Below are 56,031 nucleotides of genomic sequence, written 5' to 3' on the forward strand. Positions count from 1 at the left end.
CGTGACTTTGAAAGCCTGGCTGAGCTGGTCACCGAGCGCTTAAACGCGGTAGAGGGCATTAGTGATACTGAAACGCTAAATGCCATGCAGGTGCATTCACGGCATGATTTAGAAACGATGTTTTCTCTTGGTTGGTAATCCATGAGATTACCTGAAAATGCAGGATGCAGAATAATTATTATTTAGGGAGTAAGACCGTTGGGAAGATCGCTTATGCGCTGGCGTCGGCAAGGTCGACGAGTCGGCATCGCATTGTTGTTTGTCGTTGTGGGGACTGGGCTGTGGGAGTTTCAGGGGCGTCAGCATCAAGATGACTATACCTGGATGGGCGTACCAACCTGGGATGGGTTTCACCCGACAACCTTTCACCGAGTGCTGCGCAATGATGGGTTCTTGGTAGGGTGGTCTGATGTGCGGGTTAATCCGCTTTGGGTCAGTTATCAATTAGAAGCTGTTCCTGATGATACGCGCATTGGTTCACGTCCTAACTTCCAGTCGGATTGGCGGACATTATGGCCAATCAGTACAACGAGTTATTCTGGCAGTGGCTATGATCGTGGTCACATGGCACCCAACTACGCTATTGCGGCCGTGCATGGGCGCAATGCACAGGTCGATACCTTCTTGATGAGCAATATGACGCCTCAGCGACCAAACTTGAACCGCCAGCTTTGGCAGCGTCTGGAAGAGTCTGTGATGGATCATTTTGCGCCACGTTTTGATCGGCTGCAGGTCATTACAGGACCGGTATTCCCTGAACGTTTTATGGATAACGTGTTTAATCGCGTCGGTTTTGTGGAAGTGCCCGAGGCGTTTTATAAAATTATCGTCGTGCCGGATAGCGAGGCACCGTTGGCGTTGGCGTTTATTATGCCTCAGGACGTTAGTGGCAATGAGTCGTTAGCCGACTATCTGGTCACGATCGATGAAATAGAAGCGCGTACAGGCCTTAACTTTTTCCCAGACCTCACGCCGGAGGTTGAGGCTATTTTGGAGGGAGAGTTGCGTACCCAAGGTTGGGCATTGGAAGAAGTTGCTCAACGTCCTGGGCGTTTTCAATAATCAGCCTAAGTTTTAAATCATCAATAGCCGTCAGCTTCGATAAGGCCGTTTAGCGGGTATTGAGTACCGCTGGCGGCCTAATGCTAAAGTGCTGAGGTAATCAAAGCCTGGATACGTTCCAAACGAACAGAATAATGTTATCGGCGATTAAGGTGCTATTGCCAAGAGGGGATATAGGAAAGGATGTAACGTAAAGGTGGGCTTGTTAGTGCTGATGCGAACCTGCTCAATAAATGGTGCCCAGGAGAGGACTTGAACCTCCACGACCATGCGGTCACTAGCACCTGAAGCTAGCGCGTCTACCAATTCCGCCACCTGGGCATATCATGTGTTCTGTTGTTTGTATTCGTATGGTGCCCAGGAGAGGACTTGAACCTCCACGTCCATACGGACACTAGCACCTGAAGCTAGCGCGTCTACCAATTCCGCCACCTGGGCGAATACAAACTTTCAAGCCAAGCTGTCTTTCAAACGGTCTTGAGAACCATGTTGCTGCTTGCCACGACACCGTCTTACATTATGAAAAGGGGGTAACATAATGCAGTGTGGTGCCCAGAAGAGGACTTGAACCTCCACGTCCATACGGACACTAGCACCTGAAGCTAGCGCGTCTACCAATTCCGCCATCTGGGCAAGTGGCGCGTATGATACCGAGGCCACGCTTAAATGCAAGACCCAGTAACTGTTTTTATCACTAAAAACGCATAATTGCGGCGCTAGGTGGTTGGGTGATTGAACGGGCGGCGCTATACTGCGTACATGACTAAACAAAATATGATGTACGTCAGTCGATTCATGGCTGAACTCCCTCGCCCGCAGCACAGTGTGCATGCGCAGATTAGCTGCCTCCCGCAAACGCAATCAAGGATGTTGATCGCATGAAATATTGGACATTGAGTGATGATCCGCACGCCGAGCGCGAGGCGCAAAAGTATGATAATCCTGCGCCCAGCCGTGAGTACCTGTTGGCTGCTCTGGAGTCGTACGGCAAGCCGATTACCCATGAAAACATGAGTCGCATGCTTGGCATTGAAGATGAAGATCATCTTGAGGCTGTGCGCCGCCGCATGGCTGCCATGGAGCGCGATGGTCAGGTATTGCGCGATCGCCGCGGTGCCTACGCGCTGATTGACAAGCTGGATCTTATTAAAGGGAAAGTGCAGGGGCATCGAGATGGCTTTGGTTTCCTGCTGCGTGATGATGGTAAAAAGCCGGACTTAGTATTACCTCCGCGCCAAATGCGCCGTGTATTCCACGGTGACTATGTGTTGGCGCGTGTCAGTGGCCGTGATCGTCGTGGCCGGGATGAGGCAACTATTGCCGATGTGATTGCGCGCAATACGCAAACCATCGTGGGTGTGTATCGCAGCAATTCACCGGAATTTGGGGTGCTGATTCCTGAGAACCCGCGCATTACCCAGGAAGTTATCATTCCTCACACTGCCAGCGCCGGTGCAAAAGATGGTCAGGTGATTTCGGCCAAAATCGTTCAGCAACCCGCGACGAGAATTCAGCCGGTTGGCGAGGTGATTGAAGTGCTGGGTGAGCGTATGGATCCCGGCATGGAAATCGATATTGCAATACGCAGTTACGATATTCCTGCAGAGTTCCCGCCAGAAGTGCTCGATCAAACCAGTGGTATTTCGGCGGAAGTGCTGGAAGAAGACAAGCAGCATCGCGTTGATCTACGCGAGCTTCCGCTAGTGACAATCGACGATGAGTCAGCCAAAGACTTCGATGATGCGGTGTGCGCGTGGAAAACAAAATCGGGCAGCTGGAAGCTGTTGGTCGCAATTGCGGATGTATCGCACTATGTTCGCCCTGGCACGGCGCTTGATGATGAAGCGCGTACGCGGGGTAACTCGGTGTACTTCCCCGGCCAAGTCGTACCGATGCTGCCTGAGCTACTCTCGAATGGCTTGTGTTCGTTAAATCCGCAAGTAGACCGTTTGGTAATGGTTTGCGAGATGAATATCTCTAAGACGGGCGCGATTAGCCGCTACTCGTTCTATGAGGCGGTAATGAACTCCCACGCTCGCCTGACCTATAACAAGGTGGCAGCCATTCTCGATAACGAGAGTGACGAAGGTGAGGCGCTGCGCAATGAGCACAAAGCGCTGGTGAAGCCGCTACAGAATCTCCATGAGCTCTACGGCCTGCTGCGTAGTGCGCGGGAAGAGCGTGGCGCGATTGATTTTGATACCACCGAAACGGCAATTATCTTTAATGATGAGCGCAAGATCGAAAAAATTGTGCCGCGTACCCGTAACGACGCTCATAAGCTCATAGAGGAGTGCATGCTGGCGGCCAACGTGGCTACCGCACGTTTCTTGGATAAGCATGACCTACCAGCACTGTACCGGATCCATGAGCGCCCAACGCCAGAGCGCCTTGATAAACTACGCCTTTTCTTAAGCGAGCTGGGACTCTCAGTTGGCGGCGGTGATATGCCGACGCCGCAGGATTACCAAGCGTTGCGTGAGGCGATTATCGATCGCCAGGATGCCGACATCATCCAAACCGTTATGCTGCGCTCCATGAATCAGGCGGTCTATTCGCCTCAGAATGAAGGCCATTTTGGCTTGGCATACCAAGCCTATGCGCACTTTACGTCGCCGATTCGCCGTTATCCCGATTTGCTGGTACACCGCGCTATTCGCTCGGTTATTCGCGGGCCGCGCCAGACCAATACGGTTGTTCGGCTAGAAGGTGCACCGGTCGATCCGCCAAGCAAGTGGTGCCCCTACACCTTCGAGCAAATGCTTGAGCTAGGTGAGCACTGCTCAATGACAGAGCGGCGGGCGGATGAAGCAACCCGTGATGTTGAAAGCTGGCTCAAGTGTGAGTTCATGTCCGACAAACTGGGCGAAACGTTCGAAGGTACCATCGCCTCGGTGACCCAGTTCGGCCTGTTTGTGCGTCTGGATGACTTCTATGTCGAAGGGTTGGTGCACGTCACGTCGCTGCCTTCTGACTACTACCACTATGAGGCAGAAAAGCATCGCCTCAAGGGTGAGCGCACGGGCACGACGTATCGCCTGGGTGATGGCCTCACGGTTCAGGTCGCTCGAGTGGATATGGACGATCGTAAAATCGACTTTGGCCTTGCTGATGAGAAGCCTCGGCCACGCCGCCAGCCGCGCAAGCGTCGTGGTGAGGAAGGTGGTGCTGAAAAAGCGGCTGCGCCAGGAGATAAGCAGCCGACTCGCCGTGGTCCAAGACGCACGCGCAACAGCTCGCGTAAACCATCGCCGAATAAGGGGTGAGCATGAAGTCGTCGTCTCGGCGTAGCTCGCGTCCGGCTATTCGCACTCCGGATGGGTTGGATCAAGTATATGGCGTTCACGCCCTAGAAAGTTTGCTTGAGCGGGGCGAAACGCCCCGTGAGCTGTGGGTGCAGCAGGGGGCGGGTAACCGCTTAAAAGAGGTAGTTGCCAGTGCTCAGTCACGTGGTGCGCGGATTAAAGAGCAGCCCCGTGATGTGCTAGACCAGCTTACCCAGGGCGCAGCTCACCAGGGGGTGGTGGCATTTTGTCCACCATTGACCCCTGAGGGAGAGGAGTCGTTGTGGTTAAAGCTACGTGCCTGGCAGGCAGCGACTCCGCCTTTACTATTGGTATTAGATGGGGTCACCGACGTGCATAACTTCGGGGCCTGCCTGCGTAGCGCCGATGCTGCGGGGGCTCATGGGGTGATCGTAGCCAAAGATAAAGCCGCTCCGCTAAATGCCACTGTGCGAAAAGTTGCCTGCGGTGCCGCTGAGGTAGTGCCGGTTTATCAGGTGACTAACTTGTCCCGTACGCTTGCCAAGTTAAAAGATGCTGGTGTCTGGATTACCGGCACAGCGGGCGAAGCCGATGCTAGTGTGTTTGAGATTGATATGACAGGCCCAACGGCATTAGTGATGGGGGCTGAAGGGAAGGGTATGCGTCGCTTAACCAGGGAGGCTTGCGATAACTTGGCTAAGCTTCCTATGGCAGGGCAGGTCTCTAGCTTGAACGTATCGGTGGCCACTGGCATTTGCTTGTTTGAAGCTGTTCGTCAGAGGCAGCTTGCAAGTTAGTCACTAGCCCACTAAAATGCCTGCGCCCGTTTACTCTTAAGCGGGCGCTCGTATTGGTTACTAGTAAATACGAAAACACAGTTCTGCTTGATGCCCCAAACGACATCGTTCGCGGTGAATTAGGGCACTTCAGTTAACTCCTTGCTTCCCTGTCGTCGTTGAGACGCTTGTTTCAATGCACATCGGAAGCTGTCAAACCGCAAGGAGATTCCATGCGTCATTATGAAATCGTGTTTATGGTCCACCCGGATCAGAGCGAGCAAGTGCCGGCTATGGTCGAGCGCTACACCAGCATCGTTACCGAAAACGGTGGCACTGTGCATCGCTTGGAAGATTGGGGCCGTCGTCACCTGGCTTACCCGATCAACAAGATCCACAAAGCCCACTACGTGCTGATGAACGTTGAATGCACCGGCGAGACTCTCGATGAAATCGAGAACATCTTCCGTTTCAACGATGCCATCATTCGCAGCTTGGTTGTTCGCTGTAAAGAAGCGATCACTGAAGCTTCTCCGATGATGAAGCCGGCAGAAGAAAAGCGTCCGCGTCGCGAAGATAAACCGCGCGCTGAAGAAGCTGAAGAAACTGCCTGATTCTATCCACCGCACGTTTTAAGGAGCTAGTCCATGGCACGTTTTTTCCGTCGCCGTAAGTTTTGCCGCTTCACCGCTGAAGGCGTCAAGCAGATCGACTATAAAGATCTCGATACGCTGAAGGCTTACATCACCGAAACCGGCAAGATCGTTCCGAGCCGCATCACCGGCACCAAAGCACGCTATCAGCGTCAGCTGGCGACTGCTATCAAGCGTTCGCGCTATCTGGCACTGCTGCCCTACTCCGATAGCCATCAGTAAGCGTTTAACGTGATGCTGGCACTGGCGAGATGGCTCATGCGGGGTACGCCCTATGCCGCTGGCGGGGCCGCGCTTGCAGCGTTGGTGCCTTGGCTCTTCTGGTTAGGAGCTGCTATTGCCGCGTTAGTTACTTTACGCAAAGGTTTTGCACCTGCGCTTCCGGTAATTATTGCAGCCGCACTACCTGCAGGTTTTTGGTGGTCTCAGGGTGATGTCATCCCGCTTGCCAGCGTGCTGCTGGTAACGCTAATGGCCGTTATCCTGCGTGAAAGGATGCGCTGGGGTGAAGCATTGATCGTTGGCACGTTAGCGGCCGCGGCAATGGTCCAACTAGGCATCTTTAGCCCACCGGGCGGAACACAGCTTATGCTGGAGCAATTGCGGGAGAGCTCAGTAGAGATCGACCGCATGCTCACTGAGTTTGCTAATCAAGGCATCGATACGCCGACGCTTGCTGCCATGGTAATTGGCGGTGTGACAGGGTTGGTGGTACTTCTGGCAGCCATTGCATGTTTGGCTCTGGCACGAAGCTGGCAGGCTGGGCTTTATAACCCAGGTGGCTTTCGTGAAGAGTTTCACGCACTGCGCTTAACACCCAAAGAGCTCGCTGTATTAATAGTGCTTGGGGTGGCCGGGATGGTACTGGGAGCGCATGCTCTGGCGATGCTTGGATGGATTCCTCTGCTAGTGGCTGGCATTGCGTTAGTGCATGGGTTTATTGGAATAAAGGGGATGAACGGGCTGTGGCTGGTGGCATTTTATGTGCTACTAATCACGACCTGGCCCACGATTCTCATTGTGCTGCTGTTGGGGCTGATTGACACATTCGCGAACGTTCGCGCACGCCTTGCCCGCAGCAACTGACAAGAGGTTTACGAGATGGAAGTCATTCTGCTCGACAAAATTGGTAAGCTGGGCGGCCTGGGTGACAAAGTCACTGTAAAGCCCGGTTATGGTCGTAACTATTTGGTTCCTTACGGCTTAGCCGTGCCGGCAACCAAAGAGAACATCGAAGCGTTTAATGCACAGCGTGCTGAGCTTGAAGCCCAAGCCGCTGAGCGTAAAGCAGAAGCTGAAGCCCGTGCAGAGCAGCTTAACGACATCGAACTGTCGTTGGTTTCTAAAGCCGGTGACGAAGGCAAGCTGTTTGGTTCTATCGGTCCGCGTGACTTGGCCGACGCTATTTCCTCTGCTGGCATCGACGTTGCCAAGAGCGAAGTGCGTATGCCGCAGGGCCCGATTCGCAAAACTGGCGAATACGACATCGACCTTCACTTGCATGCCGAAGTGAACGCCGTTGTTCGCGTGGTTGTTGTTGCAGAGTAACTCCTCTCAATAACGCTGACGCCTCGAAGGGCGCGGGATCTCCCGCGCCCTTTGTTTTTTTAGGCGCCGGCCAAAAGTACGTACGCTGTTGGGTGCGTCTTTTTGAACGTCGCTTAGTGTGGATATGCCGCTTATGGTGTGCCAGAGGTTGCGCTAAGATAGTCATCGTCGTTGGCTACGCTATTGGATAAGGAGCTCGCTATGCAGGACCAGCCCTCTGCTGATCAGGAAACGGCAGCGCTAAAGTTGCCCCCGCATTCTCTTGAGGCGGAGCAGTCGGTGCTAGGTGGGCTAATGCTGGACAACCAGGCCTGGGACAATGTCTCGGAGCGCTTGGTGGCCGATGACTTTTACCGCTACGAGCACCGTTTAGTGTTCAATGTGATGATTCATTTGGCCGAATCTGGGCAGCCGCTTGACGTTATAACGTTGTCAGAAGCGTTGGAAGCGCGTGACCAGCTCGATACGGTGGGGGGATTGGCATTTCTGGCAGAGCTTGCTCGTAACACGCCTTCGGCCAGTAATATCCGTGCTTATGCGGATATCGTGCGTGAGCGGGCGACGCTTCGAAAGCTTATCCGTGCGGCCAATCAAATTGCTGATGGGGCTTTTTCTCCCCAGGGCCGACCCGCGGATGAGTTACTCAATGAAGCTGAGCGCTTAGTGTTCCAAATTGCTGAAGAGCGACCGAAAACCGGTGGTCCTATCGGCATGAGCGAGCTGCTAACCAAAGCCGTTGACCGTATTGATGAACTGTTCAACCTGAAAGGTGAAATGACAGGGCTTTCCTCGGGGTTTCGCGATCTGGATGAAATGACCTCGGGTCTACAGCCCTCGGATTTGGTGATTATTGCTGGCCGCCCGTCCATGGGTAAGACCACCTTTGCCATGAACCTAGTGGAACATGCGGTTATCTCTAGCGATAAGCCGGTGATGGTGTTCTCCATGGAGATGCCTGCGGAATCACTGATGTTGCGTATGCTCTCTTCGCTAGGCCGGATTGATCAAACCCGCGTACGCTCTGGCCAGCTAGAAGACGAGGATTGGCCGCGACTTACCTCAGCGGTCAATTTGCTCAAAGACAAACAGCTGTTTATTGACGACACTGCCGCGCTTTCGCCCAACGAAATGCGCTCGCGTTTGCGGAGGGTGGTGCGTGAGCACGGCAATATGGCGCTGATCATGATCGACTATCTGCAGCTAATGCAGATTCCTGGTTTTTCTGAAAACCGTACCGGTGAGATCTCGGAAATTTCTCGTTCGTTAAAAGGGTTGGCAAAAGAGTTTCAATGCCCCGTTGTGGCACTTTCTCAGCTTAACCGTTCATTGGAGCAGCGCCCAAATAAACGCCCTGTCATGTCGGATTTGAGGGAGTCGGGTGCGATTGAGCAGGATGCTGATGTGATTGCATTCGTTTACCGCGATGAAGTGTATAACCCAGATAATCCAGATAATCAGGGGATTGCCGAGCTAATCATCGGTAAGCAGCGTAACGGGCCTATCGGTACGGTACATATGGCGTTTATTGGTAAATACACACGTTTTGAAGATCTTGCGCCCGACAGCTACGGCGAAGCGTTCGGCGATTAACTTGAGCGTCTGGGGGGAGAACGTATAATGCTCCTCCCCGACGAAGCAGATAGACAGGAGTGGCAAATGGCAGGTGGTTTTAGACGTGGTAACCGCAAGCGTCTTCCAAAGTTAGAAGGCCGTGGGGAACTACAGTCGCTAGAGCGTGAAGGGCCATTTAAAGAGTGGTTGGGTATGCCTGACCTCTACCGTTACTTCCTGGTAGTTGAAGGGGAAAAATACAGCTACCAGACTGAGGATGGGGAGCTGCCGGTGACTGTGGGCGATAAGGTGGTTTTTCGTTATAAAGAAACCAAAGGTGGTAACTGGATCGACCGCAACTCGTTAGGCAAAGCAATCGATCCTTCTGAATATCAGTAATTCGACGTATAAGTTGACGATCTGGTCAGGAACTCTTTTTTGATGTTGCCGTCATACCTAACTAGTGTGAAGGTAATAAAATTGTCATGGGGCAGCGTCATGCTATGTCCCATGACAATGGACAATCATAGGAGGGATCATGGAACTGAAAGAACTCAAACAGTTCGTTGCAGGTCACGACAACTTTGAAATACGCGTTATTACTCATTCAGGTAGCCGTTTTTACCAAGTTGAGCTTGAAGATGTAGAGGGTGAGCGCCACATGCTAACCCAGCGTAACAAGCCGATGCTGTTTCGCTCGCTGGACGATGTCTATCTTGAGCTAAAGCGTGCTGGCATCCATCGCGCATACTTGGTGCAGCATGTACCCCAGGATGAAGTGATTGGCCGTGACGCTCATTACAGCTCACCGCTGACATCGCGTATGCCGCTGGTATTTTAATTCTCTTTTTGGGCTTGGTTTATTCACTTATTCACTTATTCACTTATTCACTTATTCACTTATTCGCTTGATGCTTTTCCCACCACTGCCCCAGCCGAACCCGGCGACGGGCAAAAAAACGATAGCCTGCATTCATTACTCCTCGCAGGCCTGGTAAGCAAGAAAGCCACACTAGCCACCGGTATCCTAGCACTGCATAAAGGGCCCGGCTGGCATCCATTCCGATATACCAGTTTCCTCGGCCGTCTTTTACATGCAGCAGTCCCATCATGTCGTCAAATCTGCGTCCTACATCGGCTGCATTGAAATCACTGCTCTGAATATCCACTAGCGTGACGCGTTCTTGATGGCGATGCTTTGCAAGCCACGCGACTTCCACGCGGCAAAAAGGGCAGTGGCCATCGTGGTATAGCGTGACAGGCGACGTTGCATGAAGCGTAGAGAAGCGGCTCATTGAGTATCCTTTGAGAGATAACCTTGTGTATGGAGTGCCTGGCCATAGCCTTGGCTGGTCGGTAGCGAGTCTAGAAACTGCTCAGCCTGCAGACGCATCGCGTCACGCTTTTCGTCTTTCATGCGTGAAAGTGACCCATAGATCAGCTTCATGCGTGGATTGCGGTTCAGCTGCTCAGCATTGGTTTCCAGGAAATGCCAGTAAAGGCTGTTAAATGGGCACGCCTTGGGGCCTGTTACTTGTTTGGGGGAGTAACGACAGTGCTGGCAGTGGTCAGACATTTTGTCGATATATTTACCAGAAGCGCAGTAAGGTTTGGAGCCCATTAGGCCGCCATCAGCATGCAGCACCATACCCAGGGTGTTAGGCAGCTCCACCCATTCGCAGGCGTCGGCATAAACCGCTAAGTACCAGTCGCAGAGCGCTTCAGGTTTAACACCACACAGCAGGGCAAAATTGCCGGTTACCATTAAACGCTGAATGTGGTGAGCGTAGCTGTTGTCGATGGTCATTTGAATGGCGCGCTGCAAGCAGCGCATATCGGTATTGCCATTCCAGTAAAATGCTGGCAATTCTCGCTCAAAGCCAAGCCGGTTTTCTCGCTTATACGCCGGCATTTGTGTCCAATAGAGCCCGCGGACATATTCTCGCCAGCCAAGTATTTGACGAATGAACCCTTCGACAGCATTGATAGGCGCATGACCTGCTAGATAGTGCTGCTCAGCGGCTTCGCAGACTTCGTGAGGGGTTAGCAAGCCGATATTGAGCGCTGCGGATAGTCTGGAGTGGTAAAGAAACGGCTCTGTGTCGCTAATCGCATCCTGGTAGCGCCCAAAGTCGGCTAGCCCATGATCAAGGAAGTGGTTTAAATCCGCTAGCGCCTGTCGGCGGGTGACGGGGAGGTTGAAGTTATCCAGAGACCCCATGTGTTCGCTAAAATGATGCTTGGCATCAGTGAGCGCTTCCTGGGTAAGCGCATCTTGGCGGTGGGTGGGAAGCGATGGAAAGCTGAGCGTTGCTTTAATTGGCTCACGGTTGTCGTGGTCAAAGTTCCATTTTCCTCCAGCAGGTGTATCGCCTTCCATCAGCAGCCCAGTACGTTTGCGCTGCTCCCGATAAAAATACTCCAAGCGAAGCTGTTTACGCCCTTTAGCCCAGTTGGCAAAGTCATCAGGTGAGGTGAAAAAACGGTCATCTTCGACCATTCGCCAGGGCAAGGTAGCCTCTTGACGCTGCTGCATGGCATTCCAAAGTCGCCACTCACCAGGCCTTGCCACTCGCACTTCATTGCAGCCGTACTGAATGGCAATACGCTCGGCTTCCGTGATGAGTGACTGGGTATTGTCAGCATCATCAATGCGGCTGTAATGGACGTTATAGCCTTTATCGCGTAGCGCCTGAGCAAAGTGCCGCATGGCGGCCATGAATAAGCCGATTTTATGTATATGATGGGGCACATAACGCGCTTCTTCGGCGACCTCGCAAAGAGCGATTACTGCGTCAGTTGGCGCGTCGCGTAAGGTTGCCAATGAAAGCGATAGCTGGTCACCAAGAACGAGCAGTAAAGGCTTAGACATGAGTTTGCCTGCAGTTATACAAATGATGTTGATAGTATAACTTTATGCCGCAGCTTTGCCGAAAAGTGTTAAGATTTTGCCAACTATTTAAAGTACCTGAGGAGTTAGCGACATGGTCGATAGCGTTGTGAAAGATCAGCCGGGCGAAGGGCGCTTGGGTCATGCTCCAAGTGATCACCCTGCCATTCCCCCTGCAAAGGTGGGTGTGGTGTTGGCTAACTTGGGCACCCCGGATGCAACTGACTATTGGTCTATGCGGCGCTACCTTAGCGAGTTTTTGTCTGATAAACGCGTCGTTGATTATGCCAACTGGAAGTGGCAGCCGCTTTTACAGCTGATCATTTTGTCCAAGCGTCCCTTTTCGTCTGGTAATGCCTACAAAAGCATCTGGAATAATGAAAAGAATGAGAGTCCATTGCTGACGACGACGCGTGCCCAAACGGAAAAAATGGCTGCGCGTTTGAAAGCGTTATATGGCGATAATGTTGAAGTTGATTTCTGTATGCGCTATGGAAATCCGTCGACGGAAAGTGTCCTCAATCGTATGAAAGAGAAGGGCTGTGAGCGGATTGTTTTCTTCCCGCTCTATCCTCAGTACGGCTCGCCTACGACCGCAACGGCAAATGATCAGGCATTTCGTACGCTGATGAAAATGAAGTGGCAGCCTTATATTCGTACGGTGCCTGCTTACTTTGAGCACCCTGCCTATATTCAAGCGCTAGCAAATTCAGTGCAGGAAGCTTACGACGGCTTTGAAACGCGTCCGACTAAGCTTGTAGTAAGCTACCACGGAGTCCCAGAGCGTTACTTGCTAGAGGGAGACCCCTACCATTGCCAGTGCCAGAAAACGACGCGCTTAATGCGTGAAAAACTGGGGCTGAGCAAAGAAGAAGTGGATACCGCGTTCCAGTCTCAGTTTGGCCCTGAGAAGTGGGTAGGACCACAAACTGTTGATCATGTGGCTGAGCTTGCTAAGCAGGGGCACAAGCATATTGCGATTATGTCGCCTGCTTTCTCTTCCGATTGTGTTGAAACCCTGGAAGAGATCAAAGAAGAGATTCACGATAGCTTTATGGAAGCAGGGGGCGAGACGTTTAGTTATATTCCCTGCTTGAATGATCGTGACGACCATATCGATGCGCTGCTGGCGGTCGTTAACAATGAGTTGGCGGGTTGGCTGACAACGCCATAGTAAAATCATCGGCTGATCCGCCTAGTGGTTAGCGGTTCAGCCGTTTGCTATCGCCCTCGGTTACGCAGCAACTGTTTATGGCGGCTTTTTAGTCCGCCAGGGGGTTTTGGTCGGCCGGGGTTTGCAACACGGTTTTGGCCAACATCCTCGTCCATAAACTCAGGCAGTGATCCACGTGTACCTGCAATGAAACGAAGGTGCATGTGCAGACCTGTTTTGGCTAGCATATGGCCCGTGACGGGGGCTGTGATGAATAAAAAAAGCGTAATTAACAGTTCTTGAACATGCGGTTCGCGCTGGCTCACAGTGAAGTACGTCATCGACGCAATCAAGATACATCCGATGCCCAAGGTGGTGCCTTTGGTAGGGCTATGTAGGCGCATAAAGAAATCTTTAAACTGCAGCATGCCGAGAGAACCTGTAAAGGCAAACAGGCCGCCAAGAACTAGTAGCACCGACACGATTAACTCGGCAAAAAAAGGCAGTGTCATGGTCGTCTCCATTATTCAATGATATCGCCGCGTAGCAGGTAGCGACAGATGGCCATGGTGCTGACAAACCCCAGCATGGCAATCAGCATAGCTGCTTCAAAATAAGTTTTGGTATTGAGCCACATCCCCGCAATAACGATAAGTGCAATGGCATTTACATACATGGTATCCAGGGCAAGCAGCCGGTCTGGAATATCGGGCCCAATGGCTAGACGGTAAATGTTCATTGCCAGCGCTAGAACGATAAAGCTAATGGCTATCCATAAGGCGATGGCTAGCATTCGAAAATCTCCTTTAAGGGCTTCTCGTAGCGCTCGTGGATTTCGCGAATGATTGACTCTTCATCTCTCATATCCAGTACGTGAATAAATAGAGCGGTGAGATCCTGGCGTATATAGGCCGACACTGTTCCAGGCGTCATTGTGACGGTGTTGGCCAGAAGTGTGACGGCTAAGCGGTCTGAAACGTTTAAGGGGTACTCAATAAAGCCTGGGTGGGGCGTTCGTTTAGGGCTAAGGATAAGTAAGCTGACCTGTAAATTAGCCACGACAATATCGCGTAATACACCTATGACGAAAAGTGCTAGCTTAATGGGGTGCTTCACTCTGGGAAAGGGCAGCCAAAAACGCCTTGTGAGTAACGGAATGATGATCGCTAGAAATGCGCCCAGTAGAATTTGCCCTGGCGCCAGGCTTCTGACCATTAACAGCCAGGTAACAAAAAGCACGAGCCCAAGAGTGGGGGCGGGAAATAGGCGTTCCACACGTGTCATGGCTGATCTCCCTGGGTAAGAGGTAGAATCACATCGAGTCCTAACGCTTCGCTGACGAGATATGGGGTACTTAGCTGGACGGCGGTGGCCTCAGTGTAGCTGCTTACCGGGCCTGCTAATATGACAAGCAGAGGGGCGCTGGCGAGTAACCAGATCACTCCTGATAACTGAAGTTTGCTAGTCAGGGGGCCATTAGGCTCACCTTTGTGACTCGCCCAGAAGAAAACAGAACCCGCACGGGATAACGCAATTAATCCTGCTAAACCGGCAAGCAACAGTATTGGCCAAAGCCATAGGCGTTCGCTGCCTTCAGCAGCCTGCATCAGCAGCAGTTTTCCCAGCGCACCAGCAAGTGGAGGCAAACCTGCTACCGCCACGGCAGCAATCATAAACATACCGCCCAGCAGTGCAGGCTGGCGCAGCCGACGAGCGCGCACCAAGCGTGTTCCTGCTTGGCCACGCTGTACGCCGACGAGCTCAGCCAATAAGAATAGGGCACCTGCAATTAAGGTGGTATGAATGAGATAGTAGAGCAATGCCGTGGTGCTGGCAGTACTTCCCATGCCAGCAGCGCACATGAGCGTGCCAACGGAAACGAGCACCAAGTAAGCGACCATGGTCCGCATGTCTCTCGCGGCGAGTACGCCGATGCCCGCTAACAGCAGTGTGGCTAAGCCACCCCACCAGAGCCACCCTTCGATAAACACAAGCGCCGTGCTGTCCGCAAAAACAAGCGTTTTAACCCTTAAGATCGCATAGAGCCCGACTTTCGTCATGATGGCGAAAAGGGCGGCGATGGGCGCTGGGGCCGCAGCATAGGTGGCGGGTAACCAGAAATAGAGCGGTAGAATGGCTGCTTTTAAAGAAAACACGACGACTAACAGTAGTGCCCCAGCGCTAACCAGTGCAGAACTATCTGCGTCAAGCATGGCTATTCGCCGTCCCATATCGGCCATGTTAAGTGTTCCTGTGGCGCCGTAGAGAACGCCCAGAGCCAATATGAATAGTGCAGAGCCGACTAAATTAAGTACCACGTAGTGCATGCCTGCACCAATACGTGCTTTACCGCCGCCGTGCATTAATAGTGCGTAAGACGCGAGCAGTAATATCTCGAAAAAGACGAATAGGTTGAACATATCGCCGGTGAGAAACGCGCCGTTAAGACCTACTAGCTGTAGCTGAAAAATTGCGTGGAAGTTACTGCCACGGCTGTCGTCGCCTGCGGCAGCGAAGGTGACACAACCCAGTGCTAGCACAGCAGTGAGAGCCACCATAATGGCTGATAAGCGGTCTAGGACAAGCACGATGCCGAAAGGCGCTTGCCAATTGCCAAGTGCATAAAAAGAGTACGTTCCGCTGTTTGCTTTAACTAGCAGGGCAACGGCAAGTAGTACCAATAATGCGCAGGAGGCAATGCTGGCACGACGCTGCCAGGGAGTAGGCACTTGCCCTGATAGCAAAAGGCCTAGGGCGGTTAGCATCGGAAGCAGAATAGGTAGAATGATCAGATGCTGTGCCATCAGCGAGTTTCTCCCTCTTCACCCTGTTTACCATCGACATGGTCATTACCTAGCTCAGCGCGGGCGCGAATCGCTAAGATCACCATGAATGCAGTCATCGCAAAGCCGATCACGATGGCGGTCAGTACCAGCGCTTGAGGAAGTGGGTCGGCAGGTGATTCCGACTCACCAATCACTGCGGCTGCGTGGGTGTGTAGCCCTCCCATCGAGAATAGGAACAGATTGACCGCGTATGAGAGTAGCGCTAAGCCCACAATGATAGAAAAGGTACGCCCGCGTAGTAATAGATAGATGCCACTGGCGCTTAGCACGCCAGTCACCAGAGAAAAGAGCAGCTCCATTATTTATTACCCTCTCGTGGCGCGGACTGAAGTGAAGATTTTAACGTGGGGCGATGAATCGTAGTAACACTACCGAGGTTAACAAGGATCATCAGCGTCGCGCCTACGACAGTGAGATAAACACCGATGTCGAATAGTAGCGCTGTAGCCAACTCCGTTTTGCCTATTAAGGGAATATCGAAATAGCCAAAGGATGAAGTAAGGAACGGGTAGCCAAACAGCCAACTCCCCAGGCCTGTGAGGACTGCGATAACGAGCCCTAGGGCTGCGACCACTGGGTATGAAATAGGCAGTCGATTGCTGGTCCATTCATAGCCCCGCGCCATATATTGCATCAACAATGCAACGGCGGTGACGAGCCCTGCAATAAACCCTCCGCCCGGCTGATTGTGGCCGCGCAAGAAAATATACACCGATACCAAAAGCGCCAATGGAAGAATAATTTGTGCAACAACGTCAAATATCAGCGGGTAGCGCTGTCGTGACCAGCGGATGCCTTCTAAGTTGCCCGAAGGCTTGAACAGGCGTAACCGGTTGAGTAGCTTGTAAGTACCAAGTCCAGCAAGTGCCAGAACGGTGATTTCTCCCAAGGTGTCAAAGCCACGGAAGTCGACCAGTATCACGTTCACCACATTCGTTCCGCCGCCGCCAGGTACACTTTCACTAAGGAAAAACTCAGAAATACTCAACGTGTCTCGGGTAAGCAGTGCGTAATTCAATACGGCGATCACTAAACCAAAGCTCGCCGCTAGCAGTAAGTCCCGCATAATTCGACGGGTTGATACCCAGCGGGGAGGGCGCTGAGGAAGGAAGAAGAGCGCGAGTATCATCAAGATCATCGACGCCACTTCAACAGATAGCTGGGTGAGGGCAAGGTCGGGTGCGGAGAAGCGTACAAAGGTAAGTGAAACTAGGAGTCCCACGGTGGAGAGCATTAACAGTGATACCAGCCGCCATCTATGAGCAAAGGCACTACCAATCGCGCCAAAAACCATAACGCCGGCACCTAGCATTGCTAAACCGTCAATGGGTTGCAGGCCTGCCGCGCCGGTTAAGTTATCAAGCTGCCTTAACCCCAGCGCCGTCATGATAAGGGCGGACATAAGTAACAGCGCTTGGTAGCGTTGAAGGGAGCCATTTTCAAGACGCAGCGTTAACCACACCGCTGCCTTAATAACCCGCGTTATCGTTTTTTCGAAAATGTCTTTGGCATCTCGTGTGGGGAGTAATGCTGCCAAGCTATATAGTCGCTCATGACGCCACACCAGGGTAATCCCCAAGCCAATGGCAATAGCACTCATCATTAATGGCACGTTTAACCCATGCCAGAGGGCAAGATGGAAAACCGGCGAATTAACCCCCTGTACCGCTAAGCTCGCGCTGTTAATCAACGGCGCAGCCAAGGTCATTGGGAACAGCCCTACTAACAGACATAAGCAAGCCAGCCCCATGCCGGGTAAATACATCCCCTTGGGGGGATCATGGGCATGAACAGGCTCCTCAGCTTTCTCCTCTGTTTTCTCCCCTACTTTGCGCGGTAAGAAAAAAACATTGGCAACCAAACGGATTGAGTAGGCCACCGAGAGAATGGCCCCCACAAGCACCAGAATAGGGATGATAATGCCGAGGCCGCCAAAGTGGTCTGTCGCTACCGCCTTGGTTAGCAACATCTCTTTGGATAAAAAGCCGTTAAACGGAGGAAAGCCTGCCATGGCTGCACCGGCGAGCATGGTAAGCGTTCCCGTAATCGGCATTAGCGACCACAGGCCACCCAGGCGTCGAATATCGCGAGTGCCTGTTTCATGATCAATAATGCCAGCACTCATAAACAGAGTTGCTTTGAATAGCGCATGATTAAAAATGTGAAACAGCGCTGCGACAATAGCTAGTGGACTACCCAGTCCTAGCAAGAGAACGATCAGCCCTAGATGACTAACCGTTGAAAAAGCCAGTATTCCCTTTAAATCACGCTCTAATAGCGCAAACCAAGCACCGTATACCAGGGTGGCAAGACCTACTAGTGTTAGGCTGGTTTCCCAGGCGGTGGTGTCGCCAAGTGCTGGGTGAAGCCGGGCCAGTAGAAAAATACCTGCTTTCACCATGGTGGAAGAGTGTAGGTAGGCTGAGACAGGGGTGGGCGCAGCCATAGCATGCGGTAGCCAGAAATGAAAAGGGAATTGAGCGGATTTCGTAAAGGCGCCCAGCAGTACCAGAGCCAATATGACAGGGTAGTAGCTGGATGCACGTAGTTGATCGCCAGCGGCAAGAACATCCTGCAGGGCAAAGCTACCCACCACGTGCCCAATCAGCAGTATGCCCGCGAGTAACGCTAACCCTCCAGCGCCCGTGACGGTGAGCGCCATCCGTGCACCACGCCGAGCGTCACTGCGGTGACCCCAAAAACCAATCAACAAAAACGATGAAACGCTGGTTAATTCCCAAAAAAGCCATAGCAGGAGTAGGTTGTCGGCCATAACGATGCCCAGCATCGCTGTCATGAACAGCATCATGTACGACAGAAAGCGGCCATCTTTCTCGGTGGGCGATAAATAATGGCCCGCGTAGAAAATAATTAAACTGCCGATGCCTAGAATAAGCAGTGCGAATAGGAACGTTAAGCCATCCACTCGAAAGGCAAGGTCCAGGCCTAGTTGAGGTATCCATGACCAAGCAACATGTAGCGTCTCTCCATTCAATAGGGCGGGTACATAGCTAAAGAGGAGAGCAAGGGCAATAACAGGAAGAACGAGGGTTGATAGGGTACAGTATGCACGTCCGAAGCGAGACGTAAGTAGCGGAATAGCCGTCCCGGTCAAGGTCAGCAGAGGTATCAATAGCAGAGACATTGCTGGCGTTCCACGCTCTGAGGTGGCTGCTAATTTACCGAGAGGCTACGTCTCAATCTAGCTTCCATAGCGCTCGGCTGGTTAGTGACCACACTGGGCTTAGGGTGAGTGAAAACATAGCAAGAAGGAGAGGTGTAGCAACGGGGATCCTGGAAAGACGAAGATACCTGTTATAAGGTTTGCTACTTAAGGATAACGGTTGCTATACACTGCCCCTGATTGCATGCGGGAGTATTTTATTCGGATATGCGCTCATGCGGTAGACGACTAACGAATAACATGTTGGTAAATAGCCTTGTAAAATGAATAGGTTGAAATAGTTATAAATTGCTAATAAACGCCACATTGCTATGTCTTTTGTATAGACTCCCTTGTATATAGGCCACAAGTTGTATAGGCCACAAATTGTATAGGTCATAAAACGTGGCGTTAAACACCAAGCCCCCACGCCTTATGTAGGCAGACAAAGACTCAGGAGATACCGCTAGATGCAGCTCGCCGTGTTAATGGGATTTGTGCTGGCCGCTTCGTCGCCACTGCTTAACCGCTGGTTTGGCCATCGGGCAAGCTTTGTGTTGGCGCTGTTTCCAGCCTTAATAGCCGCCTGGTTAGTGAGCCAGGCTCCTTCTGTGTTCAGTGATGGGCCGTTGCTGCTTGAATGGCAGTGGGTACCTTCGTTAGGCATTAGCTTGACGTTTATGCTGGATGGACTGTCGTTGCTCTTTGGGCTACTGATTACGGTAATAGGTGCCTGTGTACTGATTTACGCAGGTGGGTACTTAAAAGGGCATGTGGATATTGCGCGCTTCCATTTGGCGCTTGTGGCATTCATGGTCTCCATGCTTGGGTTGGTGCTCGCTGACGGGTTGATCACCCTGTTTGTATTCTGGGAGCTGACAAGTATCACGTCTTACCTGCTGATTGGCTTCAACCACTCCAATATAGAAGCTCGAAAATCTGCGCGTCAGGGGCTCTTTGTTACCGTCGCAGGTGGGTTGGCGTTAATGGCTGGCTTGGTGCTGCTGGGTGTGGCGAGCGGTAACTGGTCACTTTATGAAATTGGCCAAATGGAGAGTGATCTACGCGAGCATGCGCTGTATACACCGATGCTAATTTGCTTGCTACTTGGTGCGTTTACTAAGTCGGCGCAATTCCCTTTCCATTTCTGGTTGCCAAATGCAATGGCAGCACCCACGCCTGTCTCAGCCTACTTACACTCGGCCACCATGGTAAAGGCGGGCATCTATTTGTTGGCGCGGTTACAGCCCGAGCTGGGTGATACGGCGTTATGGGTGGGTATCCTGTCTGTTGTTGGTGCTACGACCATGCTGACAGGTGCATTTTTAGCGATCCATCACACCAACATCAAAAAACTATTGGCATATTCCACCATCATGGCGCTTGGTACGTTGACTATGTTGGTGGGAATTGGCACTGACTACGCCATGACCGCGTTCGTTACTTTCCTGCTAGCCCACTCAATGTATAAGGGCGCGCTGTTTATGGTGGCGGGTATTTTGGACCACGAAACAGGCACCAAGGATGTTACCGCCATGGGCGGGTTGAGAGGGCTGATGCCTGTCACAGCGACCATTGCGTTTGTCGCCGCACTATCGTTGGCGGGGGTGCCGCCGCTGTTTGGTTTTATCGGTAAAGAGTTAATGTTGGAGGCGGTGCTAGCCGCTGAGGGCTTTAGGGCGTTGATGCTGCTGTTTGCGTTTGTATCGGCCATTTTGACCATCGCTGTCGCGGCGATTATTGCTCTTAGGCCTTTCTATGGACGTCGCCATGAAACACCGAAAACTCCCCATGAGGCACCGTTCAGCATGCTGCTAGGACCAGGACTGTTGGCGGTTGGCTCGCTTTCACTGGGGCTGCTGCCAGCACTCTTGGGTGGTAACGCGTTACTGACTTCTGCGGCTACAGCGGTATCAGGTCAGCCCCTTGAGGTATCACTGTCGTTGTGGCATGGCATCAACGTGGCGTTGATTATGTCGCTTGTCAGTCTTGGTTTGGGCTTTTTACTGTTTAAACACTGGGATCGTGTTCGCAGTCATTTAGCTACCCTGGCACCTGTGATGCGTTACGGCCCTGAGGCAGGTTACGAAGGGTTGATGAACTACATTGTGCGCTTTTCAGAATGGCAGACGCGACTGCTGCAAAATGGCTATATGCGTAACTATATTCTTGTCATGCTCCTGGTATTGATCGCGTTGATTGGTAACTCCATTCTTTTGCGTCACTCGCCTCAGCTTGCGCTCACCCTGGATGTACAGTTCCACGAGGTAGTTGTGGTTGGCACGATGGTGATGGGGGCTATTTTTGCCACGATTTCCCGTTCACGTTTGGGGGCAGTGGTGTCCGTGGGGATTATGGGCTTTTCGATTGCGTTGATCTTTATACTCTTCAGCGCACCTGATTTAGGTATCACCCAGCTGCTGGTCGAAACGTTAACCGTTATTCTGCTCGTGCTGGTGCTTTTCCGCTTGCCGCGTTTTTCTAACCTCTCAACGAATCTTGAGCGCATCAGAGATGGTGCAGTGGCGACGACGATGGGGGTTCTTATCTTCCTACTCATTATGACGGCCTGGAGTATTGACCAGTTTGAGCCGATTTCTGTCTACATGATCGAAAACAGCGCTCCGTTAGCTTACGGTCGCAATATTGTTAACGTCATTCTGGTGGATTACCGAGCGCTTGATACGCTAGGGGAAATGTTTGTACTGGCGTTGGCAGCCATTGGTGTCATTGCAATGTTAAAGCTGCGTCATGACGGTACGGTCAATGAGGGCGACAAAAACAATACTAAGGAGCCCTACGATGGTTAAGTCAGGCACCATTATTCTTAATACGGCGGCGCGCTTTTTAATGCCGCTTCAGCTTATGTTCTCGGTGTTCTTGCTACTGCGTGGTCATGATGAGCCAGGTGGCGGCTTCATTGCTGGGCTGGTAGCAGCAGGTGCATTCACGCTTTATCTATTTGCGTTCGGTGTGAGTGCGACTAAGGAAGTGCTGAGGATGGTAGACCCCAGGGACTTGATCGGTGTGGGTCTGCTTCTCGGAATGATTTCGGTGGTTCCCGCCTGGTTTATGGGGCAGCCGTTTTTAACCGCCCAGTGGTGGACCATACCCGTGATCGACTTCAAGGCATCCACCCCGCTGATTTTCGATGTGGGCGTTTATTTGGCGGTGCTTGGCTCGGTCATGGGTATGGTGATGGCCCTGATGGAGGTTGATAAAGATGAGCCCTAGGTTAAAAGGAGGCAGTGTATGGAACCGCTGATGGCACTAGCGATTGGCCTGCTATATGCCACCGCTATTTTTATGATGCTGCGCCGTTCAATCGTTAAGTTAGTGATTGGCCTATTGCTGTTATCTAATGGCGCCAATCTGCTGATCTTTACGACAGCGGGTATGACACGAGGAGCTCCGCCGCTGATACCAGAAGGGATGCTGCAGCCATTGGGTGATGTGGCGGATCCGCTGCCGCAAGCCGTTGTGTTGACAGCAATCGTGATTGCCTTTGGTGTTTTGGCATTTGCGGTCGTTCTCATTCGCCGAGCCTACGAAATCGTTAAGGCAGATGATTTGGACAAAATGAAGGATACTGACACGTGAGGCCAGAAGTCGCACTTCCCGTCCTGCTGCCACTGCTTTCTGGAGCGTTGTCGCTGCTATTCTGGCGCTCACGCCCCATGCAGCGTTTTATCGCAGTCGCAGGTAACATCGCTCTGCTTCTAGTGAGCCTATGGCTGTTTGTTGCTGTTTGGTCTGATGGTTACATCACCATGCAGATGGGCAATTGGCCAGCACCGTTCGGTATTACCCTAATTGCCGATATGCTAAGTGCCGTCATGATTTTAATGACCGGTATTATTGGGTTGGCGATGGGTATTTACTCACTCGCTACTACCGGACGCGGCCATGAAAAGTTTGGCTACTATCCGCTTATGCATCTGCTTTTGGCAGGTGTGGCTGGCGCATTTTTAACCGGCGATATTTTTAACCTCTATGTATGGTTTGAGGTGATGCTTGTCGCCTCGTTCGCGCTGCTGATCTTAGGCGGAGAGCGAGCGCAAATGGAAGGCGCCATCAAGTACGTCACACTGAATTTGTTGGCATCGGTTATTTTCCTGACGGCAGTGGGATTACTGTATGGGACGGTCGGCACGCTCAACATGGCCGATATTGCGCTGCGTTTGGACGAGGCTGAGCACAGCGGTATGGTCGAAGTACTGGCGGTCATGTTCATGGTGTCGTTCGGGATTAAAGCTGCGGCGTTTCCGCTCTTCTTCTGGCTGCCAGCGTCTTACCATACGCCGCCTGTCGCAGTCTCGGCCTTGTTTGCTGGTTTGCTAACCAAGGTAGGGGTGTACTCACTGTTCCGTGTCTTTACCCTGATGTTTGACCAAACAATGGGTTATTTGCAGGACATAATGCTGTGGGGGGCTGTGTTCACTATGGTCACCGGTGTTCTAGGAGCGGCCGCACAGTATGAGTTTAGGCGTATTTTGTCTTTCCATATTGTGAGTCAGATTGGCTACATGATTCTTGGCTTAGCGCTGTATACCCCGCTTGCCATCGCCGGTGGTGTATTTGCCATCGTGCATAACATTGTGGTGAAGACAAACCTGTTTTTGATCAGTGGCATCACTCATCGCTTGCAAGGCACGTATCAGTTAAAAAAGATGGGCGGTCTATATCGCGAGCGCCCTTGGTTAGCCGTTGCGTTCTTTATCTCTGCATTCTCGTTGGCGGGTATCCCACCGTTATCGGGCTTCTTCGCAAAATTCGTGCTAGTGCGTGCGGGTTTAGAGGCTGAAGCCTATGTTGCAACGGGGATCGCTCTTGCCGTGGGGCTTATGACTCTCTATTCCATGGTTAAAATATGGAACGAGGTTTTCTGGAAAGACCTACCTGAAAATAACCATGTGCCTTCGCCGCAAGCATCTGCAGGGGATGATGGTCGGTTGATAAAACCTAGCTTGTGGATGATGTATTTGCCTGTTGTGGTGCTCGCCGCTATGTCGTTATTGATTGGCGTGTTCGCAGAGCCGATTATGCAAGTAATGATACTTATCGGTGATCAGCTCATGAACCCGTCAGGCTATATTGAAGCAGTGATGGGGACATCAGCGAGTGCCGAAGCGGCACTTCTGGAGCCGTTTGAAGGGCAGGCAGAGCCGATAAGTGAAGACGCGGAGGGCAACCCATGACGGGAGCGATTTGGAATCTTTTGCTGGGTCTGGCCTGGGTTCTGCTTAGCGGTGACTTTAGTGGGCTCAATCTATTGGTGGGGATGATCTTTGGCTACATCGCGTTGGTGCTTATTGAGCCTCAGGTAGAGTCCCTGAAGGGCTATCCAGCACGAGTGCCACGCATCATTGGCTTTGTTGGCTTCTTCATCAAGGAACTCATGCAAGCCAATTTACGTGTTGCGTTCGACGTGTTGACACCTCCCTGGCACATGCAGCCAGGGGTGATTGCGATGCCGCTTTCTGCGCGGACGGAAATGGAGATCACTATGGTGGCTAACTTAATCTCGTTAACGCCTGGAACACTTAGCCTGGATGTGTCAGACGACCGTAAGGTGCTCTATATTCATGCTATGTTCCTGGATGATGAAGAGGAGCTTCGACGCAACCTGAAAGAGATGGAGCACCGGGCACTGGAGCTATTTCGTTAATGGATACCGTCATTTTAATCAGTCAGGTAATTATGGGGCTGGCATTGGTGCTGACATTTGTACGGGTTGTGCGTGGCCCTAGCCTGCCTGACCGCGTAGTGGCACTTGAGTTGTTCTCTACTACGGTAGTTGGGCTTGTCGGCGTGTACGCTATTCAATCAGGGGTTGCCAGCTTTCTTGATGCAGCGATAGTCATTGCACTAATGGGCTTTCTAGCGGCCATTGGGTTTGCTCGTTTCCTGGAGCGTGGAGGGCCGCGGGATGATTGAATTTATCAAAGGTACGCTGTTGATTAGTGGGGCGAGCTTTATGTTACTCGCTGCTATTGGTTTGCTGCGACTGCCAGACCTACTCACTCGAATGCATGCGACGACCAAAGCGGCGGCACTTGGTGTGATCTTAATCATGCTTGCCGCTGCGATGCACTTTGCTGATGTAGGCGTCGTAGCGCGTGCGTTTGCCATTATTGTATTTATCTTGATCACAGCGCCTATTGCAGCCCATGTGATTGGGCGGGCAGCCTACTTCGTTGGTTCGCGCCTGTGGAGCGGTACCGTGAAAGACGAGTTAAGGCCTAATTACGATCCACTGACCCATGAACTGAAAAGTGGTTTAGAAACCCACGAGAATGCCAAACGGCATCCGCGTACAACAGATCCTGACTAATCGGGTTCGCCTGCTGCTGCGCCGTCTCACGGTTTCTTGTAATACGAAAAAAGCCATCCCAGGGGATGGCTTTTTTTATGGGCAGGAGTCACTGGAAGTGTGCCGTAAGGGATAAGTTAGGCTAACTTAATTTATGTACAGTAATTGTACTTGATGGGGTAGTATGTTCATGTTTTTAGTGTGGGGCGGAAAGAAACAAGCAGAGAGATAGATGCATGCGACGCAAGCAAGACCTACCGCAAAAAGATTGCGTACAGTGTCATCGCCCATTTACCTGGCGGAAAAAATGGGTGCGCTGCTGGAATGACGTGCGCTTCTGCAGTGAGCGTTGCCGTCGCGAAGCCAAACAGCACAGCAAGCCGAGGAGGCAAGAGTATGAACAGTACGACTGATATTGTTTGGCTACAAGATGATCTGCGGATAGCTGACAACCCTCTGTTACACTTCGTGTCTCCCCCTGAGCAACTGCTTTGTCTTTATGTACTTGACCAGCGTTGGCTGGAGTCTGCTATGACGGGTGAAAACACGCCCCGGCTTGGACCCGCCCGTCTGCGTTTTTTATGGCAAAGTTTGATGGAGCTACGTGGTGAGTTACTGCAGCGTGGTAGCGACCTGCTGGTACGCATTGGCGACCCGGCCGAAGTGGTCATTGAGATGGCGTACTCGCTTAATGCTCGTGAAGTGAGGGTGGCGGCGCACTCTGGCTATGAGGAGTCGCAGCAGATTGCACGTGTCGCTGACCACGCTACCTTGTTGCGTATTGAAAGCGGTTATTTGATTGATGCCGATCAACTTCCTTTTGAGTCAGGCAACCTTCCTCCCAGCTTTTCTGCTTATCGACGTCGCGTTGAAAAACATTGTGAAATTTTGGCGCCTAAATCTGCACCTATTACTTTGCCCTCATGGCCGGATGCGCCACGCGGCTTTCCACCGATCAAATCAGTATGTGAAGCAAGTGCCGCTTGGCAACCTGATCAACGCCAAGGTTTTGCCTTTGTTGGTGGAGAGTCTGCAGGCCATCGCCGTTTACAGCATTATTTATGGAAGCAAAACGGACCTGATTCATACAAAAAAACACGTAATGGATTGCTCGGTGCTAACTTCTCTACACGCTTTTCTCCGTGGTTAGCGCGTGGGTGTCTGTCCGCACGTCAGGTGCATGAAGAAGTCAAAGCCTGGGAAGCGGTTCATGGCAGTAGCGAGTCAAGCTATTGGATAGTTTTCGAGCTATTGTGGCGTGATTACTTTCACCGCGCTGGGCAGTTGGAAGGCGCTTCGCTGTTCGGCGGTGAGTCATTGCCGGAAGCAAGCGAAGCATTTAACCGGTGGTGCAATGCTGAAACCGGTGTGCCATTCATTGACGCTGCCATGCTTGAGTTGAAAACGACTGGGTGGATTTCGAATCGAGCACGTCAAAATGTCGCCAGCTTTCTCGTCAAAGACTTAGGTGTAGACTGGCGTCTCGGAGCTGGATGGTTTGAGCACTGCCTGATTGATTACGATGTGGCGAGTAACTGGGGAAACTGGCGTTACGTCGCGGGCGTTGGCCGTGATCCACGTAAAGACCGCTATTTTAACGTGCTTAAGCAGGCGGGGCATTACGATCCTAAAGGGTTGTATGTTACGCATTGGTTGCCGGAGCTAGCTTCATTACCCGTTGGTCTGGAGCGCCACCAGCCTTGGCGTGTAGCACCGACCGAGTTTGATGCGCCGTGTGTTTTACCTGACGAGTGGCAGCGGTGGCTCATTGACACCGCTGAGCTTCATGCCACAGAGCTTCAAGAGACAGATGAATAGTTTCCATGTGCTAAGAGAATGGTGACTGAGGAGCGCAGGATGAGTTGCACGCCATGAGTGTTTTTACTAGTGATCGCAACGTTGCCTGGGGACTCGGCCTTGCGGGGTTAATACCCTTCATTGGGGCAGGGGCTCTAGCATGGTGGGCGCCCCCTGCTTGGCAAATAACCGCCGTGTATGGGTTTAGTTACTACAGTGCGGTTATTTTATCTTTCTTGGGTGGAGTGCATTGGGGAAGTGCGCTACAGGTATCTCGTGCCGGAAATCGACGGCGTTTGATACTCGCGATGTTGCCAAGCCTCATCGCATGGCCTGCTTTATTGTTTGATGTGATGTTTGGACTGTGGGTGCTGCTCGCGGGATTTATTCTCATCGCCGGGTATGACTTTAGCCACGACGGGCGCGATGGATTTCCGAGATGGTATCTTAAACTCCGCTTACTTCTGACGGCGGTGGTCGTACTTTGCCACCTAATTGTGTTACTGCGGTTAGGTGGGTAAGACTAGCATCTCTCTTATTTCTGGGTCATTATCAGATGCACGCCATGGATTGCTAAGAGATTAATGCTATGTTATTGAAAAATAAAGACTCTGCGAGTGCCCGTTCTCCCCTGTATCTGTCATTGTTGCTAGCGACTGGCACGACAGTAGCTGTTTTGGGTAGCAATGGTGTGTATGCCAGTCAACAGTTACTGTCCGAAGTAGATACACATACGGCAGAAGCATTGAGCTATGCCAGCTTCAATCAGTGGTTGGCTGACTTTCGGCGTTATGCTGCCAATCAAGGCATTAGTGAAGCTACGCTAAATTCAGCGCTGGGTGGTTTGCGTTATAGAGAACGCGTTATCGAGCTTGATCGCCACCAGCCTGAATTTGTTCGCCCCATTTGGCAGTATCTGGATACCGCCGTTTCCAGTACGCGCATTAATAATGGCCGCGAAAAATTGGCTGCCCATCGTGATACGGCGCGACAAATGCAACAACGCTATGGCGTGCCAGCTGAAATTATTGTCTCCATTTGGGGAATTGAAAGTAATTACGGAAGTAACTTCGGCGACTTTTCTACGTTGGAAGCACTCGCAACGTTAGCCTATGACGGACGTCGACGAGACTTTGCACGCGGCGAACTGTTAGCGGCGCTGCGCATTATTGATCAAGGTGATATTGCTGCTGAGCAAATGAAAGGCTCTTGGGCAGGTGCGATGGGGCATACCCAGTTTATTCCTAGCAGCTTTGAAGCCTACGCGGTAGACGGCGACAATGATGGGCGCCGAGATATTTGGGGCAGCATCCCAGATGTTATGGCTTCTACGGCTAATTATTTAGCCAAGGCTGGGTGGCAAGCTGGTCAGCCTTGGGGTGTGGAGGTGGAACTTCCTGCCTCTTTCGATTATTCCCAAACCCAGCGCCGTAGTAGTAATGAGTGGGCAGCACAAGGTGTGCGCGCAGTGAACGGTGAGTTGCCTGCTTTTGATAGTGCCGCCGTAATTGTCCCTGCTGGGGCGAATGGGCCAGCCTTTTTAGTTGGGCCTAACTTCCGAGCTATTTTGCGCTACAACAACGCAACGAGTTACGCATTGGCAGTGGCTACGCTGGCGGATGCTATTGCTGGTCGAGAGGGTATTGTTCATTCATGGCCGAGAGACGAGGCACCATTGACGCGTGCTGATGTCAGAACGCTGCAGCAGCGTTTGAACAGTGCTGGTTATTCGGTTGGCACGGCAGACGGTATTATGGGGCCTAATACCCGACAGGGATTGCGTGCTTTCCAGCGGGATCAAGGTCTTACGCCGGATGGTTTCGCGACTCAGTCTTTGTTGGAGCGGCTTCGCTAGCGTTTAACGGCTTGTTTGTGAAACAACTTTCACCAAGGATGAAATGCAATGGGAAAAATATTCCAAAGCATGCTGGGTTCCGGTCTATTGGTTGGCGCACTGTTAGCAAGCTCATCATCACTATATGCAGAAGATAAAGTGTTTGGTTGGGTAGAGAATGCGTTTGTTGAGCCTTGGGGAATCGCGGTAAAAGCCAAGTTAGACAGCGGCGCGCTGACTTCCTCACTCGATGCTCGTGATATTGAGCTGTTCGAGAAAGAAGGGGAGGAATGGGTACGTTTTCGCTTGAAGCTTGAAGATCAAGCAAGCGGTAAAGTGTTTAGCGATAAAATCGAGAGACCACTTTACCGCGAGCTTACCGTGCGTGGCGCAGGTGGCCGTGATGAGCGTCCCGTGGTGCTAATGGACATTTGCATGGGTGACACCATATACGAAGAGCAATTTAGTCTGCGTGATCGTGAGGAGATGATATACCCGCTGTTGCTTGGTCGTCGCTCCATCAGTCATTTAGGCTTACTGGATGTGCGTAATACGTTTCTTCAGTCCCCCGAGTGTGGAGAAGACGCTAATTACGTTCCCCACGACCCGGAAGATGACCAATCTTAAGGGTATGTGTTGACGACTGAGCGCTGCCTTACCTGAAGCAGGCTTATTAAAATAATCGTGATAACAGCGCCGTCACGGCGGTCTCTACCCGCAGGATGCGAGGGCCAAGGTGCATGCCTTCGCAGCCTGCCTCAAGCAGCTTTTCGACTTCCCAAGGAATAAATCCGCCTTCGGGCCCAACAAGCAGCAGGGTTCTTTCCTGGATATCGCGTGGGCAAGCTTGGGTCATGCCTGGGTGAGCGACCAAACCGCGGTGTCCGTTAAGCAGAGTAGGTAGCTGTTCTTCTAAGAAGGGGCGAAATCCTTTGCTTAGCGTAACGGTGGGGAGATGGGTATCGCGCGCTTGTTCAAGACCTAATACTAAATGCTGATGAATTTTCTCTGGGCGCAGTTCAGGCGACTGCCAGTAGCTTTTTTCAACGCGTTTTGTATGTAGTAACGTGATGCTTTTCACGCCAAGAGCCGTCACATGCTCAAGCGTTCGTGCCAACATTCTTGGCCTGGGGAGTGCTAGCACTAAATGCACCGGTAGGGGCGGTGGGGGGGCTTCATTGAGGCTTTCTAGAGAAAATATTGCCTGTGTATCGCTGAGTTCAACTAATTGCGCCTTCCCCATCGCCCCCCCCTGTAGGCCGACAGTCAGCTGGTTTCCCGCGGTAGCGCGGTGTACTTCGCGTAAATGAGTGATGCGGCGCGCGTCGGTGAGGTAAGCATAAGCACCTTCCACTTCGCTCGGATCCAGCAGAATCAGATTCATGGTTATCGTCTATTGGTCATAAAGAAAGCGCGTCTAACAGCATTAATCCGTTATGGTGGCTTGCATAGGTGTATGTTGCAGGCACAATAGCAGCAATGGCAACAAAAGCCTGTACCGTGTTCAAGGAGATGCGCCGTGCGCGTAATTCGTAAATATGCAAACCGTCGGTTATACGACACCCAGCAAAGCCGTTATGTAACGCTTGAAGATCTGCGACGTCTGATTATCGAAGAAGAGCCGTTCCGCGTCGAGGATGCAAAAAGCGGTGAGGATCTAACACGCACTATTCTTCTGTCGATTATTATCGAGCAAGAGCAAGCAGATAGTGAAGCTGAAGTATTCTCTAATGATCTGCTCGCTCAGCTTATCCGTGTTTACGATATGTCGTCGCCCTTGCCGCTGTCGCGTTATTTAGAGCAAGGTACTCAGCTAATGCTGGAGCAGCAAAAGCGTATGCAAAGCCAATGGAAGAATGCGATACGCCACTCTCCCATTGAGTTTATGCGCGAATTAGCTGAAGAAAATATGCGCTTTTGGCAAAACACGCTGAACCAGCCGACACAAACGGATGACGACGACAAGTCGGATAAAGGCTCCTAACGCCACTGACACCTGCGTTGTGGCATAATGCGCTCCAGCTATAAATCAACGACGCCCAATTAGGCTCTCCCGTTTAAGAAGGATGATGATGAACGTTTTGATGATTGGTGGCGGCGGCCGCGAGCATGCGCTGGCGTGGAAGCTAGCGCAGTCCAGTGACGTTGAACAGGTGTTTGTTGCGCCAGGCAATGTTGGGACGGCCACTGAACCCAAGCTGACCAATGTGAATATTGGGGCAACGGATCTGGATGCTTTAGTTGAGTTTGCCCAGAGTAAGCAGGTTGCGTTAACGGTGGTGGGCCCTGAAGCGCCACTGGTTGAGGGTGTTGTTGATCGCTTTCAAGCGGCGGGCTTAACGATTTTTGGCCCCACACAACGTGCTGCCCAGTTGGAAGGTTCGAAATCGTTTACCAAAGACTTTCTGGCACGACACCAGATTCCAACAGCCAACTATCAAACCTTCACCGCAGTAGAGCCAGCGCTTGCTTATCTAGCCGATATGGGGGCGCCTATCGTCATCAAAGCTGACGGTTTGGCGGCAGGCAAGGGCGTTATTGTTGCGATGAGCGAAGCTGAGGCTGAATCGGCTATTCGCGATATGTTAGAAGCGAATGCGTTTGGCGATGCAGGCGCTCGCGTAGTAATTGAAGAGTTTCTGGAAGGTGAGGAAGCTAGTTTTATCGTCATGGTAGATGGTGAGAATGTGGTGCCTATGGCGACTAGTCAAGATCATAAGCGTGCCTATGATGGTGACACTGGCCCCAATACGGGCGGTATGGGCGCATACTCACCTGCGCCAGTGGTTACCCCAGAGGTCGATGCCCGCATTATGGAAAGGGTGATTCTGCCCACGGTGCGCGGCATGGCGGAAGAAGGGAACCCGTATACAGGGTTCTTGTACGCAGGCTTGATGATTGATGCTGACGGTAACCCCAAGGTTATTGAGTACAACTGTCGTTTTGGGGATCCTGAAACCCAGCCCATCATGATGAGGCTAACCTCTGATTTCGCAGCACTCTGTTTGGCTGGCGCGAATGGTGAGCTTGCCGATAAGCAGTGCGAGTGGGACAGCCGTGCTGCGGTAGGTGTAGTGATGGCGGCCGGTGGCTACCCCGGCAACTACCGCAAGGGTGATGTTATCCACGGCCTATTAGACGCAGAGCAAGCGCAGTGCAAAGTGTTTCATGCAGGCACTGCAAAGGCCGCTGGAGGAGGTATCACCACGGCCGGAGGTCGCGTACTGTGTGTCACTGCATTAGGTGACACGGTGTCCGCCGCTCAGCAGCAGGCGTACCAGGGGGTTAAGGCGATTCATTGGGAAGGCGCTGAGTTTCGTCGTGATATTGCTTTCCGAGCGATTGTGCGGGAACAGCAGCTATAGGTTGGTGAGCTGAAGTCAAACCGTCACCGATAAGGAGCAAAGTATGGAGCGTGTCACGCTAGACTTTCCCACGACAGCGATTATTCATCGGCACTCGCTGACGGTGCGCGTTACGGATATGAATTACGGGCGGCACCTAGGGCACGATGCGTTGATATCACTGCTGCATGAAGCCCGCGTCCATGCCTTTGCTGCGTTAGGTTTGCCTGAGTGGGATATGAAGGGATACCCGAGCATCGTCGCTGATTTAGCCGTTCAGTATCAGCATGAAGCGCGCTGGCCTGATGCTTTAACGATTGAAACGGCAGTGCCTGAACCTGAGGGAAAGGCACTGACGATTTATCAGCGTATTTGCAACGCTGAAACCGACAAGGTGGTGGCAACCGCCCGTGTGAATCAGTTGCTTGTAGACCTTACATCGGGTCGGCCTGTGAGTATACCTGATAAGGTCAAACTGGCTATTGCCCAGGCAAGAGGTGCTTAATTAATGTCTCGGGAATATCCGATTATAGCGATTACGGGCTCTTCTGGGGCGGGCACTACCACCGTTCGGCGTAGCTTTGAACGCATGTTTTTGCGTGAGGATGTGCATTCGGCGATGGTGGATGGCGATGCCTTTCACCGCTACACTCGCGATGACCTGCAGAGAATTTTTCGTGATGAACCCGAGCGCAAAGATGAGCTGTCTCATTTTGCCGTAGAGGCTAATCTGCTTGATCGGCTTGAAGGGTTGTTTATCGAGTATGGAGAGCATGGTTCAGGTACGTTCCGCCACTATATCCATGCAGAAGATAAGCAAAAAATTGAGGCTGGTTATCGTGTGGGAACGTTCACCGAGTGGCAGTCGTTGCCCTGCGGTACCGACCTGCTTTTTTACGAAGGGCTGCATGGTGGCTTGGTGACGCAAGAGTATGATATCGCCCGCCACGTAGACCTGTTGGTGGGAGTCGCGCCTACCATGAATCTGGAATGGATTCAGAAGATCGACCGAGATACTAAGTTGCGTGGATACTCTCAAGAGGCGGTAATCGATACCATTCTAGGGCGCATGGATGATTACGTGCGTTATATCCAGCCACAATTTTCACGTACCCATATTAATTTTCAGCGTGTGCCTACCGTCGATACGTCGAACCCTTTTGAGGTTCAGGATATTCCTACCGATGCGGAATCGTTTGTGGTGATTCGCTTTCGAGATCCATCAACCGTGGATTTTCCTTGGCTATTGGCGATGATAAAAGACTCATTTATGACACGTCCGCACACGTTGGTCGTGCCGGGGGCACGTATGTCGCTTGCCATGGAGCTAATATTAGCGCCGCTGGTTCGTCATCTGCTTGCCCAGCGTCGTTTTCGCTAGCTAGATCGTGATATTACCTATAAAAAAGAAGGAGGCCGCCATGGATTGCCTGTTTTGCAAAATTATTAATCGCGAGATTCCTGCTGATATTGTGTACGAAGACGAGTATGTGTTGGCATTCAATGACATTAATCCTCAGGCGCCAACGCACCAACTGATTATTCCAAAAAAGCATATTGCCACGCTTAACGATATTACACCTGAAGACTTGGCTGTGGTTGGGCGTTTGCAGTACACCGCAGCGCAGTTGGCTAAACAGCAAGGCTTCGCAGAAGATGGTTATCGGGTTGTCATGAACTGCAATGAGATGGGTGGCCAAACCGTTTACCATATTCACATGCATTTGATGGGGGGGCGGCAGTTCACTTGGCCTGCAGGCTGATAGAGGCGGGGTTTGAAAAAGGCCGATCGTATATTCTGCTCTGTGCATACCTAAACGCATAAAGCCCCTAGAGAGGGGCTTTATGCGTTTCTAGCGGTGTGACTACGATGCCGATTAGGCGTCGATGCGCTTATACTTCATCCGCTTAGGCGTGTCGTTACCCACGCGCTTTTTGTGGTCTTCTTCATATTCAGTGTAGTTCCCATCGAAGAAGACGACTTCTGAATCGCCTTCGAAGGCGAGAATGTGCGTAGCGATACGGTCAAGGAACCAGCGGTCGTGAGAGATCACCATCGCGCAGCCCGGGAAGGCCAGTAGCGCTTCTTCCAAGGCGCGTAAGGTCTCGATGTCCAGGTCGTTTGAGGGCTCATCTAACAGCAGTACGTTCGCGCCTTGTTTAAGCGTTTGGGCAAGCTGCAGACGGCCGCGTTCACCACCAGAAAGCTCATCTAGACGCTTCTGCTGATCATTGCCTTTAAAGTTAAAACGACCAACGTATGCACGCGAGGAGACTTCGTAGCCATTGATGTTGAGGATGTCCTGCCCGTCAGAGACGGCTTCCCAAACAGTTTGCTTGTCGTCGAGGGCATCGCGTAGCTGCTCAACGTAGGCAATATCGACAGTCTCACCAATCACTACTTCGCCAGCATCAGGCTGTTCTTGGCCGGTGACGAGTTTGAACAGTGTTGATTTACCGGCCCCGTTGCCGCCCACGATCCCTACAATAGCCCCTTGGGGAATGGTAAAAGAGAGGTCCTGGTAGAGCAGTTTGTCATCAAACCGTTTGGTCACGTTATGGAACTCGATGACCTTATCACCCAGGCGTGGGCCAGGTGGAATATAGATTTCGTTCGTTTCATTACGCTTTTGGAAATCGCCAGACTGCATCTCTTCAAAGCGGTTAAGGCGCGCCTTGCTCTTCGCCTGGCGTCCTTTGGTGTTACTGCGCACCCACTCAAGTTCTTGCTTGATAGCTTTCTGACGCGATACTTCCTGCTTGGCTTCCTGGTTCAGACGCTGCTCTTTCTGCTCCAGCCACTGAGAGTAGTTGCCTTCAAAGGGGATGCCTTGGCCACGGTCAAGCTCCAGAATCCATCCAGCAACGTTGTCTAGGAAGTAACGGTCGTGGGTGATCGCCACGACGGTGCCATTATAGTCGTGCAAGAAGCGCTCTAGCCAAGCCACGGATTCGGCATCAAGGTGGTTGGTAGGCTCGTCGAGCAGCAGCATGTCAGGGCTTGAAAGTAGCAGACGACACAACGCTACGCGGCGGCGCTCACCTCCTGAAAGGTTACCAACTTTGGCATCCCAGGGCGGCAGGCGCAGAGCTTCGGCTGCTACTTCCAGCTTGCGTTCAAGGTTGTGAGCATCAGCGGCTTCAATAATATTTTCCAGACGCGCCTGCTCACTGGCTAAGGCATCAAAATCTGCATCAGGTTCAGCATAAGCGGCATACACCGCGTTTAGCTTTTCCTGAGCTTCTTTAATAGCGCCCAAGGCTTCTTCTACCGTGTCGCGAACGTTCTTTTCGTCATCAAGCTGTGGCTCCTGGGGGAGGTAGCCCACATTGATACCTGGCATCGGACGAGCTTCACCTTCAAACTCCTTATCGACACCGGCCATAATGCGTAGCAGTGTGGATTTACCGGCACCATTCAAACCCAGTACGCCAATTTTGGCCCCTGGAAAGAATGATAGCGAAATATCCTTGAGAATTTGCTTTTTGGGTGGCACAACTTTGCCAACCCGGTTCATGGTGAATACGTATTGCGCCATGGAAATCCGTTAGGTTGTTGGAGAAAAGAGTCGCAGCAGTGTGCTGGCGTAGGATTAGATGATAGTGCTCAGCGCGGACAAAGGCCAGAAGTGCGGATGATTAGTCACCGCTAAAATAGCCATTAACTCGTCAGGGGTTAACCACGTCTTGCCTGCTTAGGGGTAATTTTACAATTACCCCTAACGCCTGTACGGCATGATGCGGCCACAAAAAATTGCCAGCATGAGTGACGAGGTTACTCCTCCTCATCCCAATCATCTTCAATGGCTCGCTGGAGGCGGCGTTCTTCAAGCCATGCCTCTACCTGACGGCGGGCGCGGAGCGTGTCTGCTTTGCTGGGCTTGCTTTTACTATAATGATCGTCATTGACGGCATCTAAGTTTTCGAACTCATCAGCGTCGAGTGCGTCATTTGTATAAGTTTCACGATTTAAGGGGTCACGGCTCATGGTATGCCCTCCAACCCAAGCCGGCGTACCGGCATCACAACGGCTTTTTGCCCTGTGGATTTAAAAGACAAAAAGTGCCTAGCGCTATTTTGCGCTTAGCCGCTATATATCGCTACTTGGGTTGAATTGCAAGCCTCGGCGCGTTTTTTATATATGATTTTTTATTCGGTCAGTTCCTGCTGCTTTTGAAGTGCCGCCAGTGCTTGCTGAGCTTCAACGCGCTCAGTGACATCTTTTTGTACACCAATGTAGTACATCAGCTTGTCCGCTTCATCGTAAACGGGGGTGATGGAGAGCTCGTTCCAGAACATGGTGCCGTCTTTACGGTAATTACGCAGCACTTCGCGGGAAGGGCGGCCATCTTTTAATGCATCGCGAATGGAGCTGAGCGCATCTTGATCGCGGTCTTCATTCTGTAGAAAACGGCAATCGCGATACAGAATTTCATCTGCACTGTAGCCAGTGAGGCGCTCAAACCCTTTGTTGACGTAGATAAGAATGTTCTCGTCGCCTTCTTGTTCTGCAACGACGATACCATCTTCAGAAGCGTCAACAATACGCTCAAGTAGCTCTGGGCTGATCAAAGGAGATCGTTTCATCAATGGGTTCCTGTTGCTGCTCTCGTTCTTCCGTAGCTATGGCGCTGTTCAGCAGCGCGGAGCTAATCGGCATTTCCTATTACTTGGTAAAGGTAGAATAGCAAAAACCCAGCTAACCACCGCTAATTCGTTACCATCATGGCGAGCGTTGTGTTGCATTGCAATCGGCAGCGCTATTCTGCCTCAGGTAATCGGTGAGCCGATAACATCGCGCAAAAGGCCGTGCCAGCCAGCACCAGTAGCAGTGGCGCACTACCTAGCCATTGCGCTAGGCCGCCAATAGCTCCACCGACCAGCAGCATCAAAACGCCGGTTAACGTATTAGACAGCGCAACGTATAGCGCGCGATTATCCTGGTTGGCGATATCGACTAAGTAAGTTTTACGGCCAAGGCGTGCGCCGTGATGGACAATGACCAGTAGGGCATAAATAAGCGCGTAGGGCCAAACGCTCTGGCTCCATGCGCCAGGTAGCCACGCTAAACTGGCGCCAAGCAGGCAGCAAATGGCAGTGCCGATAGCCGCATCTCTCATCACGCACCGACTCGACTGATCCGCTCGTTTTCCCCATACAGGGCTTGCCACCATCGCAGCCACGCCCGATAGCACCACCAGTAGACCTAGGCCGCCCAAGTTAGTGCCGCTTTGCTGTTGGCCTAGCAAGGCTAAATAGGGCAGTGCCAGTGCGCTAGAGAGTAGTAGAGCGCGGGCCACATTAAAGTGTAAAAAGTGGCGGTCCTCTTGGAGCAAGGAGAGTCCCAATTGAATGCTGTTCCACGCATTTTCTCCGCCGTCAACAGCGCCAGGTGCTTCAGCAATGCGTGCGGCACAAGCTGCATTCAGCAGCCATCCTGCCGCAGCAATAGCAAGCAAAATAGCGAGTGCTATATTGCCGGGCTGGTCGCCAAACCACATCAATACTCCACCTGCGGTTAGTGTTGCGGCTCCTGATAAGCTGCCGCTCCACCCCATCAAGGTTCCGCGGCGCCCTTTGGCGATGGTTTTACCCAGTACGTCTTTGGTGGCTATTGATGAAAGCCCCCTCGCCAATGCCAGTAACATCAGCGTGCCTAAGACCAATATCCCTCCCGAGATGCCACTACCTATCAGTGCCAACAGCGCCAAAGCAAGCGCTGCAAGTGCTTGCAATAACGCACCTGCGACCCAAGCCCACTTGCGTTTTGGTTTTAAACGAATAAAACCCGCAACAAATAGCTGGGGGAGCAGTGCTCCCGCTTCGCGGATGGGAACTAATAATCCAACCATCCAAACAGGGGCACCAATAATCCCCATGAGCCAGGGGAGTACCAAGCGGGCACTAGATAATTCATCGGCTACCTTATTGCCTAATGAAGCACCAAGGTGGAGGAGAAAATTACGCGGTTGCTCATTGCACGCATTTTCGGGGATGTCATCGCACATTCGGCTGTCATCATCGCCTGTCAGCCACTCGTATATGCGGGATTGAGAAACATTATTTTCGGCCATGGCGTCTCCTTGGCTGTTGCTAATGTAAGGTGACAGAATGAAATATAAGAATGCCCTGTTAAAACACGAAGGAGCCCCAGGATGTCACGCATTCAAATACGTTATTGCACGCAGTGCCAATGGTTGCTGCGCAGCGCTTGGTATGCTCAAGAGCTGCTTTCTACGTTTGGTGAAAGCCTAGCAGAAGTGGCTTTATCTCCCTCTCATGGGGGCACCTTTGAGGTGTGGTGTGATGATGAGCTGTTGTGGGAAAGAAAGCGTGATGGTGGCTTTCCTGATATTAAAACCTTAAAGCAAAAGGTGCGGGATGAGATCGAGCCAGCTCGGGACTTGGGGCACATCGACCGATGAACCAAGATCGTCAAGCCGTTTTGTATGGTCTCGGGGCGGTAGCGCTATGGTCGACGGTTGCCACCGCTTTTAAAGTCGCCCTTACGTGGATGAGCCCGCTTGAGCTGATGTGGCTCGCTGCCCTGGTGTCTTGGGTATTCATGTTTGTACTGGTGGTGAAGCAGGGGCATTTAACAGCAGCCCTTCGCCATGGCTGGCGTACTGCGGCCTGGGCTGGGCTGATGAATCCTGTTGCCTATTATTTGGTGCTGTTTGCCGCTTACGACAGGCTACCAGGGCAGGAGGCGATGGCGCTGAACTATACTTGGGCGCTGGCAATGGCGCTGCTGGCCGTGCCGATTCTAGGGCAGCGGCTCACCCGTATAGATATTATTGCGGGGCTTATTGCCTATGCAGGTGTTTGGGTAATAGCAACGCGCGGCAATGTCTTCAATGTCGATTTTGCAGACCCGTTGGGCGTTGTGTTTGCGCTTTTATCGACGCTTTTATGGGCGCTTTATTGGCTGCTTAATGCGCGAGATGAGCGGGCCCCCTTAATCGCGCAATGGCAGAACTTCAGTGTTGGCCTGCCTGTTTTAACCGCGTTATTGATCTTTGGGCCAGGATTTAACTGGCACGGTTGGCCAGCTTTGGGGGCGGGTGTCTACGTCGGTCTTTTCGAAATGGGAGTGGCGTTTGTGCTCTGGCAGCTGGCGGTTCGTAAGGTTTCTCGTACTGCCAAGGTGTCTAATTTGATTTTTTTATCCCCGCCAATTTCCCTGTTACTTCTTTATATCGTGGTTGGTGAGCCGTTATTGGCATCCACGTTTGTCGGGTTGATCCTGATTTTGTTAGGGCTAGCGCTGCAGCAGCTGCAATCAAAAACCAAGCAAGAAGCTTATTAGTAATGTTTTTTTAGGATTTGTATTGTAAAATTTTGTGACTTTTGGCTTCATAGCATCGGCTTTATGGCTAATGCTATTAAATTAAGCTAGGTAAATGCGCTAATTCGTATCACTGAGTCGCATCAATACTTATTAGTATGAAGTATTGACTAGAGGGCGGAGCAAGAGCATTGAGGGTGCCCCAGGGTTGGTGGCGTTTAGCAGCTATTTCTTCAGCAGCGTGAACATTCATTAGGGATTTATGGCGATGAAAGACGGTATTAAAACGACACTACAAACTTTGTTTTTACAGCGTGCTATTCGACCACTCACGGTCACTACTCTGGCTTGTCTCCCTCTAACTGCTCTTGCTCAGTCGCTACCAGCCAGCCTTTACGCCCCTGGAAGTACGGATCTGTCTAGCACGATTCAGCAAGCCATTATTACCAACCCTCAGGTGAATGCTTCCTGGGCAAATTTTAGTGCGTCAGGAAGTGATGTTCGCGTTGCCCAGGGGGGCTATTTACCCTCTATAGATGTCAGTGCTGGGGTGGGGCGGCAAGATCAGCAAAACGACGGACGCGGCAGTTATAGCAGTGACTTCGCTGAGCTAACATTATCGCAGATGGTGTTCGATGGTTTTGCAACACGCAGCGAGGTTGAGCGTTTAGACCGTGCTCGTTTGGTTGCTTATTTTGAACTCTTAGGCGCCAGTGAAGACGTTGCCCTTGAGGCATTCCGTGCTTACCTAGACGTGATGCGCTTCCGAGAGTTAGTAGGTTTGGCGCAGGATAATTACCGTGAACACCAGCGCGTGTTTAATCAAATTGAAGAGCGGGTGCGTTCTGGCGCTGGTCGTGGTGTGGATCTCGAGCAAATCAGTGGCCGTCTAGCGTTAGCTGAATCAAATTTGATGTCCGAAGCCTCGAACCTCCACGATGTTACTGCTCGTTTTCAGCGGATAGTTGGTACGCTGCCAGCGCAGAACATGGCGCCGTCGCCTTCATTTGGTAGTGAAATACCCGCAGATGTTAGCCAAGCAGTAGAACTGGCGTTTCAAGGTAACCCCGAGTTTCATGCAGCGATTGAAAATATTGCCGTGCAGCGCGCAGAGAGAGAGGGGGCTCGGGCTGCCTTTATGCCTCGTTTAGATATTCAGGGGCGCACAGGTACTAACAACCAAGACGACTCCATCACAGGTCGTAGTGATGAACACAGTATTCAGCTCGTTGCGAGTATGAACTTGTACCGGGGTGGTTCCGACTATGCATCATTTAATGCAGCAACTACACGAATTGAGCAGGCAGAAAATCAGCGCGAAACGGCCTGTACTAATGTTAGGCAGACGACGCAAATTGCCTACAATGATTCGCAACGGATAGGTGAGCAACTACGCTATCTCAATGAGCACCGCCAGTCGATTGATCGTGTTCGCGGCGCTTATAAACAGCAGTTTGATATTGGGCAACGAACGCTACTCGATGTTCTGGATAGTGAGAATGAATACTTTGAAGCCAGTCGTGCCTACGCCAGTGCTCAATTTGACTTAACTCTCGCACAGGCGCGCACGCTTGCGGCGATGGGCCAACTAATGCAAACCCTGCAAGTTACTCGTGATGATATTCCTAGTCTTGACGAGCTAGGTTACGAGCATCTCGGCTCTCGTGCTCAAATGGCCTGCGCAATCGATGGCCCACGTGGTTTTACGCTAGAGGACTTCACTCGGGGCATTTAAAAGCTGCCTAGTGATCACGGTAGTTGGCTGTTTGTTGGGTAAAAGCCTGTGAATCTGTGGTTAAAAGATTTTACTTCTAGCCAACAGCACCCAGTCAATGGCTGGGTGCGCATAATTCATTAGGATAATGAGGTCTCAGTGACGCAACGTAATCTGGAAACATCTCAGGCTGATCGCAAAAGCGAGCAGGAAGGACACGATGAGTTACTGGAGTGTTTAAAGACAGTTGCTTCATATTATCAGCATGAAGTGTCATCAGAGGCCTTAAAAGCGGGCCTGCCCTTAGAGCAAGGAAAGTTAATTCCTTCCGTCTTTGGGCGGGCAGCCTCGCGAGCTGGGCTTACTTCGCATATTGTGAAAAGTAAGCTTTCGGGGCTAAATCCTGCCCTATTTCCTGCCATTTTATTGCTGGAGCCGGGGCGTGCTTGTGTACTGCTAGGGGTGGATCTCAAGCAGCAAAAAGCAAAAGTGATTTTTCCTGAGCTATCAGAGGCTGATACGGAAATATCACTAGAGGAGCTTCATGCTGGTTACAGTGGCGAAGCCATCTACGTAAGGCCAAAATTTAGAGTTGATAGTGCCTCAGAGCCCAGTGTTAAAAAACGCCGCGATCAACACTGGTTCTGGGGGGTTATCCGTGAAAATCGACGTCTCTACCGAGACATCGTATTAGGGTCTGTCGCCATCAATATGTTTGCACTGGCGATGCCTCTGTTTGTGCTTAATGTTTATGATCGAGTGGTGCCAAACCAAGCGACAGAGACGCTTTGGGTATTGGCAATCGGTATTTTCATAGTGCTGTGTTTCGATCTGGCGCTACGGCTAATGCGCAGTAGCTTTGTGGATTTGGCCGCCAGTCGTGCTGATGTGAAGCTTTCTTCTTCTATCATGGCCAAAGCATTAGGTTTACGCCTAGAAGAACGGCCCGCATCGACAGGTTCGTTTACGGCTACGCTCCAATCATTTGAGTCGGTCAGAGCATTTATTGGTTCTGCAACAATACTAGGTATTGTTGACCTTCCTTTCGTACTGCTTTTCGCCGCCATTATTGCGCTGATTAACCCTTGGCTAGTGCTGCCGGTACTAGCAGGGATCGTGTTCGTTTTGTTGTACGCATTGGCGGCGCAAGGAAAGCTGCATGAGCTTTCTCAAACGACATGGGAAGTGGGTGCGCAACGAAACTCGTTATTAGTGGAATCTATCTCTCAGCTAGAAAACGTGAAGGCACTGCGTGCTGAGAGTCGTATTCAGCGCCACTGGGAGAAGGCAACTGCTTTTCTCTCCCGAACCGGGGCTCAGCTAAAAATGGTGAGCACATCGGTTTCTAGTGTTGCTCAGTGGGCGCAACACAGCGTTGCGGTGTGCGTCATTATTGTGGGTGTGTATCAAATTATTGAAGGTAACCTGACCCAGGGCGGGTTAATTGCGGCTTATATGTTGTCATCCAGAGCAATGGCGCCGATTAGCCAAGCGGCTGCCTTGCTGGCGCAGTATCACCAGTCTTCCACGGCGCTGGAGTCTTTAGATGGCGTCATGAGCAAAAGGGTAGAGCGTCACGAGGGGAAAGCGTATGTCGAAAAGCCAAGCTTTACAGGCAGCATTCGTTTAGAAAAAGTAACGTTGTGCTACCCAAATGAAGAAAGAGAGGCACTGCGTGATGTCTCTGTTTCCATTAAAGCCGGTGAAAAGATTGCACTGTTAGGCCGTGTTGGTTGCGGAAAGTCATCATTAAATAAGCTAGTGCTTGGGTTTTATCAGCCTACTTCAGGTGCTGTATTAGTCGATGGTGTTGATATCCGGCAGTTGGATCCTCTTCAGTTGCGTCGACATATCGGCTATGTCCCTCAGGATGTCAGCCTTTTTGCGGGTTCGCTAAGAGACAATATTGTTGCCGGTGGTGGTAGTGATCGCGTTGATGACGAGGCGTTACTCAGAGCTATTGAAATAGCGGGGCTAGAGTCGTTGGTCAACAGCCACCCAAAAGGAGTTGACCTCCAAGTGGGGGAGCGCGGTCAGGCGCTCTCTGGTGGTCAAAAACAAGCCGTTGCGATTGCTCGGGCCGTGGTACAAGACCCACCTATTCTGCTGTTAGATGAGCCAACCAGCTCAATGGATAACGCCAGTGAGGAAGCCTTCAAAGCTAATCTCACGAACGTCGCTCCTGGGAAAACCATTCTCGTTGTCACTCACCGTACGTCGCTGCTTTCCCTCGTGGACCGCATTATCGTGATGGATGCAGGGAAAGTGGTGGCCGATGGTCCGCGGGATACTGTGGTCGAAGCGTTGCGTAAAGGCCAGATCGGGAGGGCGTCATAATGGCAAAGAAAAACGCGCCTACCACCGAGCAGAAAGGTTTTGAAGCGATTGGTCGGTTCTCAGAAAAAGGCCAAAAGCCGTTTCGGCCATTTATGGACCGACTTTTTGCCCGCCGCGTAACGTCTGCCCACCTTAGTCGTGATTGGGCGAGTGATACAGACTGGGCGCGTATGCAGCAAGAGCCGATGCGCGCTCGGTTATTTCTTTACACGGTCTTGGTGACCATTGTGGCGCTTCTAGTGTGGGCATCTGTTGCGGCTATCGATGAAGTAACGCGTGGGACGGGGCGTGTCATTCCCGCTAGTCAATTACAGCGTATACAGTCGTTTGATGGTGGTGTTGTTGAGCAAATCATGATCAGGGAAGGGCAGGTTGTGAGTGCGGGTGAGGTGCTGATGCAAATTGACCCGACACGCTTTGTCTCTGATTTCCGAGAAAATCGCGCCCAGCGTTTTGCTTTAGAAGCGCGTGCTGAAAGGCTGCGGGCATTAGCGACCAACAGTGCCTTTGAACCCTCAGAAGAGCTGCGCCAGGAAGTGCCTAGTATTGTGATGCAAGAGCGCGAGGTTTATGAAAGTCGTCGTGAGGAGCTTCGTGAGCAAGAAAATGTGCTTAATGACCGCATACGGCAGCGCCAAGAAGAGCTAAGGGAAGCTCAGGCTCGCCGAGATACCGCTCAGCGCGAAGCAAATATGGCCAGCCAAGAGCTGAATTTGACTAGGCCACTCCTGGCCTCAGGCGCCGTATCGGAAGTCGAAGTTTTGCGATTACAGCGAGAAGTGTCTCGCGCCACAGGCGAGCGAAGTCAAGCGGACGCAGCGGTTTCTCGATTGCAGGCTGCGGTTGAAGAAGCAGAAACACAGCTGCGTGAGCTGGGGGCTGAGAGACGCAGTGAGTGGCGAAACGATCTCGCACAGGTCAGTGGCGACCTTAATGCTCTTCAACAGTCAGGCACGGGTCTCCAAGACAGGGTGCGTCTAACTGAAATCCGCTCCCCAGTCGATGGAGTGATTCAGCGTATTCACATCAATACGATTGGCGGTGTTGCGCAACCTGGGCAGGAAGTTGTCGAAATTATTCCCAGTGATGACCAACTATTAGTAGAAGCGCGTATAGCGCCACAAGACATCGCTTTCTTACACCCCGGACAACCTGCCACCATCAAGCTTACCGCCTACGACTATGCCATCTATGGTGGTTTGCAGGCGGAACTTGACCACATAAGCGCAGACACAATTACCGATGATGATGGTAATACGTTCTATTTGGTGCGTGTGCGCAGTCTTGAAGATGAAAATATTGCTGAGCGGCTCCAGGTTATTCCTGGGATGACCGCGCAGGTGGATATTGTGACAGGCAAGCGAACGGTAATGCAGTTCCTTCTTAAACCTGTTTTAAGGGCGTGGCGAGATTCCATGGGGGAACGCTAATGAAACATTGGTTTGTAACAACGGATGGTAGTCTGAAGGCGCGCTGGGAAAGTGCTTTTCCTGCAAGTGTAGCCACCACGCCAGATAGCGTATTAGGTAAGGCGGAGCCAGGGGATGTGGTTTGGCTAACGACCATGGTTGAAAACTGGAAGGAGTTGGTTCCAGCGGCAACCGCAAGAAATGCAATTGTGGTGATGCTCAGCTATGCGCCTAATGATCGCGAGGCGCTAAGGGCGCTTGACCTTGGTGCGCGTGGCTACGTACACACCCTGGCAGCGCCGGATGTACTTAACCAAGTGGCGCTTGTAGTAACCAATCAAGGAGTTTGGGTGGGCCAAGAGCTGCTTGCAAAAGTGATGGGTGGAACATTTAAGGCGTTGCAAAACCGCCAGGACGATGAAGGACACCAGCACAGTGAGTATTTGCACTTGCTCACGGAACGCGAACGAGGTGTGGCGCTGGCCGTTGCTCGCGGTGCAACAAACAAGGAAGTCGCTCGCCAGTTAGATATCACAGAGCGCACGGTAAAAGCCCATCTAAGTGCCATATTTAAGAAGCTATCCGTTCGTGATCGCCTACAGCTAATCCTGAAGCTAGCGCCGGTTGCTGGGCGCACTTCAGAACGTATTCACTAAATTTCGGGCTCTTACCTTAGCCCTTATTTTTGAGCAATTGAATGCCCGACCATAAAAGCTCCTCACTGCCTTGCCCACTTCCACAAAGTGAGCAGGGCGCTGGAAAAGCCACGCAGTCTGCCCGAGCGGTTGATCTTACGCATGCGTTGGATGGCATCGGCGAAACGGTGATGCCTATGTGGTTGAATAGGCATGCGCAGCTTGCGGAGTTTGCGCAAGTAATGCTGATGTCGGCAAGCGATGGCTATGAGCGCGCGCAAGTCACTTCTGTGCAGCTTGATGTGGGCAACTTGCAGGCAGGTAACTGGGCAGCGTTACTCCCCATACTGAAGCAGGCACTAGAACAGCTGGAGCGAAAGTTTCTTCATCCTCTGGTGTGGTGTCGGTTGGAGTGGCCTTTTGCGGTGCGCGAGTGGCATTGGCTGGCGCTAAAGCAAGAAATTAAACGCTATAAGCGCAACTATTTTCGCAGCGGCATAGCGTTTGTGGGCAAGAGGTTTCCTCGGCTCTTGCTGACAGAGATGGAGCTTAATGCTAATGCCTGTTTATACGCAGGGAATCAGGTTGCACATGCCGACGTCAATCAAGCTCATCTAGAGCGTTATATAAAAGCGCGTCATGGCTCAAGCCAGATGCCAGACTTTGCCGATAATATGCCAGCTTGGAGCTTTTCCACTACTGGCGTGTTTGTGGATGTAAGCGGTGAAAAAGCCAATGTGCATGCTCTGGATACTCAGCCGAGGCGTTGGGGGAGGCGAGCGACTCCCCCACTGACTGCGGTATCCACTGGAGAGCTGATTGCTCGCTCCACCCGCTTTTTGGGCAAGCAGGTGAGCCAAGATGGTCGTTATGTGTATGGCTATTTTCCCTGTTTTGACCGCCGTATTAATACCTATAACTCGTTACGCCATGCCAGCAGTACCTATGCCTTGTTGGAAGGCTATGAGGCTTGTGCGGAGCAAGCGCTTTTAAGTCACGAGGAGCTTGACGTATTACGCCAGCAGATTGCCAGTGCGCTTTCGGGTTTATGTTCCCAGTTCGTTATTCATCGCCAAGGCGCGGCCTATGTGGTGGATGTAGGCGACATTATCAAGCTGGGAGCCAATGCGGTCGCCATTCTTGCATTGGTGAAGTATCACCAGGTCACGGGAGATGATCGTTATGCTGAGCTGGCGGATGCGTTGGCGCTAGGGATTTCAAGAATGCAGGAGACTGATGGTAGCTTTGTGCACGTGCTCAATGCTGCGGATTTATCGGTTAAGGAAAAGACGCGGATCATTTATTACGATGGCGAAGCCGCTTTTGCCCTAATGCGACTTTACGACCATACCCGCGATAGTCGCTGGCTTGCATGCGTGGTTAAAGCGTTTGACTACTTTATTGCTAGCGGACACGAAAATGCCCACGACCATTGGCTTGCGTATTGCTCAAATGAGTTGGTGACGCACTGCCCTGAGCGCAAATATTTTGCGTTTGCGGTACGTAATATCGCGGGCTATGTCGATTTTATTCGCGAGCGGATCACCACCTTTCCAACGCTGCTTGAGCTGTCGATGGCGTTTCACAAGACACTCCTCAAGTTGGAGAAACGCCCAGATTTAGCCGATGTGCTGAATGGTTTTGATACCAATGCGTTTTACCGTGCCCTGCATGCCAGAGCGAACTATCTTCTGAATGGTTTTTTCTGGCCGGAAGTAGCAATGTACTTTAAGGCACCCGCGACTATCGTGGATGGTTTTTTTATTCGTCATCACAGTTTTCGCGTAAGGATTGACGATGTAGAGCACTATCTTTCGGGGTTGGTGGCGTATCAGCAGATGCTGCGTGAGGGAGGCTATGCCAGTGTTAAACCGCCGTTAGGGAATCGGCTTGATGCTAAGGCTATCGCCTCGGCAACTGAGGGGAGATGGACATCAGTGCCGTCTGATGAATGGCAGGCGAGAGGACTATGCTGCTGGCCGAAGTCTTTTCAACCGGGGCAGGTGGTTGTCGCTCGTGGCAAGGAAATGGATAAAGGTTTCTTGCCATTCGCAGCGGTGAGGTCTCTAGTGAGCAAAGGTGCTTCCGCAGTGCTTTGCGATGATAGCGAGGCGTATCGTGATATCGGCGTGCCCGTGTTGCAAGTTCCCGATGTGCGAGCAGCGACGCTGGCCATAGGGCGGTGGCAACGGCGTTGTTATGCTGGTCGCGTTGTCGGAATTACCGGTAGTGCAGGTAAAACAACGGCAGTGGCGATGCTAGCCCATGTGCTGAGCTATAGCGGTGCGGTAGGGCAAACGCAGGGCAGTGCCAACCTGCCGATTGGCATTGCCTGGAACATCGCTTCGATGCCGCAAGAGGCACGGTACTGGGTGGTTGAAATGGCCATCGGCTCCATGGCCCAGAATACGGAGCTTGCTCGCCCTGACATCGCCATTATTACTAATATCGCGGCATCGCATCTGGTGTATCACCGTTCGCTGGACGAAATTGCCCGTAAGAAAGCGCTTATTTTTCAGAGTATGCCACCCGACGGGGTCGCTATTCTCTATCGCGATATGCCTCAGTATACTTATCTGGCTGAGCAGGCGAGGCGCTATCACCTACAGGTGGTCAGTTTCGGTGAACATCCTGACGCTGACATACGCATGCTGGAGTTTGCAGGGAATAGCGGGCGCATTATGTTTGATGGCGCTGTGTATGAACTTTGTATGAGTGCTGCTGGACGTCATATGCTGCTCAATGCCATGGCGGTATTAGCAGTGGCTAGGCACGAACACCTACCTTTAGAAACCATCATGGCCGGCTTGGCATCTTTCCAGGCGGTGGTGGGGAGAGGCGAGGTGAGGGGCTTGGATTGTTACGGGATGCCAATCACTCTTTACGATGAAACGTATAATGCCAATCCATTATCAATGCGTATGGCGCTGGAGGCCTTCTCCTCACTCCCCGTAGAGGCTGATAAAAAGCTGTTAATTATTGGTGATATGCTTGAGCTTGGATCAGCGGCAGAGGCTCTGCATCAGGAACTCGTGCCTATTCTTGCTACGCTATCGGCTAGGAAAATTCTGCTTTGTGGTCAACATTGCCAAGTGTTGGCGCCGCTATTGGGTGGAGAAGCTTGTGGTGTGTTTCACTTCGCGGATGTCAACGCTCTTGAGTCAGCACTGCCTGACCACCTAATGCCGCAAGATAGCGTACTTGCCAAGGCATCCCATGGCACCGGGCTGCACACGCTTTTTTCTCAGCTACCTCATGATTAAACATCTATCGTCATACCAGCGTGGTTGGGTTGCTCTGCTAATGCTTTGCGCAACAATGGGCAAGCTAACGCCAGTAATTGCCCAACCACCTCCAGAAGCGGGGGAATGCTATTACCTGCAGCGTGATACACCGCTCGAGGTACTGGCAAATGAGTCGGATCATGCTGATCGTTTAGATAGCATTCACTACTTTGTCGAGGCCGTTGATCAGGAAGTGGCGCAGAGCGCCACGAGACTTGATGACTTGGAAATGCAGCTTAAAGCCGCCGATGTGCTTTATCGCGAAGTGCTTGGGCTTACGCCACCTTTGCTTATGCCACGTTATCAGCGTGCAGGCTTTATTATGGTGATATTACGTGCTGATCAATCACGTGGCGGACAAGCTTATGATGAAGTTGTACGCAGTCCGACTGTGCCTGATTGCCATATTCGCATGGCTCTAGGTGGCCAAGTGGATCCAGCCGGAAACTTAACACCTGCACATGAGCTTTTTCATCTCTATCAAAATGCTCACATGATGTTTAAGCAAGGTTGGGTGCATGAAGGATTGGCCCGGTGGTCGGAATCGCTATTGAGAGGGGGTGTGCAAGAGGGGAAGCCCTTACCCGCTAATGTCGAGGCGCTTGAAGTGGTGATGCAAGACAGCTACGGCGCAGCCCCATTTTGGCAGCGATTGTTTTATCTGCTTGATCCTCAGGGGGATAACTCCATTCCGAAGGAGCTTCGAGATAAACGCTATCATGATGGCGGCCTGGTAGTGGAAGTGAGCAAGTTTTATGGCAGCGCATTCCTGCCGTTACTTTTCTCTTCACTGCATGAGGTCGGAGTGGCGCTGGCCCATCAAGAGCAATGGCCAGTGTATGGTTGGGCAGAGGCCGAACAGCGCAGCCTGCGTCATAATGAGATCATCCTATCCGCTGTGCATCATGCCGTTTCAACGTATATGCCAATAGCCGATCAGCCGGACGAGTTACGTGCTTTTATGCAACTTATTGAACCAATGATTGATCAATGAGCAACCTAGCGGCACATAGTCAGATGGAAGAGATCCATGGGGATCAAGTTCGCGACTTAATGGCTGCGCTGGCGCGTGCAGTGTTGTGGCCGTTTCGCTGGCGCGTATTGACCATCCTGTTGATGCAGGTGGCAAGCCAAATCATGTTGTTGGCAAGCTTGGTACTACCCTGGCAATTGCTTCAAGTATTGATAACTGGGCGCAGTCGCATAGATGGCTGGGTTCTCGGAGCGGATACCCACGGTGGTAAGATAGCGGTATTAATAGCATTGGCAGTACTCTGTTTTTGCGCCTACGCCTTTCTTCAATGGTTAGTTAAAAAAGCCATAGCACGTCTTTCGACCTTAATTCTGGGGCATTTGAATAAAACTCGGCTAGTGGCCAACCATCGATTACTGGGCAAGCGTGTACTAGGTGTGGTGATAGGCGCCCTATCATCAACGGTGATTGCCTTACTCTTCTGCTTGGTGATCGCTCTTCTGCATCCTCTGTTAGCGCTATTGGCAATTTCATGTGTGCTGGGGTTGGTGATGGTGGTTGGTTTTTACTATCGCTTTGAGCGGGTGCAGAAAATTCAGAATACGTTGCAAGGTAACGTTCTGACAGTCATCAATGTCAGCTTTGCCCTTGGGTTTTTAATTATTGTGTTGGATTACATCAATGGGACGATGCGCCCACTTCTGACACTGTTCATACTGCTGCTAGGAATGCGCCAATTGATGGCAGCCAGTGTCAATGGGTTGGTGAATTTCTTGAGCATTATTAAGTATTTTCAGCAGATTAATATGCTGCTTTTGCCGCGCTCCCAGCAGGTGTCTCTCTTTTCAACCACGGATTTTGTACAACGCTTTGAACAAGCGACTCTCAAACAGTGGCTCTTGCCTTGGGTGGTTGAGTGTAACTACTGTCACCGAGAACCCGAAATTATACAATGTCGCCTGCTTTATGGGAGAGCCATAGCGCACGTATTAGTTTGTGATACTGATAGCCACGGCTCCCCTCGCTATATGTTGCTCAAGTGCTACGTCACTGCACGAGAAAATGAAGCGCTTCATGAGACCGCACTTTTGAGTGAAGTAAGCGGTCATTGCTATGGTGCCATCCCGACAGTCCCTGTTTTACGAGCAAGTGGCTGTTTGCCGTGGTGTTCTTTTGTGTTGTTAGAGGTGGGTGACCAACCACCCCAGTGGAAGAACTCTGAAGAGCGTAAACCGTGGATGAATGAGCTGCGTCAATGCCTTCGTCATGTCCCTTTGCCCAACAGGCTGATTACCCAGTACACCGCAACGTTTGCCTCTTTACCTGAGCGTATGAGGAAAATTAAGGCTTCGCATTTTGCATACCTGACCCAAGAAGACAAACAGCGCTTTCAAGTTGAGCGCTTCATGCGGCTCTGGCCGTTTATGGTCGTGGAGATGGAAAGGGTGCCCAAATGTCTGACAGTGCAAAATCCGAGTAGCGCCCGCGTGGCCGTTATAGACAATCATATGCTTCTACTGGACTGGCAGGGCTGGGTATATGACACGCTGGGGACACATTGGCCGCTATCCGCAAAACTCCATGCGGAAGTGCTTGAGATGATCAGCAGTCAATGGGAAAGCTCTGAGAGCCAGCAAGGCTGGTCTGAGTTTAATTCACCAACCATGGCTGCGAACTACGTTGCATTGGTTGCGCGTGCGCACGAATTTTGCCAACGTTGCCAGCTTAATAATGATCCTGGCGCACTTAATATGATGGCTGGGCTTATAAAAGCCTACGAGGCCATCAGTCTGGCTGATGAGCAGAATAAAGCCAAGGCAGAACGCTCTATTGAGCACTGACAGATCATTATAGTTCCAAGCATGTTCGCCAGCTCCTTCCTGCCGCTGTGTTCGTACTGTCCACCGGTACAATATGAATTCCCACCCATCAAGACTAGCCTGTTGCAAAATGCCGTTAATGAAAATTTACTTTCATTGGTTCTTACTAAAGCGGCGACCTCTTTGATGAAACAGCGGGTGGGATACAGCACATGGCAACAGTTATCGCGATTTCAGGTCAGGCATGGGCACGTGATGAAGACGGCAACCTGCGTGAGCTAAGCATTGGTGACGTTCTGCAGGAAGGTGAAACGCTCATCACGTCTGCGGATGGACGTGTAGACCTAGACTTTGCCGACGGAACAGGCGCTAACGTTATCGAGGGTGGCCAAGAAGTTGCTGTTACTTCTGAGCTTGATCTTGACGCGATTGTAGCCACCGATGCCAGCGCTCTGGATGACGATTTAGAAGCGCTGCTCGCCGCCCTCGATGATGAAGATGGCGACCTACTTGATCTGCTGGATGCGACTGCAGCCGGTGGTGCTGGCGGCGGTGGCGGCGGCGGTAACAGCTTTGTGCGTCTCGCCCGTATTTCCGAAGAAACCGACCCGCTTAGTTTTAGCACTGAAGGTGGCCTTGAAGGGGCCGAGTTCGTTGAGCTTGATGGCGGCGGCGTAGTCGCTACAGCAACAGACATCGATGATACTGACGCCGATGCCGATGCCGATGCCGATGCCGATGCCGATGCCGATGCCGATGCCGATGCCGATGCCGATGCCGATGCCGATGCGGACGCTGATGCAGACGCAGACGCTGATGCGGACGCCGATGCGGATGCTGACGCGGATGCGGATGCGGATGCGGATGCGGATGCTGACGCTGACGCCGATGCGGATGCTGACGCGGATGCTGACGCTGACGCCGACGCCGACGCCGACTCCGATGCGGACGCAGATGCAGATGCAGATGCCGATGCAGATGCTGACGCCGATGCGGATGCTGACGCTGACGCTGACGCTGACGCAGATGCTGATGCCGATGCCGATGCAGATGCAGATGCCGATGCGGACGCCGATGCGGATGCTGACGCGGACGCTGATGCTGATGCCGATGCGGACGCTGATGCAGATGCGGACGCTGATGCAGATGCAGATGCGGACGCTGATGCCGACGCCGACGCCGACGCCGATGCGGACGCTGATGCCGATGCAGATGCTGACGCCGATGCGGATGCTGACGCCGATGCGGATGCTGACGCCGATGCTGATGCGGACGCTGACGCTGACGCTGATGCAGATGCTGACGCCGATGCTGACGCGGATGCGGATGCCGATGCGGACGCGGACGCTGACGCCGACGCCGATGCGGACGCTGATGCCGACGCTGATGCTGATGCGGACGCTGATGCGGACGCTGACGCCGATGCGGACGCTGATGCAGATGCAGATGCTGATGCCGACGCCGACGCCGACGCCGACGCCGACGCCGACTCCGACTCCGACGCCGACGCCGACGCCGACGCCGACGCCGACGCCGACTCCGATGCGGACGCAGATGCTGACGCCGATGCGGATGCTGACGCTGACGCTGACGCTGACGCAGATGCTGATGCCGATGCCGATGCCGATGCCGATGCCGATGCCGATGCCGATGCAGATGCAGATGCCGATGCCGATGCGGACGCCGATGCGGATGCTGACGCGGACGCTGATGCTGATGCTGATGCCGATGCGGACGCTGATGCCGATGCCGATGCCGATGCCGATGCTGATGCTGATGCTGATGCGGATTCTGACGCCGATGCGGACGCTGATGCCGATGCGGACGCTGACGCCGACGCCGACGCCGACTCCGATGCGGACGCTGATGCCGACGCTGATGCTGATGCTGATGCTGATGCCGATGCCGATGCGGACGCTGACGCTGACGCTGACGCTGACGCTGACGCTGACGCTGACGCTGACGCTGACGCTGACGCTGACGCTGACGCTGACGCTGACGCTGACGCTGACGCCGACGCCGACGCCGACGCCGACGCCGACGCTGATGCCGATGCCGATGCCGATGCTGATGCTGATGCCGATGCTGATGCCGATGCTGACGCCGATGCGGATGCGGATGCGGATGCGGATGCGGATTCTGACGCCGATGCGGACGCTGATGCGGATGCCGATGCCGATGCCGATGCCGATGCGGACGCCGATGCTGACGCGGATGCGGATGCGGATGCGGATGCCGATGCCGATGCGGATGCCGATGCCGATGCCGATGCCGATGCGGACGCTGACGCTGACGCTGACGCTGATGCCGACGCCGATGCTGACGCCGATGCTGACGCCGATGCTGACGCCGATGCTGACGCCGATGCTGACGCCGATGCCGATGCCGATGCAGATGCTGACGCCGATGCGGACGCTGATGCAGATGCGGACGCTGATGCCGATGCCGATGCCGATGCCGATGCGGACGCTGACGCCGATGCGGACGCTGATGCAGATGCAGATGCGGACGCCGACGCCGACGCCGACGCCGACGCCGATGCCGATGCCGACGCTGATGCTGACGCCGATGCTGACGCCGATGCTGATGCGGATGCGGATGCTGACGCCGATGCAGATGCGGACGCAGATGCGGACGCAGATGCCGATGCGGACGCTGATGCGGACGCTGATGCCGATGCCGATGCGGATGCGGATGCGGATGCTGACGCCGATGCGGACGCTGACGCTGATGCTGATGCTGATGCTGATGCTGATGCTGACGCCGATGCGGACGCTGATGCAGATGCAGACGCTGATGCTGATGCGGACGCCGACGCGGATGCTGACGCGGATGCCGATGCCGATGCCGATGCGGATGCGGATGCGGACGCCGATGCTGACGCTGACGCGGATGCGGATGCTGACGCCGATGCGGATGCTGACGCCGATGCGGATGCGGATGCGGATGCGGATGCGGATGCGGATGCGGATGCTGACGCCGATGCGGATGCTGACGCCGATGCAGATGCAGATGCGGACGCTGACGCCGATGCGGATGCGGATGCGGATGCGGATGCGGATGCTGACGCCGATGCTGACGCTGACGCTGACGCTGACGCTGACGCTGACGCTGACGCTGACGCTGACGCTGACGCTGACGCCGATGCAGATGCAGATGCAGATGCAGATGCAGATGCAGATGCAGATGCAGATGCGGATGCTGACGCCGACGCCGATGCGGATATCGAGCTAGAAGCCACGATCATCATCGACACGATTGCTGGTGACGACATAATCAACGGTGAAGAAGCTGAAGGCGACATCACCATCACCGGCACCGTGGGTGGCGACGCCCGCGAAGGCGACACCGTCACTCTGACGGTGGGTGGTGAGACCTTCACCGGCCAAGTCGATGAAAACCTGAACTATGCTATTGACGTTCCAGGCACCCTGCTGGCTAACAATGACAGCATCACGGCTGATGTGATTGGGGAAGACGAAGCAGGCAACATCTACAGCGCTGATACTGAACGCGGCTACAGTGTCGATACCACCGCGCCGACGGTCAGTGTTGAGCTGGAAGCGGCTAGCGGCGACATCTACAGCGCCGACGAAATCGCCGATGGCGTTAATGCCACCGTCACCCTGGGCAGCAGCACCGAAATCGGTGACACCCTGATCGTGGTGGATGGTAAAGGCAACGAGCTGTTCAACGGCGACGTCACCCAGGAGATGCTGGACAACGGCCTGACCGTGACCATCACCGACCTGGACGGCACGGATACTGCACTGAGCGTTACCGCCACGGTCACCGACCCAGCGGGCAACAGCGACAGCGCCACGGATAACGGCGTTATCGACGCCACCGCGCCAACAGTTAGCGTGGCACTCGAAGACGCGTCAGGTGATATCTACAGCGCCGACGAAATCGCCGATGGCGTTAATGCCACCGTCACCCTGGGCAGCAGCACCGAAGTGGGCGACACCCTGGTGGTCACCGACGGCAAGGGCAACGAGCTGTTCAACGGCGACGTCACCCAGGAGATGCTGGACAACGGCCTGACCGTGACCATCACCGACCTGGACGGCACGGATACCGACATCAGCGTTACCGCCACGGTCACCGACCCAGCGGGCAACAGCGACAGCGCCACGGATAACGGCGTTATCGACGCCACTGCGCCGACGGTCAGTGTTGAGCTGGAAGCGGCTAGCGGCGACATCTACAGCGCCGACGAAATCGCCGATGGCGTTAATGCCACCGTCACCCTGGGCAGCAGCACCGAAATCGGTGACACCCTGATCGTGGTGGATGGTAAAGGCAATGAGCTGTTCAACGGCGCCGTCACCCAGGAGATGCTGGACAACGGCCTGACCGTGACCATCACCGACCT

52 protein-coding genes and 3 tRNA genes (1 of these 55 cut by a window edge) are annotated in these 56,031 nt (G+C 52.5%); 39 read left to right on the plus strand and 16 right to left on the minus strand.

The window, feature by feature from the left end; genetic code table 11:
• Together HZS79_RS15805 and HZS79_RS15810 are read left to right on the plus strand one after the other, a co-directional pair.
• On the plus strand, positions 1-138 hold the 3' portion of the coding sequence (locus HZS79_RS15805; RefSeq protein WP_162218881.1) for an Lrp/AsnC family transcriptional regulator. The gene continues 138 nt to the left of window position 1, outside the view; only the last 138 of its 276 coding nucleotides appear in the window; its start codon lies off the left edge, out of view; its stop codon occupies positions 136-138.
• 75 nt (positions 139-213) lie between these two features.
• Positions 214-1,062 (plus strand): DNA/RNA non-specific endonuclease, encoded by an 849-nt coding sequence (locus HZS79_RS15810; protein WP_162218882.1) that lies wholly within the window; start codon positions 214-216, stop codon positions 1,060-1,062.
• A 234-nt stretch (positions 1,063-1,296) separates the two neighbouring features.
• On the opposite strand, the gene HZS79_RS15815 is transcribed toward HZS79_RS15810, so the two are convergent.
• The 3 genes from HZS79_RS15815 to HZS79_RS15825 all read right to left on the minus strand — a co-directional run bounded on the left by HZS79_RS15815 (position 1,297) and on the right by HZS79_RS15825 (position 1,695).
• Positions 1,297-1,383, minus strand: a tRNA-Leu gene (locus tag HZS79_RS15815).
• A gap of 30 nt (positions 1,384-1,413) precedes the next feature.
• A tRNA-Leu gene (locus HZS79_RS15820) sits at positions 1,414-1,500 on the minus strand.
• A gap of 108 nt (positions 1,501-1,608) precedes the next feature.
• Positions 1,609-1,695, minus strand: a tRNA-Leu gene (locus HZS79_RS15825).
• A gap of 245 nt (positions 1,696-1,940) precedes the next feature.
• On the opposite strand from HZS79_RS15825, the gene rnr reads away from it, so the two are divergent.
• The 9 genes from rnr to HZS79_RS15870 all read left to right on the plus strand — a co-directional run bounded on the left by rnr (position 1,941) and on the right by HZS79_RS15870 (position 9,697).
• On the plus strand, positions 1,941-4,328 hold the full coding sequence (gene rnr, locus HZS79_RS15830; protein ID WP_162218883.1) for a ribonuclease R: 2,388 nt from the start codon (positions 1,941-1,943) through the stop codon (positions 4,326-4,328).
• 2 nt (positions 4,329-4,330) lie between these two features.
• Positions 4,331-5,125, plus strand: a complete 795-nt coding sequence (gene rlmB, locus HZS79_RS15835; protein WP_162218884.1) for a 23S rRNA (guanosine(2251)-2'-O)-methyltransferase RlmB — start codon at positions 4,331-4,333, stop codon at positions 5,123-5,125.
• Positions 5,126-5,337: 212 nt separating this feature from the next.
• Positions 5,338-5,718 (plus strand): 30S ribosomal protein S6, encoded by a 381-nt coding sequence (gene rpsF, locus HZS79_RS15840; RefSeq protein ID WP_162218885.1) that lies wholly within the window; start codon positions 5,338-5,340, stop codon positions 5,716-5,718.
• Between the two features lie 33 nt (positions 5,719-5,751).
• Positions 5,752-5,979 carry a 30S ribosomal protein S18 gene (gene rpsR, locus HZS79_RS15845; RefSeq protein ID WP_009097135.1) on the plus strand — a complete coding sequence of 76 codons (228 nt, stop codon included), beginning with the start codon at positions 5,752-5,754 and terminating at the stop codon, positions 5,977-5,979.
• Positions 5,980-5,991: 12 nt separating this feature from the next.
• Positions 5,992-6,843, plus strand: coding sequence for a hypothetical protein (locus HZS79_RS15850; protein ID WP_179928361.1), 852 nt, complete (start codon positions 5,992-5,994; stop codon positions 6,841-6,843).
• Between the two features lie 15 nt (positions 6,844-6,858).
• On the plus strand, positions 6,859-7,305 hold the full coding sequence (rplI, locus tag HZS79_RS15855) for a 50S ribosomal protein L9 (protein WP_162218886.1): 447 nt from the start codon (positions 6,859-6,861) through the stop codon (positions 7,303-7,305).
• Between the two features lie 201 nt (positions 7,306-7,506).
• On the plus strand, positions 7,507-8,895 hold the full coding sequence (dnaB, locus tag HZS79_RS15860) for a replicative DNA helicase (protein WP_179928343.1): 1,389 nt from the start codon (positions 7,507-7,509) through the stop codon (positions 8,893-8,895).
• A gap of 66 nt (positions 8,896-8,961) precedes the next feature.
• A complete protein-coding gene (locus tag HZS79_RS15865) occupies positions 8,962-9,255 on the plus strand; it encodes a hypothetical protein (RefSeq protein WP_162218930.1) in 294 nt (97 codons plus the stop codon).
• A 139-nt stretch (positions 9,256-9,394) separates the two neighbouring features.
• Complete coding sequence (locus HZS79_RS15870; RefSeq protein WP_162218888.1) at positions 9,395-9,697, plus strand: DUF6482 family protein; 303 nt, start codon at positions 9,395-9,397, stop codon at positions 9,695-9,697.
• Positions 9,698-9,752: 55 nt separating this feature from the next.
• Here the strand turns inward: HZS79_RS15870 and HZS79_RS15875 are convergent, their stop codons facing one another.
• Positions 9,753-10,151 (minus strand): thiol-disulfide oxidoreductase DCC family protein, encoded by a 399-nt coding sequence (locus HZS79_RS15875; RefSeq protein ID WP_179928344.1) that lies wholly within the window; start codon positions 10,149-10,151, stop codon positions 9,753-9,755.
• Complete coding sequence (locus HZS79_RS15880) at positions 10,148-11,728, minus strand: cryptochrome/photolyase family protein (RefSeq protein ID WP_179928345.1); 1,581 nt, start codon at positions 11,726-11,728, stop codon at positions 10,148-10,150. The genes HZS79_RS15875 and HZS79_RS15880 overlap by 4 nt, the downstream gene beginning before the upstream one ends.
• A gap of 112 nt (positions 11,729-11,840) precedes the next feature.
• Between HZS79_RS15880 and hemH the strand changes: the two genes are divergently transcribed.
• The gene (gene hemH, locus HZS79_RS15885; protein WP_179928346.1) at positions 11,841-12,920 is read left to right on the plus strand and encodes a ferrochelatase; all 1,080 of its coding nucleotides are present in this window, start codon (positions 11,841-11,843) and stop codon (positions 12,918-12,920) included.
• A 47-nt stretch (positions 12,921-12,967) separates the two neighbouring features.
• On the opposite strand, the gene HZS79_RS15890 is transcribed toward hemH, so the two are convergent.
• Genes HZS79_RS15890 through HZS79_RS15915 form a run of 6 tightly spaced genes read right to left on the minus strand, consistent with a single transcriptional unit; the run spans position 12,968 to position 18,890 of the window.
• Entirely contained in the window at positions 12,968-13,411 is a 444-nt protein-coding gene (locus HZS79_RS15890; RefSeq protein ID WP_162218892.1) for a Na+/H+ antiporter subunit G, read from the minus strand.
• Between the two features lie 11 nt (positions 13,412-13,422).
• Positions 13,423-13,692 carry a K+/H+ antiporter subunit F gene (locus HZS79_RS15895; RefSeq protein WP_162218893.1) on the minus strand — a complete coding sequence of 90 codons (270 nt, stop codon included), beginning with the start codon at positions 13,690-13,692 and terminating at the stop codon, positions 13,423-13,425.
• A complete protein-coding gene (locus HZS79_RS15900; RefSeq protein ID WP_179928347.1) occupies positions 13,686-14,183 on the minus strand; it encodes a Na+/H+ antiporter subunit E in 498 nt (165 codons plus the stop codon). The genes HZS79_RS15895 and HZS79_RS15900 overlap by 7 nt, the downstream gene beginning before the upstream one ends.
• Positions 14,180-15,703, minus strand: coding sequence for a monovalent cation/H+ antiporter subunit D (locus HZS79_RS15905; RefSeq protein WP_179928348.1), 1,524 nt, complete (start codon positions 15,701-15,703; stop codon positions 14,180-14,182). The genes HZS79_RS15900 and HZS79_RS15905 overlap by 4 nt, the downstream gene beginning before the upstream one ends.
• Entirely contained in the window at positions 15,703-16,044 is a 342-nt protein-coding gene (locus HZS79_RS15910; RefSeq protein ID WP_162218896.1) for a Na+/H+ antiporter subunit C, read from the minus strand. Before HZS79_RS15910 ends, HZS79_RS15905 begins: the two co-directional genes overlap by 1 nt.
• Complete coding sequence (locus tag HZS79_RS15915; RefSeq protein WP_179928349.1) at positions 16,044-18,890, minus strand: monovalent cation/H+ antiporter subunit A; 2,847 nt, start codon at positions 18,888-18,890, stop codon at positions 16,044-16,046. The genes HZS79_RS15910 and HZS79_RS15915 overlap by 1 nt, the downstream gene beginning before the upstream one ends.
• 488 nt (positions 18,891-19,378) lie before the next feature.
• Here HZS79_RS15915 and HZS79_RS15920 point away from each other — a divergent pair, with 488 nt between their 5' ends.
• From HZS79_RS15920 to rloA3, 12 genes are all read left to right on the plus strand, one after another.
• A complete protein-coding gene (locus HZS79_RS15920; protein WP_179928350.1) occupies positions 19,379-21,718 on the plus strand; it encodes a putative monovalent cation/H+ antiporter subunit A in 2,340 nt (779 codons plus the stop codon).
• Positions 21,711-22,142 carry a Na+/H+ antiporter subunit B gene (locus HZS79_RS15925; protein WP_162218899.1) on the plus strand — a complete coding sequence of 144 codons (432 nt, stop codon included), beginning with the start codon at positions 21,711-21,713 and terminating at the stop codon, positions 22,140-22,142. Before HZS79_RS15920 ends, HZS79_RS15925 begins: the two co-directional genes overlap by 8 nt.
• A gap of 18 nt (positions 22,143-22,160) precedes the next feature.
• A complete protein-coding gene (locus HZS79_RS15930) occupies positions 22,161-22,508 on the plus strand; it encodes a Na+/H+ antiporter subunit C (protein ID WP_162218900.1) in 348 nt (115 codons plus the stop codon).
• A complete protein-coding gene (locus tag HZS79_RS15935; protein ID WP_179928351.1) occupies positions 22,505-24,106 on the plus strand; it encodes a Na+/H+ antiporter subunit D in 1,602 nt (533 codons plus the stop codon). Before HZS79_RS15930 ends, HZS79_RS15935 begins: the two co-directional genes overlap by 4 nt.
• The gene (locus HZS79_RS15940; protein ID WP_162218902.1) at positions 24,103-24,576 is read left to right on the plus strand and encodes a Na+/H+ antiporter subunit E; all 474 of its coding nucleotides are present in this window, start codon (positions 24,103-24,105) and stop codon (positions 24,574-24,576) included. The genes HZS79_RS15935 and HZS79_RS15940 overlap by 4 nt, the downstream gene beginning before the upstream one ends.
• Positions 24,576-24,845 (plus strand): MrpF/PhaF family protein, encoded by a 270-nt coding sequence (locus tag HZS79_RS15945; protein ID WP_078088224.1) that lies wholly within the window; start codon positions 24,576-24,578, stop codon positions 24,843-24,845. Before HZS79_RS15940 ends, HZS79_RS15945 begins: the two co-directional genes overlap by 1 nt.
• Positions 24,838-25,242 carry a monovalent cation/H(+) antiporter subunit G gene (mnhG, locus tag HZS79_RS15950; RefSeq protein ID WP_162218903.1) on the plus strand — a complete coding sequence of 135 codons (405 nt, stop codon included), beginning with the start codon at positions 24,838-24,840 and terminating at the stop codon, positions 25,240-25,242. Before HZS79_RS15945 ends, mnhG begins: the two co-directional genes overlap by 8 nt.
• 215 nt (positions 25,243-25,457) lie before the next feature.
• Positions 25,458-25,634: a DUF2256 domain-containing protein gene (locus tag HZS79_RS15955; protein WP_179928352.1), complete on the plus strand. Its 177-nt coding sequence runs from the start codon at positions 25,458-25,460 to the stop codon at positions 25,632-25,634.
• Positions 25,618-27,039: a DASH family cryptochrome gene (locus HZS79_RS15960; RefSeq protein ID WP_179928353.1), complete on the plus strand. Its 1,422-nt coding sequence runs from the start codon at positions 25,618-25,620 to the stop codon at positions 27,037-27,039. Before HZS79_RS15955 ends, HZS79_RS15960 begins: the two co-directional genes overlap by 17 nt.
• A gap of 53 nt (positions 27,040-27,092) precedes the next feature.
• A complete protein-coding gene (locus tag HZS79_RS15965) occupies positions 27,093-27,539 on the plus strand; it encodes a DUF3429 domain-containing protein (RefSeq protein ID WP_162218906.1) in 447 nt (148 codons plus the stop codon).
• Positions 27,540-27,607: 68 nt separating this feature from the next.
• Positions 27,608-28,873, plus strand: coding sequence for a lytic murein transglycosylase (locus HZS79_RS15970; RefSeq protein WP_162218907.1), 1,266 nt, complete (start codon positions 27,608-27,610; stop codon positions 28,871-28,873).
• A 48-nt stretch (positions 28,874-28,921) separates the two neighbouring features.
• A complete protein-coding gene (rloA3, locus tag HZS79_RS15975; RefSeq protein WP_162218908.1) occupies positions 28,922-29,479 on the plus strand; it encodes a retropepsin-like aspartic peptidase RloA3 in 558 nt (185 codons plus the stop codon).
• A 46-nt stretch (positions 29,480-29,525) separates the two neighbouring features.
• Here rloA3 and HZS79_RS15980 read toward each other — a convergent pair whose 3' ends face one another.
• Positions 29,526-30,236, minus strand: a complete 711-nt coding sequence (locus tag HZS79_RS15980) for a 16S rRNA (uracil(1498)-N(3))-methyltransferase (protein WP_162218909.1) — start codon at positions 30,234-30,236, stop codon at positions 29,526-29,528.
• Positions 30,237-30,371: 135 nt separating this feature from the next.
• Here HZS79_RS15980 and phaR point away from each other — a divergent pair, with 135 nt between their 5' ends.
• From phaR to HZS79_RS16005, 5 genes are all read left to right on the plus strand, one after another.
• Positions 30,372-30,836: a polyhydroxyalkanoate synthesis repressor PhaR gene (phaR, locus tag HZS79_RS15985; protein WP_162218910.1), complete on the plus strand. Its 465-nt coding sequence runs from the start codon at positions 30,372-30,374 to the stop codon at positions 30,834-30,836.
• 88 nt (positions 30,837-30,924) lie between these two features.
• On the plus strand, positions 30,925-32,217 hold the full coding sequence (gene purD, locus HZS79_RS15990; protein ID WP_179928354.1) for a phosphoribosylamine--glycine ligase: 1,293 nt from the start codon (positions 30,925-30,927) through the stop codon (positions 32,215-32,217).
• Positions 32,218-32,260: 43 nt separating this feature from the next.
• Positions 32,261-32,701 (plus strand): acyl-CoA thioesterase, encoded by a 441-nt coding sequence (locus HZS79_RS15995; RefSeq protein WP_162218912.1) that lies wholly within the window; start codon positions 32,261-32,263, stop codon positions 32,699-32,701.
• Between the two features lie 3 nt (positions 32,702-32,704).
• Complete coding sequence (locus tag HZS79_RS16000; RefSeq protein WP_162218913.1) at positions 32,705-33,577, plus strand: phosphoribulokinase; 873 nt, start codon at positions 32,705-32,707, stop codon at positions 33,575-33,577.
• Positions 33,578-33,617: 40 nt separating this feature from the next.
• Complete coding sequence (locus tag HZS79_RS16005) at positions 33,618-33,959, plus strand: histidine triad nucleotide-binding protein (protein ID WP_162218914.1); 342 nt, start codon at positions 33,618-33,620, stop codon at positions 33,957-33,959.
• A gap of 114 nt (positions 33,960-34,073) precedes the next feature.
• Here the strand turns inward: HZS79_RS16005 and ettA are convergent, their stop codons facing one another.
• The 4 genes from ettA to HZS79_RS16025 form a co-directional block, all read right to left on the minus strand.
• Entirely contained in the window at positions 34,074-35,735 is a 1,662-nt protein-coding gene (gene ettA / locus HZS79_RS16010; RefSeq protein ID WP_162218915.1) for an energy-dependent translational throttle protein EttA, read from the minus strand.
• Positions 35,736-35,971: 236 nt separating this feature from the next.
• Positions 35,972-36,184, minus strand: a complete 213-nt coding sequence (locus HZS79_RS16015; protein ID WP_162218916.1) for a PA3496 family putative envelope integrity protein — start codon at positions 36,182-36,184, stop codon at positions 35,972-35,974.
• A gap of 161 nt (positions 36,185-36,345) precedes the next feature.
• Entirely contained in the window at positions 36,346-36,783 is a 438-nt protein-coding gene (locus HZS79_RS16020; protein ID WP_162218917.1) for a PAS domain S-box protein, read from the minus strand.
• A 173-nt stretch (positions 36,784-36,956) separates the two neighbouring features.
• Positions 36,957-38,270, minus strand: a complete 1,314-nt coding sequence (locus HZS79_RS16025) for an MFS transporter (RefSeq protein WP_162218918.1) — start codon at positions 38,268-38,270, stop codon at positions 36,957-36,959.
• Between the two features lie 81 nt (positions 38,271-38,351).
• Here HZS79_RS16025 and HZS79_RS16030 point away from each other — a divergent pair, with 81 nt between their 5' ends.
• From HZS79_RS16030 to HZS79_RS16075, 10 genes are all read left to right on the plus strand, one after another.
• A complete protein-coding gene (locus HZS79_RS16030; RefSeq protein WP_162218919.1) occupies positions 38,352-38,621 on the plus strand; it encodes an Rdx family protein in 270 nt (89 codons plus the stop codon).
• Complete coding sequence (locus tag HZS79_RS16035) at positions 38,618-39,505, plus strand: DMT family transporter (RefSeq protein WP_162218920.1); 888 nt, start codon at positions 38,618-38,620, stop codon at positions 39,503-39,505. The genes HZS79_RS16030 and HZS79_RS16035 overlap by 4 nt, the downstream gene beginning before the upstream one ends.
• A gap of 247 nt (positions 39,506-39,752) precedes the next feature.
• Positions 39,753-41,219, plus strand: a complete 1,467-nt coding sequence (locus HZS79_RS16040; RefSeq protein ID WP_162218921.1) for a TolC family outer membrane protein — start codon at positions 39,753-39,755, stop codon at positions 41,217-41,219.
• Positions 41,220-41,357: 138 nt separating this feature from the next.
• Positions 41,358-43,535: a type I secretion system permease/ATPase gene (locus HZS79_RS16045; protein WP_340159026.1), complete on the plus strand. Its 2,178-nt coding sequence runs from the start codon at positions 41,358-41,360 to the stop codon at positions 43,533-43,535.
• Positions 43,535-44,965, plus strand: a complete 1,431-nt coding sequence (locus HZS79_RS16050; RefSeq protein WP_162218923.1) for an HlyD family type I secretion periplasmic adaptor subunit — start codon at positions 43,535-43,537, stop codon at positions 44,963-44,965. Before HZS79_RS16045 ends, HZS79_RS16050 begins: the two co-directional genes overlap by 1 nt.
• On the plus strand, positions 44,965-45,600 hold the full coding sequence (locus HZS79_RS16055; RefSeq protein ID WP_179928355.1) for a helix-turn-helix transcriptional regulator: 636 nt from the start codon (positions 44,965-44,967) through the stop codon (positions 45,598-45,600). The genes HZS79_RS16050 and HZS79_RS16055 overlap by 1 nt, the downstream gene beginning before the upstream one ends.
• A gap of 41 nt (positions 45,601-45,641) precedes the next feature.
• Complete coding sequence (locus HZS79_RS16060) at positions 45,642-48,842, plus strand: UDP-N-acetylmuramoyl-tripeptide--D-alanyl-D-alanine ligase (RefSeq protein WP_179928356.1); 3,201 nt, start codon at positions 45,642-45,644, stop codon at positions 48,840-48,842.
• 40 nt (positions 48,843-48,882) lie between these two features.
• Positions 48,883-49,857, plus strand: a complete 975-nt coding sequence (locus HZS79_RS16065; protein WP_246311487.1) for a hypothetical protein — start codon at positions 48,883-48,885, stop codon at positions 49,855-49,857.
• Positions 49,854-51,677 (plus strand): ABC transporter ATP-binding protein, encoded by a 1,824-nt coding sequence (locus HZS79_RS16070; protein ID WP_179928358.1) that lies wholly within the window; start codon positions 49,854-49,856, stop codon positions 51,675-51,677. Before HZS79_RS16065 ends, HZS79_RS16070 begins: the two co-directional genes overlap by 4 nt.
• Positions 51,678-51,868: 191 nt before the next feature.
• On the plus strand, positions 51,869-56,031 hold a 4,163-nt coding region (locus tag HZS79_RS16075), incomplete at its 3' end, for a hypothetical protein (protein ID WP_218928030.1).

It is taken from the genome of Vreelandella zhaodongensis, assembly GCF_013415115.1.
Taxonomy (GTDB): Bacteria; Pseudomonadota; Gammaproteobacteria; order Pseudomonadales; family Halomonadaceae; genus Vreelandella; species Vreelandella zhaodongensis.

Coding starts and splice junctions, on each gene's coding strand:
- HZS79_RS15810 (WP_162218882.1), top strand. CDS start 214: ATGCGCTGGCGTCGGCAAGGTCGACGAGTCGGCATCGCATTGTTGTTT.
- rnr (WP_162218883.1), top strand. CDS start 1,941: ATGAAATATTGGACATTGAGTGATGATCCGCACGCCGAGCGCGAGGCG.
- rlmB (WP_162218884.1), top strand. CDS start 4,331: ATGAAGTCGTCGTCTCGGCGTAGCTCGCGTCCGGCTATTCGCACTCCG.
- rpsF (WP_162218885.1), top strand. CDS start 5,338: ATGCGTCATTATGAAATCGTGTTTATGGTCCACCCGGATCAGAGCGAG.
- rpsR (WP_009097135.1), top strand. CDS start 5,752: ATGGCACGTTTTTTCCGTCGCCGTAAGTTTTGCCGCTTCACCGCTGAA.
- HZS79_RS15850 (WP_179928361.1), top strand. CDS start 5,992: ATGCTGGCACTGGCGAGATGGCTCATGCGGGGTACGCCCTATGCCGCT.
- rplI (WP_162218886.1), top strand. CDS start 6,859: ATGGAAGTCATTCTGCTCGACAAAATTGGTAAGCTGGGCGGCCTGGGT.
- dnaB (WP_179928343.1), top strand. CDS start 7,507: ATGCAGGACCAGCCCTCTGCTGATCAGGAAACGGCAGCGCTAAAGTTG.
- HZS79_RS15865 (WP_162218930.1), top strand. CDS start 8,962: ATGGCAGGTGGTTTTAGACGTGGTAACCGCAAGCGTCTTCCAAAGTTA.
- HZS79_RS15870 (WP_162218888.1), top strand. CDS start 9,395: ATGGAACTGAAAGAACTCAAACAGTTCGTTGCAGGTCACGACAACTTT.
- HZS79_RS15875 (WP_179928344.1), bottom strand. CDS start 10,151: ATGAGCCGCTTCTCTACGCTTCATGCAACGTCGCCTGTCACGCTATAC.
- HZS79_RS15880 (WP_179928345.1), bottom strand. CDS start 11,728: ATGTCTAAGCCTTTACTGCTCGTTCTTGGTGACCAGCTATCGCTTTCA.
- hemH (WP_179928346.1), top strand. CDS start 11,841: ATGGTCGATAGCGTTGTGAAAGATCAGCCGGGCGAAGGGCGCTTGGGT.
- HZS79_RS15890 (WP_162218892.1), bottom strand. CDS start 13,411: ATGACACTGCCTTTTTTTGCCGAGTTAATCGTGTCGGTGCTACTAGTT.
- HZS79_RS15895 (WP_162218893.1), bottom strand. CDS start 13,692: ATGCTAGCCATCGCCTTATGGATAGCCATTAGCTTTATCGTTCTAGCG.
- HZS79_RS15900 (WP_179928347.1), bottom strand. CDS start 14,183: ATGACACGTGTGGAACGCCTATTTCCCGCCCCCACTCTTGGGCTCGTG.
- HZS79_RS15905 (WP_179928348.1), bottom strand. CDS start 15,703: ATGGCACAGCATCTGATCATTCTACCTATTCTGCTTCCGATGCTAACC.
- HZS79_RS15910 (WP_162218896.1), bottom strand. CDS start 16,044: ATGGAGCTGCTCTTTTCTCTGGTGACTGGCGTGCTAAGCGCCAGTGGC.
- HZS79_RS15915 (WP_179928349.1), bottom strand. CDS start 18,890: ATGTCTCTGCTATTGATACCTCTGCTGACCTTGACCGGGACGGCTATT.
- HZS79_RS15920 (WP_179928350.1), top strand. CDS start 19,379: ATGCAGCTCGCCGTGTTAATGGGATTTGTGCTGGCCGCTTCGTCGCCA.
- HZS79_RS15925 (WP_162218899.1), top strand. CDS start 21,711: ATGGTTAAGTCAGGCACCATTATTCTTAATACGGCGGCGCGCTTTTTA.
- HZS79_RS15930 (WP_162218900.1), top strand. CDS start 22,161: ATGGAACCGCTGATGGCACTAGCGATTGGCCTGCTATATGCCACCGCT.
- HZS79_RS15940 (WP_162218902.1), top strand. CDS start 24,103: ATGACGGGAGCGATTTGGAATCTTTTGCTGGGTCTGGCCTGGGTTCTG.
- HZS79_RS15945 (WP_078088224.1), top strand. CDS start 24,576: ATGGATACCGTCATTTTAATCAGTCAGGTAATTATGGGGCTGGCATTG.
- mnhG (WP_162218903.1), top strand. CDS start 24,838: ATGATTGAATTTATCAAAGGTACGCTGTTGATTAGTGGGGCGAGCTTT.
- HZS79_RS15955 (WP_179928352.1), top strand. CDS start 25,458: ATGCGACGCAAGCAAGACCTACCGCAAAAAGATTGCGTACAGTGTCAT.
- HZS79_RS15960 (WP_179928353.1), top strand. CDS start 25,618: ATGAACAGTACGACTGATATTGTTTGGCTACAAGATGATCTGCGGATA.
- HZS79_RS15965 (WP_162218906.1), top strand. CDS start 27,093: ATGAGTGTTTTTACTAGTGATCGCAACGTTGCCTGGGGACTCGGCCTT.
- HZS79_RS15970 (WP_162218907.1), top strand. CDS start 27,608: ATGTTATTGAAAAATAAAGACTCTGCGAGTGCCCGTTCTCCCCTGTAT.
- rloA3 (WP_162218908.1), top strand. CDS start 28,922: ATGGGAAAAATATTCCAAAGCATGCTGGGTTCCGGTCTATTGGTTGGC.
- HZS79_RS15980 (WP_162218909.1), bottom strand. CDS start 30,236: ATGAATCTGATTCTGCTGGATCCGAGCGAAGTGGAAGGTGCTTATGCT.
- purD (WP_179928354.1), top strand. CDS start 30,925: ATGAACGTTTTGATGATTGGTGGCGGCGGCCGCGAGCATGCGCTGGCG.
- HZS79_RS15995 (WP_162218912.1), top strand. CDS start 32,261: ATGGAGCGTGTCACGCTAGACTTTCCCACGACAGCGATTATTCATCGG.
- HZS79_RS16000 (WP_162218913.1), top strand. CDS start 32,705: ATGTCTCGGGAATATCCGATTATAGCGATTACGGGCTCTTCTGGGGCG.
- HZS79_RS16005 (WP_162218914.1), top strand. CDS start 33,618: ATGGATTGCCTGTTTTGCAAAATTATTAATCGCGAGATTCCTGCTGAT.
- ettA (WP_162218915.1), bottom strand. CDS start 35,735: ATGGCGCAATACGTATTCACCATGAACCGGGTTGGCAAAGTTGTGCCA.
- HZS79_RS16015 (WP_162218916.1), bottom strand. CDS start 36,184: ATGAGCCGTGACCCCTTAAATCGTGAAACTTATACAAATGACGCACTC.
- HZS79_RS16020 (WP_162218917.1), bottom strand. CDS start 36,783: ATGAAACGATCTCCTTTGATCAGCCCAGAGCTACTTGAGCGTATTGTT.
- HZS79_RS16025 (WP_162218918.1), bottom strand. CDS start 38,270: ATGGCCGAAAATAATGTTTCTCAATCCCGCATATACGAGTGGCTGACA.
- HZS79_RS16030 (WP_162218919.1), top strand. CDS start 38,352: ATGTCACGCATTCAAATACGTTATTGCACGCAGTGCCAATGGTTGCTG.
- HZS79_RS16035 (WP_162218920.1), top strand. CDS start 38,618: ATGAACCAAGATCGTCAAGCCGTTTTGTATGGTCTCGGGGCGGTAGCG.
- HZS79_RS16040 (WP_162218921.1), top strand. CDS start 39,753: ATGAAAGACGGTATTAAAACGACACTACAAACTTTGTTTTTACAGCGT.
- HZS79_RS16050 (WP_162218923.1), top strand. CDS start 43,535: ATGGCAAAGAAAAACGCGCCTACCACCGAGCAGAAAGGTTTTGAAGCG.
- HZS79_RS16055 (WP_179928355.1), top strand. CDS start 44,965: ATGAAACATTGGTTTGTAACAACGGATGGTAGTCTGAAGGCGCGCTGG.
- HZS79_RS16060 (WP_179928356.1), top strand. CDS start 45,642: ATGCCCGACCATAAAAGCTCCTCACTGCCTTGCCCACTTCCACAAAGT.
- HZS79_RS16065 (WP_246311487.1), top strand. CDS start 48,883: ATGCTTTGCGCAACAATGGGCAAGCTAACGCCAGTAATTGCCCAACCA.
- HZS79_RS16070 (WP_179928358.1), top strand. CDS start 49,854: ATGAGCAACCTAGCGGCACATAGTCAGATGGAAGAGATCCATGGGGAT.